General features: G+C 58.1%; 43 protein-coding genes. 18 read left to right on the top strand and 25 right to left on the bottom strand.

The features are described 5' to 3' along the window. Positions 1-42: 42 nt before the first annotated feature. The gene (locus WC392_13635; GenBank protein ID MFA5243407.1) at positions 43-2820 is read left to right on the top strand and encodes a type I secretion C-terminal target domain-containing protein; all 2778 of its coding nucleotides are present in this window, start codon (positions 43-45) and stop codon (positions 2818-2820) included. A gap of 51 nt (positions 2821-2871) precedes the next feature. Here the strand turns inward: WC392_13635 and WC392_13630 are convergent, their stop codons facing one another. The 4 genes from WC392_13630 to WC392_13615 all read right to left on the bottom strand — a co-directional run bounded on the left by WC392_13630 (position 2872) and on the right by WC392_13615 (position 6299). Then, positions 2872-3234, bottom strand: coding sequence for a DUF86 domain-containing protein (locus WC392_13630; GenBank protein MFA5243406.1), 363 nt, complete (start codon positions 3232-3234; stop codon positions 2872-2874). Next, complete coding sequence (locus tag WC392_13625) at positions 3231-3521, bottom strand: nucleotidyltransferase family protein (protein ID MFA5243405.1); 291 nt, start codon at positions 3519-3521, stop codon at positions 3231-3233. The genes WC392_13630 and WC392_13625 overlap by 4 nt, the downstream gene beginning before the upstream one ends. 112 nt (positions 3522-3633) lie before the next feature. Beyond that, positions 3634-5550, bottom strand: coding sequence for an EAL domain-containing protein (locus WC392_13620; protein MFA5243404.1), 1917 nt, complete (start codon positions 5548-5550; stop codon positions 3634-3636). A 98-nt stretch (positions 5551-5648) separates the two neighbouring features. Next, positions 5649-6299, bottom strand: a complete 651-nt coding sequence (locus WC392_13615; protein ID MFA5243403.1) for a transglutaminase-like cysteine peptidase — start codon at positions 6297-6299, stop codon at positions 5649-5651. A 105-nt stretch (positions 6300-6404) separates the two neighbouring features. On the opposite strand from WC392_13615, the gene WC392_13610 reads away from it, so the two are divergent. The 4 genes from WC392_13610 to WC392_13595 all read left to right on the top strand — a co-directional run bounded on the left by WC392_13610 (position 6405) and on the right by WC392_13595 (position 10844). Further along, entirely contained in the window at positions 6405-8240 is a 1836-nt protein-coding gene (locus tag WC392_13610) for a TolC family outer membrane protein (GenBank protein ID MFA5243402.1), read from the top strand. 230 nt (positions 8241-8470) lie between these two features. Continuing rightward, positions 8471-8899 carry a hypothetical protein gene (locus WC392_13605; protein MFA5243401.1) on the top strand — a complete coding sequence of 143 codons (429 nt, stop codon included), beginning with the start codon at positions 8471-8473 and terminating at the stop codon, positions 8897-8899. Between the two features lie 224 nt (positions 8900-9123). After that, a complete protein-coding gene (gene ybiB, locus WC392_13600) occupies positions 9124-10098 on the top strand; it encodes a DNA-binding protein YbiB (protein MFA5243400.1) in 975 nt (324 codons plus the stop codon). 158 nt (positions 10099-10256) lie between these two features. Then, positions 10257-10844 (top strand): Fe-Mn family superoxide dismutase, encoded by a 588-nt coding sequence (locus WC392_13595; GenBank protein MFA5243399.1) that lies wholly within the window; start codon positions 10257-10259, stop codon positions 10842-10844. Positions 10845-11212: 368 nt separating this feature from the next. On the opposite strand, the gene WC392_13590 is transcribed toward WC392_13595, so the two are convergent. The 10 genes from WC392_13590 to WC392_13545 form a co-directional block, all read right to left on the bottom strand. Next, positions 11213-14377, bottom strand: coding sequence for a type I restriction endonuclease subunit R (locus tag WC392_13590; protein MFA5243398.1), 3165 nt, complete (start codon positions 14375-14377; stop codon positions 11213-11215). A gap of 90 nt (positions 14378-14467) precedes the next feature. After that, complete coding sequence (locus WC392_13585) at positions 14468-15877, bottom strand: ATP-binding protein (GenBank protein ID MFA5243397.1); 1410 nt, start codon at positions 15875-15877, stop codon at positions 14468-14470. Positions 15878-16001: 124 nt separating this feature from the next. Then, on the bottom strand, positions 16002-17072 hold the full coding sequence (locus WC392_13580) for a toll/interleukin-1 receptor domain-containing protein (protein MFA5243396.1): 1071 nt from the start codon (positions 17070-17072) through the stop codon (positions 16002-16004). Further along, the gene (locus WC392_13575) at positions 17069-18361 is read right to left on the bottom strand and encodes a restriction endonuclease subunit S (protein MFA5243395.1); all 1293 of its coding nucleotides are present in this window, start codon (positions 18359-18361) and stop codon (positions 17069-17071) included. Before WC392_13575 ends, WC392_13580 begins: the two co-directional genes overlap by 4 nt. Beyond that, positions 18354-19937 carry a class I SAM-dependent DNA methyltransferase gene (locus tag WC392_13570; protein MFA5243394.1) on the bottom strand — a complete coding sequence of 528 codons (1584 nt, stop codon included), beginning with the start codon at positions 19935-19937 and terminating at the stop codon, positions 18354-18356. Before WC392_13570 ends, WC392_13575 begins: the two co-directional genes overlap by 8 nt. 416 nt (positions 19938-20353) lie before the next feature. After that, positions 20354-21220: a hypothetical protein gene (locus WC392_13565; GenBank protein ID MFA5243393.1), complete on the bottom strand. Its 867-nt coding sequence runs from the start codon at positions 21218-21220 to the stop codon at positions 20354-20356. A 118-nt stretch (positions 21221-21338) separates the two neighbouring features. After that, a complete protein-coding gene (locus tag WC392_13560; GenBank protein ID MFA5243392.1) occupies positions 21339-23693 on the bottom strand; it encodes a hypothetical protein in 2355 nt (784 codons plus the stop codon). A gap of 63 nt (positions 23694-23756) precedes the next feature. After that, the gene (locus WC392_13555; protein ID MFA5243391.1) at positions 23757-28778 is read right to left on the bottom strand and encodes a cytochrome c3 family protein; all 5022 of its coding nucleotides are present in this window, start codon (positions 28776-28778) and stop codon (positions 23757-23759) included. A gap of 225 nt (positions 28779-29003) precedes the next feature. After that, a complete protein-coding gene (locus tag WC392_13550) occupies positions 29004-30824 on the bottom strand; it encodes a cytochrome c3 family protein (GenBank protein ID MFA5243390.1) in 1821 nt (606 codons plus the stop codon). Beyond that, on the bottom strand, positions 30799-31671 hold the full coding sequence (locus tag WC392_13545; GenBank protein ID MFA5243389.1) for a hypothetical protein: 873 nt from the start codon (positions 31669-31671) through the stop codon (positions 30799-30801). Before WC392_13545 ends, WC392_13550 begins: the two co-directional genes overlap by 26 nt. A 123-nt stretch (positions 31672-31794) precedes the next feature. Here WC392_13545 and WC392_13540 point away from each other — a divergent pair, with 123 nt between their 5' ends. The 4 genes from WC392_13540 (at position 31795) to WC392_13525 (ending at position 36167) form a co-directional block, all read left to right on the top strand. After that, the gene (locus WC392_13540) at positions 31795-33123 is read left to right on the top strand and encodes an NAD(P)-binding domain-containing protein (protein MFA5243388.1); all 1329 of its coding nucleotides are present in this window, start codon (positions 31795-31797) and stop codon (positions 33121-33123) included. 69 nt (positions 33124-33192) lie between these two features. Then, on the top strand, positions 33193-33570 hold the full coding sequence (locus WC392_13535) for a YajD family HNH nuclease (protein MFA5243387.1): 378 nt from the start codon (positions 33193-33195) through the stop codon (positions 33568-33570). A 423-nt stretch (positions 33571-33993) separates the two neighbouring features. Beyond that, on the top strand, positions 33994-35319 hold the full coding sequence (xseA, locus tag WC392_13530) for an exodeoxyribonuclease VII large subunit (GenBank protein MFA5243386.1): 1326 nt from the start codon (positions 33994-33996) through the stop codon (positions 35317-35319). Further along, positions 35316-36167, top strand: coding sequence for a hypothetical protein (locus WC392_13525; GenBank protein MFA5243385.1), 852 nt, complete (start codon positions 35316-35318; stop codon positions 36165-36167). The genes xseA and WC392_13525 overlap by 4 nt, the downstream gene beginning before the upstream one ends. Before the next feature lie 25 nt (positions 36168-36192). Here WC392_13525 and WC392_13520 read toward each other — a convergent pair whose 3' ends face one another. Together WC392_13520 and WC392_13515 are read right to left on the bottom strand one after the other, a co-directional pair. After that, a complete protein-coding gene (locus tag WC392_13520) occupies positions 36193-36492 on the bottom strand; it encodes a hypothetical protein (GenBank protein MFA5243384.1) in 300 nt (99 codons plus the stop codon). A gap of 39 nt (positions 36493-36531) precedes the next feature. Further along, on the bottom strand, positions 36532-36975 hold the full coding sequence (locus tag WC392_13515; GenBank protein ID MFA5243383.1) for a hypothetical protein: 444 nt from the start codon (positions 36973-36975) through the stop codon (positions 36532-36534). Between the two features lie 183 nt (positions 36976-37158). On the opposite strand from WC392_13515, the gene WC392_13510 reads away from it, so the two are divergent. Both WC392_13510 and WC392_13505 read left to right on the top strand, forming a co-directional pair. Then, positions 37159-37878: a response regulator gene (locus WC392_13510; protein MFA5243382.1), complete on the top strand. Its 720-nt coding sequence runs from the start codon at positions 37159-37161 to the stop codon at positions 37876-37878. Continuing rightward, the gene (locus tag WC392_13505; protein ID MFA5243381.1) at positions 37878-39200 is read left to right on the top strand and encodes an ATP-binding protein; all 1323 of its coding nucleotides are present in this window, start codon (positions 37878-37880) and stop codon (positions 39198-39200) included. The genes WC392_13510 and WC392_13505 overlap by 1 nt, the downstream gene beginning before the upstream one ends. A gap of 248 nt (positions 39201-39448) precedes the next feature. On the opposite strand, the gene WC392_13500 is transcribed toward WC392_13505, so the two are convergent. The 4 genes from WC392_13500 to WC392_13485 all read right to left on the bottom strand — a co-directional run bounded on the left by WC392_13500 (position 39449) and on the right by WC392_13485 (position 43756). Next, on the bottom strand, positions 39449-39811 hold the full coding sequence (locus WC392_13500; GenBank protein ID MFA5243380.1) for a hypothetical protein: 363 nt from the start codon (positions 39809-39811) through the stop codon (positions 39449-39451). Positions 39812-39969: 158 nt separating this feature from the next. Continuing rightward, positions 39970-40905, bottom strand: coding sequence for a tRNA (adenosine(37)-N6)-dimethylallyltransferase MiaA (gene miaA, locus WC392_13495; protein ID MFA5243379.1), 936 nt, complete (start codon positions 40903-40905; stop codon positions 39970-39972). A gap of 163 nt (positions 40906-41068) precedes the next feature. After that, positions 41069-42829, bottom strand: coding sequence for a DNA mismatch repair endonuclease MutL (gene mutL, locus WC392_13490; GenBank protein ID MFA5243378.1), 1761 nt, complete (start codon positions 42827-42829; stop codon positions 41069-41071). A 282-nt stretch (positions 42830-43111) separates the two neighbouring features. Further along, positions 43112-43756, bottom strand: a complete 645-nt coding sequence (locus tag WC392_13485; protein ID MFA5243377.1) for an adenylate kinase — start codon at positions 43754-43756, stop codon at positions 43112-43114. Positions 43757-44064: 308 nt separating this feature from the next. Between WC392_13485 and WC392_13480 the strand changes: the two genes are divergently transcribed. Together WC392_13480 and WC392_13475 are read left to right on the top strand one after the other, a co-directional pair. Further along, entirely contained in the window at positions 44065-45270 is a 1206-nt protein-coding gene (locus WC392_13480) for a polysaccharide pyruvyl transferase family protein (GenBank protein MFA5243376.1), read from the top strand. Between the two features lie 44 nt (positions 45271-45314). Then, the gene (locus WC392_13475) at positions 45315-45851 is read left to right on the top strand and encodes a DUF4129 domain-containing protein (GenBank protein ID MFA5243375.1); all 537 of its coding nucleotides are present in this window, start codon (positions 45315-45317) and stop codon (positions 45849-45851) included. Positions 45852-45890: 39 nt separating this feature from the next. Here WC392_13475 and WC392_13470 read toward each other — a convergent pair whose 3' ends face one another. From WC392_13470 to WC392_13455, 4 genes are all read right to left on the bottom strand, one after another. Further along, positions 45891-46121 (bottom strand): hypothetical protein, encoded by a 231-nt coding sequence (locus tag WC392_13470; protein MFA5243374.1) that lies wholly within the window; start codon positions 46119-46121, stop codon positions 45891-45893. A gap of 188 nt (positions 46122-46309) precedes the next feature. Beyond that, positions 46310-46567 (bottom strand): translation initiation factor IF-1, encoded by a 258-nt coding sequence (gene infA, locus WC392_13465; protein MFA5243373.1) that lies wholly within the window; start codon positions 46565-46567, stop codon positions 46310-46312. Between the two features lie 89 nt (positions 46568-46656). Further along, positions 46657-46863 carry a cold-shock protein gene (locus tag WC392_13460; protein ID MFA5243372.1) on the bottom strand — a complete coding sequence of 69 codons (207 nt, stop codon included), beginning with the start codon at positions 46861-46863 and terminating at the stop codon, positions 46657-46659. 279 nt (positions 46864-47142) lie between these two features. Then, positions 47143-47871: a PEP-CTERM sorting domain-containing protein gene (locus tag WC392_13455; GenBank protein ID MFA5243371.1), complete on the bottom strand. Its 729-nt coding sequence runs from the start codon at positions 47869-47871 to the stop codon at positions 47143-47145. Between the two features lie 418 nt (positions 47872-48289). On the opposite strand from WC392_13455, the gene WC392_13450 reads away from it, so the two are divergent. From WC392_13450 to WC392_13430, 5 genes are all read left to right on the top strand, one after another. Beyond that, positions 48290-49123 (top strand): NYN domain-containing protein, encoded by an 834-nt coding sequence (locus WC392_13450; protein MFA5243370.1) that lies wholly within the window; start codon positions 48290-48292, stop codon positions 49121-49123. A gap of 416 nt (positions 49124-49539) precedes the next feature. Continuing rightward, positions 49540-50238, top strand: coding sequence for a response regulator (locus WC392_13445; protein ID MFA5243369.1), 699 nt, complete (start codon positions 49540-49542; stop codon positions 50236-50238). A gap of 123 nt (positions 50239-50361) precedes the next feature. Continuing rightward, positions 50362-52422, top strand: coding sequence for a TonB-dependent receptor (locus WC392_13440; protein MFA5243368.1), 2061 nt, complete (start codon positions 50362-50364; stop codon positions 52420-52422). Positions 52423-52516: 94 nt separating this feature from the next. Then, entirely contained in the window at positions 52517-53122 is a 606-nt protein-coding gene (locus WC392_13435) for a YfiR family protein (protein MFA5243367.1), read from the top strand. Continuing rightward, positions 53109-55493 (top strand): ATP-binding protein, encoded by a 2385-nt coding sequence (locus WC392_13430; GenBank protein ID MFA5243366.1) that lies wholly within the window; start codon positions 53109-53111, stop codon positions 55491-55493. Before WC392_13435 ends, WC392_13430 begins: the two co-directional genes overlap by 14 nt. A gap of 16 nt (positions 55494-55509) precedes the next feature. Here the strand turns inward: WC392_13430 and WC392_13425 are convergent, their stop codons facing one another. Further along, entirely contained in the window at positions 55510-56385 is an 876-nt protein-coding gene (locus tag WC392_13425; GenBank protein ID MFA5243365.1) for a hypothetical protein, read from the bottom strand. Between the last annotated feature and the right edge of the window lie 110 nt (positions 56386-56495).

Genomic DNA, 56495 nt, shown 5'->3' with positions numbered 1-56495 from the left:
AGTCGATAGCACGGGCACTGCGCCGGCGATTACACCTATACCTTGCTCAAACCGGCTGACAACAGCGCGCCGGCCAACGATCTGTCGGTCAATGAAGTATTCAATTACGTGTCGAATGTGAGCACTTCAGCGGCACTCAGGGTAACCGTGGTGGATGACAAGCCGGTCGCCTACGACAAGGTGATGGAAGTATCCGAGAACCCCCTGCCCAGCTACAACCTCGTACTGGTACTCGACGTTTCTGGCAGCATGACCAGCGCCACGGCGGGCGGCGCGGTGCGGCAGATCAATCCGGACGGCTCCACCACCATCACCACTCGTCTGGATATGGCGAAGGCGGCAATGGTTCAGCTGGTGGAGGAGTACTTCAACCAGGCGCAGAACGTGTCGATCAAACTGATCACATTCTCCAGCAGCGCCACCATTCTCAACAGTGGCTTAGCCTATACGACGAAGCAGGATGCCATTGACGGCATCAATTCGATGACGGGCAGTGGCGGCACCAACTACGAGGCCGCACTGGATGCGGTACAGACCGCTTTCGGTAGCGTGGATCCTGCGGTTCAAAACGCCGTATATTTCCTCTCGGATGGCGAGCCCTCGGTCGGCAATATCACCGACCCGGTTGGCGTGACAGGCTATGACACCTTCGTTGCCAGCAACAATATCGATTCCTACGGCGTAGGCGTCGGTACCGGCATTGCCAATCCGCAGCATCTCAACAATATCCACAACGTGGATGCCGACGGCAGCGGGATCAAGGACCCTGCGATTATCGTGCCGGACCTTAACGAACTCGACTCGGCGCTGCTTTCCACCATCCCGCCTGCATTCGGCGGAAACCTGGTGGCCGGCAACAATGCGGGCAACGTTCTCGGGGCCGACGGCGGCCATGTGCAGACCATCACGCTGATGCTCGACAGCGATGGCAACGGCGTACCGGACCAGAATGTAATCTTCACTTACGACCCTGCCGCAAGCGGCCAGATCAGCAACGACAGCACTTTCCTGCCGCCCGCGCTGGCGGGAGACTTGTTGACGCTGAATTCCTCCAGTGGATTCGGGCTCGGCACGCTGACATTCAACTTCAGCACCGGTGACTACACCTTCTTCACTTCCCCATCCGCCGTGGTGGGTGACAGCTTCTCCCTCGATTTCGTGGCGCGCGACAATGATGGCGATGTGACCGCGCCAGCGACCGTGACCATCCAGGTTGCCGACGGCACGCCTGTCGCACGCCCGGATAGCGATACGCTGCTGCCCAACCAGACCCATCTGGAAGGCAATGTCATTACCGGCCTGGGAACCGATGGCGGCCTTGCCCTCGGCGGTCAGGTCACGAGCTTTTCTCCTGCAGGGGCGGGCGTCGACGTGGCGGTCGATCAGGCACAAGTCAGCTCGATCAATTTCCGTGGGCAAACCTTCGATCTCACCAGCAATAGCACCGGCTCCGGCAGCGGATTTACCTATGCCATTACCAGCGGGGAACTCATCTGGCAGGCCACCAGCGGCGGCGAGCGCCTGGTTTTCAATACCACGGGCTATTATGACTATGCGCCACCTACTGTGAGCATCCCGGTCACGCCTACGGCAGCCCCGGCCACCGTCACCTTCACAGCCGCCCCCTCGGTTGCGAGCGGCGTCGTGCTGAGCGGAATCAGCCGCACCGGTACCGCACAAACCCTCGTTTACCGTAACGAAACCGGCACCTCGAGTGATGGCGTGGGTGTTAACGGCGGGCCGGATATTTTCACCATTGATGAAAACCGGACGGTGGACAACCTTGAACGCCTGGTTGTGAGCTTTAACCAGGCGACCCATCCCTACGGCGTGCAGGATGTCAGTTTCGTGATTGCCTCCGGGGCCAGCAACCTCGGCGCATCGGGCGGTGTGGTCTACGCACTGACCTACACGGTGTTCGACGTGGCGGGCAACCAGATCGGCCAGTTCTACAGCAACCAGGAAGGCACGGTTACGGTGCCCGCCGAGTTCGGCAATATCGGCCGCATCGAAATCGAGGCCAATAGCGCGGCCTATGCCCGGGTTACCAGCGTCACGTTCGAGAGCGTGCAACTTAACAACACTGCGCCCGCGGTGGCCCCGGTCGAAGTCGAATACGTGCTGACCGATTCCGATGGCGATACCAGCGCAGCGGCAACCCTGACGCTCAACGTGATGGCCAACAACATCTTCGGCGACGCATCAGCCAACACCATCACCGGCACAATACGAAATGACCGCATCATCGGCGGCGACGGCGACGACACCCTGAGCGGCGGCGACGGCCATGACATTCTGGAAGGCGGCGCCGGAAACGACATGCTGAATGGCGGCGCCGGCGAGGATGTGCTGCGCGGAGGCGCAGGCTCGGACACGCTGAACGGTGGCGACGGGAACGACACACTGGCCGGCGGTGCCGGCAACGATCTGCTGATCGGCGGCCTGGGTTCCGACACATTCCACTGGGAACTTTCCGACCGTGGCGTCGCCGGAACGCCCGCGGCAGATACCGTGCAGGACTTCAATAGCGCTGCCGCGGCAGCAGGCGGAGACAAGCTGGACTTGCGCGACCTCCTGCAAGGCGAAAGCAGTGACGCCACGAATCTCACCAGCTTCCTGCATTTTACGCAATCGGGTACGGATGCCGTGGTACAGATCAGCTCCAGCGGAGGATTTGCCGGTGGCTATAACGCAGGCGCAGCCGACCAGACGATTATCCTGCAGGGACAGTGGGCAGACCTGACAGCGAGCGGCACATTCAGCTCAGATCAACAGATCATCCAGGACCTGCTCAACAAGGGCAAGCTGATCTCTGACTAAAAGCCTATTTGTGTGTCTGAGGAACTGGAAGCGGGGGAGGTCAAGGCTGAATCAGCCCTGTGGCTCGATCAGTTTGCGAACTTGGCTGTGCAGTTCGGGCAAATCCTCATGGATGGTTTTCCAGACCAATTCAAAATCGACCTTGAAATATCCATGTGAAAGCGCGTTGCGCATACCTATCGCAAATCCAAACGGTATATCCGGATGCATCATGGCGAACTCGGCATGGCGCTTCTTGATATTGTTCGCGGCCTCACCAATAACCTCGAAGGTACGAATAACTGCATCTTGCGTTTTTATGTCCTGCAAGAACGCCACCTCGTCCATATCTTCCACATAGAGATGGCAGCGTTCGATAGCCTCCAGAATATGGCCAAGATAATCATGCAGACGCAGCGTTTCTGCTTTACTCATACCGGGATCGCCTCTGTCAAAACACGATGGCGGAAGCTCTCGGGCAAGGCACGTGGGGTCAGCACATCGACCGAAATACCCAGTAACTCGCTGAGTTCATATTGAATCGCGCCGATGTCCATCATCGTGGTTTCTGAAGTCGGTTCGACCAGGATATCCAGGTCGCTGTCTTCGGTATCTTCGCCGTGCAGCACAGAGCCGAACACCCGGACATTCTTGACCCGGTGGCGCAGGGCGATTTCACGAATGGCATCGCGATGGGTTTGCAGGGCCAGGGAAGGACGCATTTGAAGTTCTCCACGAAAACTGCCGTAAAATATCATGTTATACATCGTAGTGCGGCCCTATGGATTGCCAATTACAGGAAGAACTTTCTGGCCCGCCCTGTGCGGGCCTTTTTCAAGCGGCCACATCCTTGATCGCGGGCCCCGTCGCGCCATCAAATCCGAGCTGGCTCAGGGCATTCAGTTCCGCCTCGCTCACCACGCCTTCGGCAAAAACCAGCATGCCGATGCCATGCGCAATGGCAGACAGGCCCTTGAGGAAGGTCTGGTTGCCCGGGTTGCTTTCGATACCACGGATAAAGCTTGCATCCACCTTGATGTAGTCGAGTCCCAGGCCGTGCAACAAGCCGATCTGGCTGAACTGGCGGCCAAAGTGTTCAATCCCGGCAATACAACCGGCATCCTGCAAATCACGGCACAGCAGGCGGAAGCTATCGAAGTGCTGCAACGCCCCGGCTTCCGGAATCTCCAGCCACAGACGCGGGGCAGATTTGGGATAAGCTCGCAGCAGCGCGCGCACGCTGTCACGGAATTTAACGGACTCGATGGAACTGCCTGACAGATTGATCGCCAGCCCGGCGAGTTGAGGGTTCTGCTCCAGCTCCTTGAGACCCAGTCCGATGGCTGCGAGATCAAGCTCCGGCGTCAATTTCAAACGTTCGGCAATCGGCAGGAAGCGGCCCGCTGGCAGCCACTCGCCTTCGGCATCGAACATCAGCCGGAGCGGGCACTCCCGGTGCGAGAGCGAGCCATCGAGCCGCTTGACCGGGAAGGAAACCAGACGCACCCAATTGGACGCCAGGGCGCGGCGAATGGTCTGCTCCCACTGTTCGCCACTGCGCGGCATAGCCTCGTCATCCTGTACCGCTTCGGCCATGCCGCTGATGCCTGCGGATTCAGCGCTCGCCAGCGCGGCATCGGTACGCGACAGGAGCGCTGCCAGATCCGTGTTCGGCACAAACCCGCCGAAGCCGATGTAGGCGGCAGCCGCCTCCTTCACATAGGGCTCGGACTCCCTGGTAAGACTGGCAAGGAGCCTGGCGACAAAATCACGGGTATTGCCATCATGCTCCGGCAGCAGCAATGCAAAATCGGCGCCATTGAGACGGGCAGCGGCGCCCTTCTTGCCCGCAGCCGCCTGCAAGACAGCGCCAATACCGTGCAGCCACTGGTCTGTTGCATCCCGCCCAATATGCTGATTGACGCCCGCCAGGTTCGCGAGCCGGATCAGCAGCAGGCTGCCGCCGTGCGCATCCTCGGCTTCGAGTGCCTGGCGCAGCGTGGCCATGAAATGGCTGCGGTTGGCAAGCCCGGTCAGCGCATCGGAGTTCGCCTCCTGCCTGACGGCCTCAAGCCGCGCGGCTTCTTCGTCGAACATGAACTTGAGCCGTTCCACCGCCACATTCATCGCCTCCGCCAACTGGCGCAGTTCCGGTACGCGCGGCACCTCGGAAGTCACAAAGCGGCGTTCGGCAATCGCCTGGGCCTGACTGATGACGGTGTTCAGCGGCACGCGCAGGCGGCGCAGGATGAGGGTAGCAAGATAACCGCTAAAGAGTCCCGCCACGCCCAGCACCGAAATCAGCCCGATCACGCTGCGCCACAAGGAGCGGTAGGCAAAGCGGCTGTGGCTGGCCAGCGTGACCGTTCCCAGTTGCTTCCAGCCGCTGCTGATTTGTGCCTGCCCGGGAGTGGGGCTGATCGGCAACAGGCGCACAAACCACTCCGGTGCTTCATGCTGGCCTGTGGGTGCCTGGCGTTCGACAATCGTCTTGCCCAGAGGGTCGACCACCCGGATGAACTCGTAATGTCCGCTATCGAACAAGGCGGATACCGCAAGCTCGATCCCTATGGCATCGGTATTTGTCTGCCCCAGGGAAAGCGCCAGTACCGCCGCGTTATCCATATTTTTCATCTGCAACTGTTCCTGCAGATAGACGCGCGCGCCCAGGGTGGAGCCAAGCAGGCTGCCAATCAGGGCCAGAAGAGTGCTCACGATTACCGCGAGCCAGAGTTGGCGGTACATAGACATGGTCGTTCCTATATTGCAATTAAGCTGTCAGACACTGGTTCTTGACAACACTGTCGAGATTTTGGCACCCACATTACCGTTTGCATGACTTTATCCATTCACTCGAATCCTTCTGCGCGCGCGCGCTGCAACAGCGTATGCCAGCGTGACAGACGGCCTGTCCCGCCAGGGCCCTGGGCGCCGCCTTCCGCGGCACCCTGCCAGATACCCTGGCTGTTGAAGCTGAAGACCGGCACCAGATCGGGACGGCGCCCTGCCGGGCGGATTTCGGTGATCAGATTATCGAGCACCAGCGGCTCAGCATCGGGTGCCGGGTAGTAAGCCAGCACCATGTGTGCCTGGTTAAGGCTGCTGTTCATCCCGCCGATACGCGCCTTGACGTATATCAGGCGCAGCTGTTCATGGGGGACGCCGAGATTGAGCAGGGTAAAGTATTTGGCGATGGTGAAATCCTCGCAATCCCCGGCCCCCTTGCCCAGGGTTTCCAGGGGGGTCGCCCAGTAGTCGCTTTGCCCCCAGATCTGCTGATCCTCGCCAAAGCGCACGCGGCGGTTGAAGAATTCATTGACGCGCTTGAGCTTTTCCGGAGCACTGAACTGCCCGGCCTCCTCCAGCAGTTTCTGCCAGTCGCGCAGGGATTGGGCACCCGCCTGCCCGAAGCGCTGGCTCATGCCATTCAGCAGACGATCAAAATCGACCGCCATGGCAAAAGATGCCGCCAGTAGAACCATGAGCGCTAAAATACGCAACCATCCGGCGCCTGGCTTCATTTGGCGAGGGCACTCACCATGCACATGGAACGCAAAATGCTTTAAAGTTGCAATTCAAGGAAAATCCTTAAAGGAATATAAGGTTTGGCTATTTCAAAGCGGCACAAAAAACGTTTTCCTCTCTGCTGGTTCATGCTGCTGCTCGCCCCCTCGCTGGCCGGCGCCCAGCCGCAAACGCTCAGGGAGACGGTAAAAAACGCTGTGCTCACCAATCCCGAGGTGTTGTCGCGCTGGCATACTTTCAAAGCGGCAGGAGAGGAACGCGACGCGGCCTTCGGCCCCTTCCTGCCACGTCTCGATCTTTCCGCCGGCAAAGGCCGCGAGTCGAGGGACGACCCCCTGCTGCAGAGCGACTATACGCGCAACTCGGCCACGCTGACCCTAACCCAGATGCTATATGACGGGTTCGCCACGCGCAATGAGGTCAAACGCCTCGATCACGCCCGCCTGGTCCGCGCCCTGGAACTGCAGGATAACGCCGAGAACATCGCGCTGGAAACCGCACGCGCTTATTTTGACGTGCTGCGCTATCGCAAGCTGGTCAACCTGGCGGAAGAAAACTATATCCGCCACCGTTCGGTATTCGAACAGATCGAGAAGAAAGTCCAGGCCGGCGTTGGCCGCCGCGTGGACCTGGAGCAGGCTTCAGGCCGTCTGGCGCTGGCAGAGGCGAACCTGCTGACCGAGACTTCAAACCTGCACGATGTCAGCGCCCGCTTCCAGCGCATTGCCGGAGAATTCCCGGCCAGGGAAATGGAAGAAATTTCCAACCTGTCACAGGATTTGCCCAAGGAGGCTGGCTCAGCCCTCAAGATTGCGCAAACCGGGCATCCTGCCCTGCGCGCTTCGATTGAAAATGTTCGCTCCGCCAGTTATGCCGCATCCGTGCGCTCAGCCGCATTTCAGCCCCGGGTGGACCTGCGCTTCAAGCAGGATCACGGCCAGAACCTCAACGGCTATATCGGCCAGCATGAAAACAAGACCGCGGAAGTGGTGCTCAGCTGGAACCTGTTCAACGGCTTGTCCGATGTGGCGCGCAAACGCCAGTTCATCGAACAGGCCAACGTCGCTCGCGATCTCCGCGACAAGGCCTGCCGCGATATTCGCCAGAACCTGGCCATCGCCTACAACGATGTGCGCAAGCTCAACGAACAGATGAATTACCTCGATCAGCACCAGCTTTCAATCGAGAAAGCACGCGACGCCTATCGCAAGCAGTTCGATATCGGCCAGCGCACCCTGCTCGATCTGCTCGATACCGAAAACGAACTGTTCCAGGCCAAGCGCGCCTACAGCAATGCAGAGCATGACCTGGCCATCGCCTATGTCCGGACACAGGCTGGCATGGGGCGCCTGCTGCCCGCACTGGGCGTCTCGGCAAAACATGAGGCCGAAGTGCCGGAACTGGAAAACTGGGCGGCTGGCGAAGATGCCGCCACGCAATGCCCCGCCGATGCCGTCACCCTGTACACCGCCGACAAGAACGCGCTCAATGCACGCGCATTGCAGATGCACAAGGAATCCCAGCCGGTGGAACAGGCACAGCCCGAACCCGTGGCGCCGGTTACCCCGGAAAATGAAGTAGCCCAAGCGCTGAAAGCCTGGTCAACCGCCTGGTCGGGCCAGAACATCGAGGCTTATCTGAATGCCTACGCGCCGGACTTTATGCCCGCGGATGGCAGCAAGCGAGAAACATGGGCAGCCAGGCGTAAAAATACCATCAGCCGCGCCCAATCCCTCTCTCTGGAGATCACCGGCATCAAGCTGAACGTGCGTGACCCCCAACATGCCACCACCTCGTTCCGGCAAGCTTACGGCTCAACCGCCTATCGCGACGTGGCACTCAAGACCCTGGAATGGGAACGGCAGGGAAACAACTGGCTGATCGTGCGTGAAACAGCCGAAGCGCCCGGCAAGTAGCCGGGCCAGTATTCGGACCGCACCACTGGCGCCCCATCATGCGGCGCTAGTGGCTGCCGTGCCAATGCACACGCGGCATGGCATCACACAGGAATTTCATCTCCATTCGTGCCTGACTATTCGAACCAAATTCCGCAACATGGTGTCTCATGGTTACGGATGCGGTGTTTTTCAGACCCTTCCCCAACGAACGCTTTCAATAAAAAACTCTATTCAGTTGGAGGTTTACCATGTTCAGACGCACCTTGATTTCCGCCACCATTGTGGCCCTTTATTCTGCCGCAGGCGCATCCTGGGCGGCAGAAGGCGAACAGGTCCAGCAGCAGATTCAAAAGAAGGAACAGGTTCAGCAACAAACCACCAGCCGTGAACAGGTCTATGGCAGCCAGTTGATGACACGGCAGGAGCGTATCGAGCACCGCAACAAATTGCGCACTGCAAAAACGGCCGAGGAACGCGAGCAAATCCGCGCCGAACACCACACCCGCATGCAGGAACGCGCCAGGGAAAAGGGCGTGACTCTTCCTGATATGCCGCCCCCGGCTGGCGCTGGAAAAGGCATGGGTCCCGGCGGTGGCGGTATGGGCCCCGGTGGTGGCGGCATGGGTTCAGGTGGGGGCATGGGCGGCGGTGGCATGGGTTCAGGTGGGGGCAGATAGTCGCACTCACGATTTTTTTGCCGCTCGAATTGTTCCCTCATCCCCGCCAGGCGCGGGGATTCTTTTACCTGCACCACCACGAAGCGCATGCACCCCGGCATGCACCATGACCGTTCATAAAAATCTCGAATTACTCATAAGCTGCTGAATAATATAGGCTAGCCATCTGGCATAAAGATTGCTGCTTTCCTCACGATTAAAACCGTCTTACAAGGAAAAGCAGCATGAGCATTGCAGCAATGATCAGAGCGCTCGGGCGTGGCCAGACCAGCCTGTCTGAAACAGACGCCTACACGCTCTTTTCTGCCATGCTCGATGAAGGCCTGGCAGACCTTGAACTCGGTGCCCTGCTCTATGCATTGCGGACCAAGGGTGAAAGCCTGGAAGAGTTGCTTGGATTCAAACGCGCGGTCGCAGAGCGGCTCTATCGCTTGCAGGCACCCGCCAGCGAGAGCCTGCCGGTAATCATTCCGGCCTACGGCGGCAGGCTGGACAGCGTCAATCTGCTGCCCCTGCTGGCTCTCCTTCTGCAACGCTTTGGGGTCACGGTACTGATTCACGGCTCGCTGGAAAGCCTTGATGGCGTGGCGGCGGCCTATATTTTGCGCGAGTTGGGAACCTTTCCCAGCACCAGTATTCTTCATGCGCAACAGGCACTCGATCAGCAGGGTCTGGCCTTTCTCCCCACCGCCGCACTTTGCCCGGGCCTGGCCGCCCTGCTCAGTCTGCGCAATCGACTGGGGCTGCGCAACAGCGCACATCTCATGGCCAAAGTGCTGGAACCCTTTGACGGAACGGGTTTGCATCTGGTTAGCGCCAGCCAGCCAGAATGCATGAACCGCCTGCGCGAATTCCTCTGCGCCACGGAAACGAACGCCCTGCTGCTGCAAAGCAGCGGCGGCGACCCGTGCGCTAATCCTGCCCAACGTCCACAACTGGAGCACATCAACAACGGCGGAAGCGACATCCTGTTCGAAGCCGAACGCGGTCCAGCCAGAATGCTTCCAAACCTGCCCAACCCGTCCAGCGCAGCCGCCACGGCACTTTGGACCAAACAGGTGCTGGCAGGCGAAATCCCGCTTCCCATGCCGCTAGTCAACCAGCTCGCTTGCTGCCTCTATGCCAGCGGCTACGCGCAGGACATGAACCAGGCGAAGGCCATTACAGCAGTGGAAGCAGGCGGGCTTGCAGCCGCTTAAAAATCATTTTAAAAAACACGGCCTATAGGCGATAGATTTACTCAACTATTGCCGCCATCATGGTTTTTAGGTAAACTTAGTCTAAATCAGATTCACCTCAAGGCAGGCAAGGCGTTCGCACCTTGCCTGATTTATTTCAAACCCTTCAAGGAGTAATAATGGAACACCAACTGCCTGCACTGCCCTATGCCATGGACGCCCTGCAACCACACATGTCCAAGGAAACGTTCGAATACCACTACGCCAAGCACCATCAGGCTTACGTCACCAACCTGAACAACCTGATCAAGGGCACCGAGTTCGAAAACCTGGACCTTGAAGCCATCATCAAGAAAGCCCCGGCCGGCGGCGTCTACAACAACTCCGCCCAGGTATGGAACCACACTTTCTTCTGGAACTGCATGAAGCCCAACGGCGGCGGCGAGCCTGCTGGCGCGCTGGCCGATGCCATCAAGGCCAAATGGGGCTCCGTTGAAGAATTCAAGAAAGCCTTCCAGACCTCCGCAGTCGGCAACTTCGGCTCCGGCTGGACCTGGCTGGTAAAAAAAGCCGATGGCTCGGTCGATATCGTCAACATGGGCGCCGCCGGCACCCCGCTGACCACCGCCGACAAGGCACTGCTGTGCGTGGACGTTTGGGAACACGCCTACTACATCGACTACCGCAACATGCGCCCGAAGTTCGTTGAGACTTTCCTGGCCAGCCTGGTGAACTGGGACTTCGTGGCAAAGAACTTTGCCGCCTGAAGTTTCGTGACAATAAAGTTTTGAACTAAACAATAAAGTTTTGAATTTTTGGGGTCACCGAAACAAAAAAGTTTTGAACAAGTGCCGTATTAGGAGCCCGTGGAGAAATCCATGGGCTTTTTCTTTTGCAGCCAGATTAGGTTTCTTTGGTCGCGTCCTTCTGTCACTGTGATCAATACCTTTATCTCACCCAGCTTTGAGAGTTTCAAGACGAACGCCCCACTCTTTTTCGAGAAGATCACGAGCTAAGCACTCGAATTCATCTGGGGAGAGGGTTATAAAATCGTGGTCAGGCATAAGTTCTAAGCACCCATTGAGTAAACTCTCTGTCCATCTCCATGACGGCTCTCATACAAACACGTCCACGCTCACGACGCCGCCCACATCGCCGATAACAACTCCGCCTGAGCCAGCACAGTTTTCGTTGCCTCCTCCTGCAGGTCCGGCGGGAAGCCGTGTTTTTTGAGGATGCGCTTCACCATCACCTTGATCCTGGCCCGGGCACTTTCGCGGACTGACCAGTCGATGGTCACACTCTTGCGAACTTGGGTTACGAGTTCAGCAGCGATGACTTTTAGCTCGTCATTCCCCATGGCCTGCACCGCGCTTTCGTTTGCAGCGAGGGCGTCGTAGAAGGCGATTTCGTCGTCATTCAGGCCGAGATCTTGGCCGCGCTTGGTAGCGGCATCCATTTCCTTGGCCAGATTGATGAGCTCCTCGATCACTTCCTGCGTGGCGATGGCGCGGTTGTGGTAGGCATTGAGCGTGCTCTTGAGCATCTCGCTGAACTGGCGGCTTTGGACAAGGTTTCTCGCTGAACGCAGCTTGATTTCGTCCTTGAGCAGTTTGGCCAATAATTCGGCGGCGACATTCTTGTGTTTCAGGCCGCGCACTTCGGCGAGGAACTGCTCCGAGAGAATTGAGATGTCTGGTTTCTTCAATCCTGCTGCAGTGAAGACGTCGATAATGCCTTCGTTGGCCATGATCGCTGTAGACACGAGCTGGCGTATTGCGGCGTCGATTTCTTCCGGTGGACGTTGCGTGCCGGAGGTCTTCGCAAGTTGGGCTTTGATGGCCTGGAAAAAAGCGATATCGTCGCGTAGCTCGATGGCTTCATCCGTCGCGGCGCAGAGGGCAAAGGTGCGGGAGAGGTCGGTTACCACTTGCACGAAGCGCTGCTTCCCATCTTCCTGCTGCAACACATGTTCTTGTCCGGCGGGAATCAATCCGAGGCGCTCAGTGGAAATGCCATCCACCCACTTATCCCAGCTGAAGCCGTGCATGATGGCGCAGGCTACATCGTGCTTCTCCTGCATCACCGCGATGGCCTGGGCGGTATCAATGCTTGGGCTGCCTTGGCCGCCGCTCTCGGTATAGGTGGCGAGAGCGTGCTTCAGTTGGTCGGCAAGGCCGAGATAATCCACCACCAGCCCGCCGGGCTTGTCGCGGAACACGCGGTTCACCCGCGCTATCGCCTGCATCAAGCCGTGGCCGCGCATCGGCTTGTCGGCATACATCGTGTGCAGACAAGGCGCGTCGAAGCCCGTCAGCCACATATCGCGCACGATCACGATGCGGAAAGGGTCTTTGCTGTCCTTGAACCGGGTTGCCAGTTCGCGGCGGCGTGGCTTGTTGCGGATGTGTGGCTGCCAGTCAGGGCCATCGTCGGCGCTGCCAGTCATCACAATTTTCACCACGCATGCTTGCTTTTTCTCGGCCTCGATGTCGTCGTCCTTGGCGCTGGCCCAGTCGGGACGGAGCTTGATAATGGCGTTGTAGAGGTCCACGCAGATGCGGCGGCTCATGCACACGACCATCGCTTTGCCATCCATGGCTTCAAGGCGGCGCTCATAGTGCTGCACGAGATCCTCGGCAATTAGCGCGACACGCTTGGGATCGCCAACCAGTGCCTCAAGTGCGGCCCATTTGGTTTTGAGCTTCTGCTTCTTGTCTTCTTCCTCGCCCTCAGTGATCTCGTCGAATTCCTCGTCGAGCTTCGGCAGTGCAGCCTGGTTCAGCGCCAGCTTGGCGATGCGGCTCTCGTAGTAGATCGGCACCGTCGCCTTGTCCGCCACGGCGCGCTGGATGTCGTAGATGCTGATGTAATCGCCAAATATCGCCCGTGTGTTGGCGTCGTTTTTCTCGATGGGCGTGCCGGTAAAGCCGATGAAGGACGCATTCGGCAAGGCGTCACGTAAGTTGCGCGCCAGGCCGTCGATCAGGTCATATTGGCTGCGGTGGGCTTCGTCTGCAATCACCACGATGTTCCGCCGTGGCGACAGCTCGGGCATCTTCTCGCCCTTGTCCGGCATGAATTTCTGGATCGTAGTGAAAACCACGCCGCCGCTGGCTACTTGCAGCAGTTCGCGCAGCCGTTCCCGGCTCTCGGCCTGCACCGGCATCTGGCGCAGCAGTTCGTGGCAGCGCTGGAACTGGCCGAAGAGTTGGTCGTCAAGGTCGTTGCGGTCGGTGAGCACAACCAGCGTCGGGTTCTGCATCGCCGGATGTCGCACGACGCGGGCGGCGTAAAAGAGCATGGAGAAGCTTTTGCCCGAACCCTGCGTATGCCACACCACCCCAGCGCGGCGGTCGCCCGGTTTGCCTCCGTGCATTCTTCCCGCCCAGTAGGCGCCAAGCTCTTGATGCAGGTGTTGATCGTCCGCCATGCCGCTTGCGCGCACCGTTTCCTCTACGGCAGCGTTCACCGCGTGGAACTGGTGATAACCCGCGATAATCTTGTGCAGGCGGTCACTGTCCGTATCCTCCTCGAAGACGATGAAATGCTGGAGCAGGTCGAGAAAGCGGCGCGGCTCAAACACCCCGCGCACCAGCACGTCCAGCTCCAGTGCCGTCTTCGGCGCGTCGCCCTCGCCATCTATCGTGCGCCACACCTTGAACCATTCCTGGTTGGCCGTGAGCGAGCCAATGCGCGCATTCGTGCCGTCGGATACCACCATCACTTCGTTGTAGTGAAACAGGCTGCCAATTTGCTGCTTGTAGGTTTGCAGTTGGTTGAAGGCAGACCAGATCGTCGCATCTTCATCCGCCGCGTTCTTCAGTTCGATCACTGCCAGCGGCAAGCCGTTGACGAAGACCACGATGTCAGGCCGCCGGTTGTTTTGCCCTTCGATCACCGTGAACTGGTTTACCGCCAGCCAGTCATTGTTCTTGGCATCGTCGAAATCCATCAGCCGCGCATGATCGCCAGCGATGCTGCCATCTTCACGCTGGTATTCCACCGGCACACCATCGCGTAGCATGGCGTGAAAGTTCCGGTTGGTCTGCGTGGGTGAAGGCGTCCCGACCCTCAGCACCTTGCGTAATGCATCCTCGCGCGCCTCTTCCGGGATGGTTGGATTCAACCGCCAGATGGCCTCACGCAACCGCCCCTCCAGCACCACATCGCCAAAGGTATCCCGCTCCGTTGCCGGCTCGCCGGGGGCCATGTGCGGCCCGTGGCCGATGGTATAGCCCAGTTCCCCGAACCAGGTCAGGGTGGCGTCTTCTACGATAGATTCGTTAATCTGGCTCATTCGGGTTTGCGTTTAAATAAACAACTTATTGAAAATAAATGATTTAGATGGCGTTGGCAGCGCTCGCGCCGGTTTGCTTTTAAATAAGAATCAGGCCCAAAATGGCACATAGCTACGGTAGCGATTAGAGGTTTGAGTGGGTTCGGTGGGTTTTATTTTCTCAGCCTCCACTGTCGCCGCAATGATTTGGGAAACCGTGGTGGTCTTGTCATCCGACAGGTTAAACCGCACCCGCAAGCTTTGATTCGTCATCTTCTCGTTCATCACATAGCGCAGACAACAATGCTGATAGGTAGCACGGATACGGTCATTGCGATCCATATCCTCAAAGGCCTTGTGGGAGAACAAGATCGCCGAAGTCCTTTTTTCACCCACCCTGAAATCAGGTGCAGGCAATTGAAATACCTCCGCCGCCTGCACGACCTTGTCCACGCCGCTACCTTTCTCTTCGCAAATGCCCAAGCGCCGCATCAGATCAGCCAGCCGCTCATTGCGCGACTGGTATTCGTCAATAAACCTGTCCGGCGAAATAAAAGGCTTCCCAGGATTTGAAATCTCCATCCGGTCATCGTAAATCTCGATCATCACCGAGGTGCCGGTCTGGGTAAAATCCTGATGGATGAGCGCATTCGCTACCAGTTCGCGCACCGCAATTTCCGGGAACATCTTCACTTCCCGCCGCAATGCCTGCTCGATCACCTCGTTTGAAGGCACCAACCCGTAGATAAACTCCACCAACCCCTGAAAGCCGACCGCATAGCCTTTCATGCCCGGCTTATCCAGCTTCGTCTTCAGCTTGTTTTTGCCCTCGTAAACGATCACTCGCGCGGCCTTCCGTGCCAACCGGTCGAACTGATCCAGCTTCTTGGCAAACAGGATCGCCCCCAGATTCGTGATTGTCCAACCGTCATCTTGGCGCTGGATGAGCTTCTCACTCTCAAAACGTTCCAGCACGCCAGCCCGGTTGACCGGATAGGGCAAATGCAGCAGGTCGAAATAGCTCTGCGTATCCAGCAACTGAACCACCTTGTCGTCCTCGCAACCCTCCAGTGCAGGCTGAGAAAACCAGTCCGGCTGCCCCTCCGCAAAAATCGCCCGTAGCCGATCCTCGCTCATCGGCACCAATTCTTCGCCGGCGCGCATCAGGTAAGCGCCCTCGAAATCGTAAACCGTGCCGCGCGGACGACTCGGAATATGGAACACCAGCACCCGGCCATCAGGATGCAGCACCTCCTCGATTTCCACTCGGAAACCCAAGGTATGAAACATCTTGGCCGCCATTTCCACCGGATCGTTGAATGCCACCGTGCCTACGACTTTGCGGGGTGGTTGGTCTTCAATGCCAAGCAGCAGATACCCGCCGCCTTCATTCGCCAACGCCACGCAGTATTTGTAGAGCTTGCGGTTGTCAAACTGCGTCTTCGCTTCCTTGAACTCCAGCCGCTGATGCTCCGAATGAGCGGCCCGCCATGTGTCAATTTGTTGAATTGTCGTCGCCATATTCATTTCCCCTTTAGCCCGATGATGGCCGCTCGCTGAACTTGTAAGTAATCCTTACAAGTTGCCATCGCCATGCTCAGTTCCCCGCTTAGGGCAGCGTTTTTTTCTATCGATTCGTTGAGCTTCATCTGTCCAATTCAATAAGCCAGTTACTCGAATACTTGAACTGCCTGCTGCCAAGCCGATTGAGATATGACACCAAGCCCGGCCCATACACATTCGGTTTCGTGCCATTGAAGCCAAAGCTGCCGCGCAGCTCACTGGTTTCGTTGTACGCAGCAACCAGTGCGTCGATTTGCGACACAGTAAGCTTTTCGATACCCGGCAAGACTCTTGCCAGTGAGTTACCAGAATCCCAGCTTGGGCAATTGCGAAGCGCCTGAATATAGGAACCTAATATCTGGTCGTTTTTGATCAAAATCTTCACAATATCTTCGACAGATGACTGCCACGAGCTGGAGAGCGCTTGGAACTTCCCGATGAATCCGTAAGGATCTTTGCCTAATCGCACTGCGATGATTGGCACTCCTTTTGCAACCGCATAGCCGACCTCTTGATCTGTCCAATTACTGTCGTGAAAACCTTCAGTCATGAGCGCCACGAATCCATCCATGCTGGCGAGGGCATTTTCGATCTCATCCTGCCATGCTTTCGTCGGGTGAATATCCTCGTGGGCGACAAAGCATGAAATGCCGAACAACCGCAACCCATCTTTTAGGGCGGCGGTTTCCTTCTTCACCTCAGACTTGTGACTCAAAAACACACGAAAACCAACATCTCCCCAAATGCGCTTGGTCGCGTCGGGAGGAACGACCCGTTTCCCGGCCACCAGCAAACCTGAATCTTTCCGCCATTCGTGATCTTCTACTGCCTCCATTTCGAGGAATACCACCGAAATGTGTTCATTTTGAAAATTGTGGAGCTTATTCAGATCGTCCGTAATTTTTTTCTCGATGTCGTCCTTATGCTTTATAGAATCCAAAAATAACCGTTCAGGAACTGAGAGAAAGAGTGCATGCCCGTAAGTGCCCCCATTCCAGTTGTCGTAATCCCATTCTTCATGAACTCTTATCTGCGCATTAACGATAATTTCCTGAAGCTGCCGCTTCCCGTCCTGAGCGTAAAGTTTGGACAGGGCGGCCAGATAGTGCTCAATGTTTTTTGGAAGCCCAAAGTTACTTGTGTGCTCGCTCATGCGACTACACTTTCTTCTTCTGCACCAACGACCACTCTCAACTCCCCGCTCAGCAGCCTGGGCAGCAACGCATCGCGAATAGTGGCAAGGGTGCGGGATTGGTGGAGGTTAGCGCGGATTTGTTCGAGTATCGGCTCGACAGCAATATCGAAAGCGACGGTGAGTTTTGGCGGCGGGAAAATGCAGTCGAGTGTCTCAAAAGTTTGGCGCGTGATCGTGTCGAAGACGGTACCGTGCGTTCGCTGTTGGAGTTGAGCTGTGGCGGCGCGGAGCGAGTAGTAGGTGAAGTAGTCGCCGTAACCTGTGATACCACGCACGCCATAGCAAGATTGATTCATCGCCATCGGTGTGCCGGTGAGGGCGAGCTTCCCGACCGTACCGCGTGCGGTAATGATCGTGGTCTTTTCTGGAAAGATTTGTGCCGCACTGTTGCTGATGCCAAGCTTGGTGACACTCTTCTCGGTGTGAATTACCCAGACATCCGTTTCTGTCGGTGCGTCCTTCACGGAAAACCACGGGATGTCACCGTCCCAGTAATCAGGTTCTGTCGTCTTTGGGGTGCCGCCGCTGAGGAGTTCGATCTTGTTGGCAAGCGGGCAAACCTCCCATCCCTGCGGGATGTGGCCGAGCGGCGATTCTTGGAAGTGGATGGGGAAGAGTGCGGCGGTATCGGCGTCGAGGCCGACAGGTTTGAGGCCATCGAGTTTGGCACGAACGGGGTCGAAATCCACGAACCAACTCTGGAACAGCGCCCGAGCCATCGCCTCTAGCGTCGCGTTCATCCGCCGGTTCAACTCGATCTTGTCGTCCAGTGTGCCGAGGATGTGCGCGATGACTTTTTGTTCAGAGAATGGCGGCATGGTGATTGGCATCTTCGCCAGCTCGCGGAAGTAGATACGAACACGGACAGAACCTACACCCGCTGCGGTAGTCCACTGACGCCACTCAGGCCCTTTGATGGCGTAGCTAAAGAAGTCAGGGTCAAGAATGCCGGGCTTGCAGCCGAACACGACGTAATCTGGGCTAACCAGTCCCACCACATGCTTGTCAGTGCAGTAAGCAATCGATCCGATGTTCAGACGCATCGGATTGTAAGCGAACATGCCGGGATGCAACACCTTGTAACGTCCCAAGTTTTTTGAAGTGTATTTTGCGTCGGGGGTCAGCCCGTCTGTGCGATCGACTCCGTAAACACGAAGTCCCTCTTCCGAAATGGCGTCAGCGCGAACTTTGCTCTCAAAAGTAAGGGCTCCAATCGTTACAGCTTGGACTGTTGTTCTGTCAGACATCGTAGCCAATGGATTTCAGAACGGTGCGGACCTTCAAGTCGAGCTCCGCACAGCCTTTGAGTTGAGCAGTTAAGTCCGCGCACAGCGCGTCCATCTTTTCCTCGAATGGCACATCGTCAATTGCGATTTCCTCAGCACCTACGTATGGACCTGGGGTGAGCTTAAAGTCGTGGCGTGCGATGTCTTCAGTGGTCGCAGACGCGCAGAAACCGGGAGCGTCAACATAGGGTTCGGCATCGGCTTTCCCACACCAACTATGGTAGGTGTGCGTGATGCGTGCGATTTCCTCATCGGAAAGGACGCGATATTTACGGTCCTCGATATGCCCCATTCCACGGGCATCGATGAAGAGAGTTTGTCTGCGACGGTCAGTTGTTTTCCCTGTGCGCTTATTTTTCGTCAAGAACCAGATGCAGACCGCAATTGGCGTTGTGTAGAAGAGCTGGCCTGGGAGGGCGACAATGCAGTCCACGAGATCTGCCTCAATGATAGCGCGGCGGATGTCGCCTTCGCCGGACTGGTTGGAGGATAGGCTGCCGTTGGCCAGCACAAAACCGGCGAATCCATCTGGCGCCAAGTGGTGAATAAAGTGCTGCACCCAGGCGAAGTTGGCGTTGCCCTTGGGCGGCACGCCATATTGCCAGCGCACGTCGTCATCCGCGCGATGCCAGTCAGAGTCGTTGAAGGGCGGGTTTGCAATGACGAACTGGGCCTTGAGGTCTTTGTGCAGGTCGCGCCGGAAGGTATCGGCCTGCTCGGGGCCAAAGTCGGCTTCGATGCCGCGAATGGCGAGGTTCATGATCGCCAGGCGGCGGGTGGTAGCATTGCTCTCCTGGCCATAGATACTGAGGTCACCGATGCGCCCACCGTGTTCAACGACAAATTTTTCCGACTGGACGAACATCCCCCCGGAACCGCAGGCGGGGTCGTAGACACGACCTTTGTAAGGGGCGAGCATTTCGACGATAGTGCGGACGACGCAACTGGGGGTATAGAACTGGCCGCCGTTCTTGCCTTCTGCACTGGCGAAGCGGGTGAGGAAGTATTCGTAAACACGGCCTAGCAGATCAACCGAGCGGTGGGATTTGGCATCCTCGCCCTCTGTGGCGGTGGCGATAAGCGTGATGGTGCCGATGAGGTCGATGAGTTCGCCGAGGCGGTGCTTGTCGAGCGCGGGGCGGGCGTAATCTTTCGGGAGCACACCTTTGAGGCGAGGGTTGTCGCGTTCGAGGGCGACCATGGCGTCGTCCACGACCTTGCCAATGGTGGGCTGCTTGGCCGCAGCTTGAAGCTCGGACCAGCGCGCCTCCTTGGGCACCCAGAAAACGTTTTCGGCTTTGTATTCGTCAGCGTCCTCGGGGTCGGCGCCTTCGTAGTCGCCTTTGCCCTCAAGCAGCTTGGCGCGCATTTCCTCGAAGGCGTCGGAGATGTATTTGATAAAGATGAGGCCAAGGACGACGTGCTTGTACTCCGCCGCGTCCATGTTGTTTCGGAGCTTGTCGGCAGCGAGCCAGAGTTTGGCCTCGAAGCCGAGGTTTGCAGAGCTATCGGTATTCTTTGCGGCCTTCTTCGCCATCCGTTTTCCTATGGGTAATGCCTGGTGATCAGACCTGCTGGAGCCCAGCATGGCGGCTGGCCACGTCACAGACTCCAAAATCTTGTATTGGGCCGCGCTATAGATGCGCCATGACCCTCCATTGTGTATGGCAATCATAGCACTACCAGACAAAGCTATTCGGTCTTACGCAAGCCCTAATGGGTTATCAACCCGAGCAAAGCGGCCTTGGATTGCTTGCCAAGACCAAGACGAAAGGATTTTTTGACGGACTTTTCGATGATCTTTAATTTAAATGCTATCATCATAACACATTTCAGGCATGACAAAGCCCCCGATCGGGGGCTTTGTCAGTAGTCTGGGGTTTGAAGATTTATCTTCATCCCTACGCACCCACCCTCACGCCGTGGCCCAATTTGCCGGCATAGCCATTAAGGCTAGTTGGGTTTCTTTCCCGCGAGCATGGCGTTGGCCTCTTGAATATTCATCTCAGCCAGTTTTACCTCCGTTGAACCAACTGGAGCTGCTGCCTGCATCCGTTTCCAGGAAATTACCGCCTGTTTGTAATCGGCACGGTCGAATGCCTCGCTGCCCGCGAGTGCCAAGGCTTTCAGATGCTTCGGATCCGCCTCCAGCGCTCGCTTCACGATGTCGCGAGATTCATCATCCCATCTACGTTCATTAGCCAACACGCGCGCATCAACCCACTCGGCAAGGATCGCGGCATTGGGAGGCAGAATGGCCGCTGCCTTGGCATAGGCGCTCGTTGCCTCCTTGTGCTGCCGCAGTTCGCCATAAGTACGCGCAAGCAGAAGCCAGCCCTCACCATTACCTGGGTCCTTGGCCATTTTATCTGCCAGGCGCTTGACTGCCATATGAAGGTCGCCTCCCGAGTTCGCCTGCGGATTCTGCTGTAGCTGCGGCCTGGAGTCTGGTGCGCGCAGCCCGGATAAAACAGTTTGAGAATGAGAAATTTCGGCCTCTTTGGGTTTGCCGGCCAAGGCATACAGAACCACCGGAGGCACAACAATAATGCCGATCGCCAGGGGGATTCCCCAGCGCAGCTGGCGTCGATCAGGCAACATGCTCTTTTTCGGCGGCTCCAGAAGTGAAGCGTGGAGAGCGGCCTGACGGCGCGCGAATTCCGCGCCGTCAATCTTGCCAGCCGCCTGTTCCAGCAGCAGATCCCTCAGCGCGGCGCTGATTTTGACCTCCTGATTATTACGCCAGAAAAGCAGAACACCGCTGATGCCAAGCAAAACAAGAACTGAAACAGTAAGGACTGCCATGGTAGATACGGCCAAGATGAATTCTCCGGTTAGGTTTTTCCGGCAATTGCGGCAAGGAATATTGCCGGCAAAAACCGGAAACAGCACAGCGGGCGATGGAAACACTTCGGATGAAAATCAGGCACTGCCATCCTCAATGAATATCCCAGCGCACGCCCATGTACATGTAGTCACGCCTGCTGGAATCGTTGCGGGTTGGCCCTGATGAGTTGGACACTTCACGGCCCACTTCTCCTTCCAGATAAAGGCTGTTGCGCCACTGATAGGCGAGCTTCAGACTCGGGGACATCCGATCCTGTTTGTCTCCGCTGTCATCTTTCTGGGTGTAGTAGCGCAAGTTGGCATCCACCCGCCACTTTTCCCAGAAGGGAAGCGTGTAGCCAAGCGATAGCACCTGTCCGGTGTAGGTTGGCGCTTGAATCAGACTGAGGTTCCCGACGCCCACTGCATTGCTGAAAAACAGATTGGTGCCCACGGCCTGAAAAGTCACGACATGATTCTTGCCCGACCCCTGCTGTGAAGCGGTGTCGATCACACAGGTATTATTCACCGGGTCGATCGTGCCAAGACAGGTGCCGATCACCGCCAGGGGGAGTACGGCTACCACGGGTTGCGTGCTGGAGATTGAAGACATCCGGTAATCGGCGCCAACTTGCCAGTTCTCCGTCAAAGGGTGGGTCACGCCTATGGAAAGCATGTCAGACATGGCGGTCAAGGCACTGGCCTGGGAACGAACCTGATCAATGCCTTGCAGCGCAACCATCTCCTGCAATGACATCCCCGGCGAGGCTGGCAAGGCATTGGTCAGACTGTAGGAAGGCGCCCGGCGGTGATCAACCACAAAAAAATAATTATCCCCTCCCTCGCTCAGATAGTTGCCCTGTAGCAGGAAGATATTGATTCCCTTGTACAAGACATCATAATCAAGCATGCCGTAAGCGGTTGCGCGCCCATCAAAATAGCGCACTTCGGAGCCAACTGCGCGGCGGTTGGCAAGACCATCCAGCGTCTGATCTATCGCGTAAACGCTGAACCCCGGCAGACCAATTTGCGGCAGCAGATCCACGCTGCCGCCATAAAAAGTCTTTTTGAACGGAGAATTGAATTCAACCGCATCACCATATACCGCATTGACCCGCCATTGCGGATTCAGGTTGTAGCCCGCCTGCAGGCCATCAAAGCGATCCATTACGCCCATGCCATTCGGGTTCATCCTGCCCAGACGCAGGGAATAACCAAGGTGCCGGTCAGTATGGTCAAGATAAGCTGAATACAATCTGGTGTAACTGCGCGAAGGAGAGAGGTAATTGTGGTTGTCAGTGCCCCGGACAACGATACGCGTATCGGTGAAAGCATCGCGGCGGCGTGCATTGAGATTGACCGAAGTAATCATGGAATCCTGGTCCACCATGGACAGGGTTTCGCGATTGAAGGTCAGTTGTCCCGGTGGTGGCGGCACCAATGTTTCGATCTGTGATTTCCCCGTGTAGTAGTAGGAGGAAACGCTGCCGTTAAAAGTCCATTCTGCCGGCCCCGCCTCTTTCGGCAGCTGTCTCGGCCTGGCCCTCGCCACCGCGGCGTCTTTCGGCAGTGCGGCCACGCGTTCCCGGACCCGCGTGGCATTCGGCCCGGCAGGAAACAATTTGAGATACAACTCATATTCAGCGCGGGCTTTCAGTATCTCTCCGTTCATCTCCCGAACCTCGCCGATCAAGGCCTGGGCAGCCTCCGTCTGGCTACTCCCGGGCATTCCCAGAACACGATTCAAACGATTGACCGCCGTGGCTGGATCTTTTGCCGCCATTGCACGGCGAGCCTCATTTAGATAAGCCTTTGCACGCGTTTCAACCTCTTCGGAAGAAAGCGCGGGTGGCGGCAAAATCTGTGTTTCCGGTACTTCCCTGGCGGCTTGAGCAGCCTCTTCCACTGGCTTGCTCACTGTTGCCGGCGCCGGCGTTGCGGTAGCGGGCGGGGCCTTGACGGCATTCTCCACTGGCTTCACTGGCGGCGGCATTTCGGCAGGGCGCGGTTTAACAGCCGGCAACAGCGGCACCTTGATGATGATGCTTTGGCCGTCCGGTCCGGGGCGCACCGAGAATTGGGTTGCCTGTGAAAAAGTGACCAGCATCCCGTTGGTCAGCTCGGGGTAAAGCACCGAAATATCGGGTACGCGGTCTGTTCTGGGGGATTTGACAATTTCCTGCCGCAAATCGCTTTCAAGCAGGTTGGTATCAACCAGGCGAATGAAAATGCGCAGGTTCTTTCCATCGTGCAGGGGGATGTGCCTCAGGTAAAGAATTTTCTGTGAAAAATGGATAACGACAGCGGCCTCGCTCTCGCTCGGCGTGACGTCGATGTGGTCGATAAGCTCGGCATTCGCCACAGAACAAACCAGCAATAAAATCACTGCCGGAAAGTAGCGGATAAAGAAATCAGGGTATTTAAATAAAGTCATGTTCAGCACTTCGAGCTCCAGATCGTCCCGCATTTCTCCTGTGTGGATTCAGTTGATTTCCAAACCCGCCTATCCCAAAAAATGCTTGTAACGGCATCAATCCCATTTGATGTAAGTGCTGCCTTTAGAGCCCAGCGGTTTGTGGCAACCGCTCGACGAGCAATCCTTCCCGACTGCGTTCACGCCATGGTGATTCGACGTGCGGGCTTCTTTTTCCATGCTCCCCAGGTAGGTGGCGGACGCATCATGGCAAGTAATGCAGGAGGTCTGCATGCTGCCGTGGTTCATCCTTTCCACGCCAAAGGACGCAGTGCTGCTGTGACACAGGGAGCACTCGTTGCCCGGCATTCCCGCAGGGCTGATAGTCGGAATGTGGTTGGACGGCTTCACCATGATATTGGTGTAGGTGCCGCCATGGCAGGTCTGGCAGGTCCCGGCAACCACACCGGCATGATTGAAGGTCGTCGGCAGCCAGGTGGAGAAACTGTGGTGGCAGGATTCGCATGCAGCCGTGGTCGGCAGGTGGTTGGCGGGCTTTGCGTCGATATTGGGATAAGCGCTGCTATGACAGCTGCTGCAACCGGTAGTGGGAACACCCGCATGCGAGTACGGCGTTTTGAGCGGCAACCACGAAAGCCCGGTGCGGTGGCAGGAGTCGCAGGACTGGGCCGTCGGGATATGCGGAGTCGATTTGCCGCTTGCATTGACGTTGTTGTGACAGGTGGCGCAGGAGCCGGCCACAACCCCGGCATGGGCAAAACTGGTGGGCCTCCAGGCGCTTGTCGTATGGCACGTGTCGCAGGATTGAGTGGTGGAAATATGCGTGGCGTTCTTGGCCTGGGCATTGACGGCAACGTAAGCGCCGTTGTGGCAGGTCGCGCAGTTGCCGGTTGCGACCGGGCCCGTGGTGCTGCTGTGGCTCATTATGGCAGGAGCGAAAGTCGTGTAATTCTTGTGGCACGTGTCACATTGCGCCGTAGAGGGAATATGGAGGGAGGGTTTACCAAGGGCATTGCTTCCGTTATGGCAGCTCGAACAGCGGTTGGTGGCGGGCGGGCTCACGGTGGCGTGATTGAAAGTGGCTGTCGCCCAGCTTACGGTCGAATTGTGGCAGGTATCGCACTGGGCGGTCGTCAGAATATGAGTCGGCGTCTTGGCCTGCGCGTTCTGGGCAACGTAGGCACCGCTATGGCATGTGGAGCACTGGCCAGCCAGCCCCGCATGGCTCATCACGGACGGCGACCAGGCCGCGTAGCCGCGAGTGTGGCAGGTGTCGCACTGAGAAGTCGTCGGAATATGCGTTGCCGGTTTGGCAAGCGCATTGACAGCGATATAACTGCCGTTGTGGCAAGTCGAACAACTGGCAGACGCAACCGGCCCCGTAGTCCCGGCATGGTTCATGGCCGCCGGGGCAAAAGCGGTGTAATTCTTGTGGCAAGTTTCGCACTGTGCGGAAGTTGGAATATGGTTTGTCGGTTTGCCAAGCGCTGTCGTTCCATTGTGACAGCTTGAACACCGCCCGGTGGCGGCGGCATCGTGGGTATAGGTGGCAGTGGCCCAGCTTGAAGTGGATTTGTGGCAAGTGTCGCATTGTGCCGTGGTGCCAACGTGAGTCGCGGGTTTGACCTGAGCATTAATCGACAGGTAAGCCCCTGAATGACAAGTCGAACAGTTTCCGGTTGTGAGCGGACCTGTTGATCCGGCATGGTTCATCAGGGCCGGAGCAAAGGCGTTGTAGTTGCTGTGGCACACATTGCAGGAAGCACTGGTCGGCAAGTGAGCAGCAGGCTTGCCGAGGGCAGCCGTCCCGTTATGGCAGCTTGCACAGGTGCCGGCGGCCACGCCCTGGTGCGCATAACTGGTGGGCTTCCAGGCCACCGTGGTGTGGCAGCTATCGCAAGCCTGCGTGGTTGGAATATGTGTCGCGGTCTTGGCTTGTGCGTTGATTGCAACATAGGTTCCACTGTGGCAAGTGGCGCAATTGCCGGCTGCTACGGGGCCGCTTGTGCCGCCATGGTTCATATGCCCGGGCGCAAAGGCGACAAAACCGGTATGACAGGTGTCGCACTGGGCCGCAGTGGGGATATGGTTGGTCGGCTTGCCCAGGGCATGGGTGCCATTGTGGCAACTGGTGCAACGGCCGGCAACCGGCGGGGTTGCCACGGCATGATTAAAAGTGGCGGTCGCCCAGCTGACAGTCGAATTATGGCAGGTGTCGCACTGGGCTGATGTTGCCAGATGAGTCGGCGTTTTTACCTGGGCGTTTTGCGCCAGATAGGCACCGTTGTGGCAGGTAGCGCAGTTACCTGCCGCGACTGGAGAGTTCGTGCCGGCATGATTCATGACACCGGGCGTGAAAGCGAGAAAGCCATTTACGTGACAGACATCGCACTGTGCGGCAGTCGGGATGTGTGTCGCCGGTTTGCTCAGTGCATTCACGGCAGCATAGGATCCAGTGTGACAGCTTGAGCACTGGCCGGCCAAGCCGGTGTGATTCATCCTTGCCGGCCGGAATGCGCTGAAATTCGTATGGCAGGCATCGCACTGGGTGTTAGTGGGAATATGTGTGGCCGGTTTGCCAAGCACTGTCGATCCGTTGTGGCAGCTGGCGCAGTTGCCGGTTGCCGTGGCGTTGTGGGTGTAAGAAGCGCCAGCCCATGTGATTGTTGACTTGTGGCAGGTATCGCATTGAGCCGTGGTCGTCAGGTGGGTGGGCGTTTTGGCCTGGGCGTTGACTGCCGCATAGGTTCCACTATGGCAACTGGAGCAATTTCCGGCAGAGACGGGTCCGGTGGTGCTGCCGTGGTTCATGGCAGCCGGCGCGAAGGCGGTGGTGTTGCTGTGACAACTGTCGCACTGAGCTGTTGTCGGAATGTGATTGGTCGGCTTGCCCAGGGCAGACGTGCCGTTGTGGCAAGCCGAGCATCGGCCCGGCACTGCGGGCGAAGCGGTCGCATGATTGAAAGTGCCGGTCGCCCAGCTGACCGTTGAATTGTGGCAGGTATCGCATTGGGCCGTGGTTGGAATATGGGCCGGGGTCTTCATCTGCGCATTCTGGGCAACGAAGGCGCCGCCATGGCAATTTGAGCACGCCCCCTGGAGACCGGCATGACTCATCACTGAAGGCGTCCAGGCCACAAAGCCTCCGCTGTGGCAGGTGTCACACTGGGAGATAGTCGGAATGTGGTTGATCGGCTTGCCCAGGGCATTTGCGAACACATGGCCGCCGCTATGGCAGCTGGAACACTGGCCTGACGTTCCTGCATGGCTCATCCGCGCCGGCCTGAAGGCCGAGAAGCCGGCATGACAACTGTCGCACTGTGCGCTGGTGGGGATGTGGTTTGTTGGCTTGCCTAGTGCCGTTGAGCCGTTGTGGCAGGAAGAACAGTTGCCGTTAGCGCTGGCATCGTGCGCGTAAACAGCCGTTGCCCAGGAAATCGTGGAGTTATGGCAGCTATCGCACTGGCCTGTGGTGCTGACATGCGACACCGGCTTCATCTGGGCATTCTGGGCAAGATAGGCGCCGCTGTGGCAGGACGAGCACAGGCCGGTCAGCCCGCTGTGGTTCATGGTCGCGGGGCTCCAGTTGACGAAACCGCTCACGTGGCAGGTATCGCACTGGGCGATGCTGGGAATATGATTGATCGGGCGCGTCAGTGCGTTGGCAAAGAGATACGAACCGTTGTGGCAGGTCGAGCACTGGCCTGCCAGACCGTTATGGCTCATCTGTGCCGGCTTGAATGAAGTGAAGTTGGCGTGGCAACTGTCGCACTGCGCCCCGGTTGGAATATGGGATGACGGCTTGCCAAGCGCCGAGACACTGTTGTGGCAGCTGGCACAGCGGCCTGTTACCGCAGGTGTAGCTGCCGCATGATTGAAAACAGCCGTCGCCCAGGAGGACGTGGAACTATGGCAGGTATCGCACTGGGCGGCTGTGCCGATATGAGTTGCCGGTTTGTTCTGCGCATTCTGTGAAATGAAAACACCGCTGTGGCAGGTCGAGCACTTTCCCGCCATGCCCGTATGATCCATGGTGGCCGGAGACCAGGTTACGAAGCCACTTCCGTGGCAGGTATCGCACTGCGCCGTGGTGGGGACATGAATATTGGGCTTCGCTTGCGCATTGGCAAAGTTATAGGACCCGTTATGGCAGCTTGAACACTGTCCAACCGTGCCGATGTGGTTCATTTGAACCGGCTTGAAAGCCGAGAAATTGGTGTGACAGCTATCGCATTGCTTCGCTGTTGGAATGTGGTTGGTGGGTTTTCCGAGTGCGCTGACACTGTTGTGGCAGTCTGAACAACGGCCAGCGACAGATGGCGCGATCGTTGCATGGTCGGGCTTGGCCGCGGTAGCCCATGAGGTCGTTGACTTGTGGCAGCTATCGCATTGGGCCGTTGTGGCGACATGCGTTGAGGGTTTTGACTGTGCATTCTGGGTAAGAAAAGAACCGCCATGGCACGCAGAGCAATTCCCGGCAGCAACAGGGCCCCGCATATTGGCGTGCATTCCGCTCACGCCAACAGAGACCGGCGCAAAAGAAACCCCGGCGGCATGGCAGGAATCACAGGAAGCCGAGGTAGGAATATGGGAGGCTGGCTTGCCTGCGGCGCGAGTTCCATTATGACAGGAGCCGCAGGTGCCGGGAACAACCAGCGCATGCGTATATCCAGCGGGCAGCCAGGACGATGTCTTATGGCACGAATCGCAGGAAGATCTGGTCTGCACATGCGTGGCGGGCTTACCCGCGACAGTACCGCCGTTATGGCAAGTATTGCAGGCGCCCCGCCCGACTCCCTGGGTTATCCGGTGCTGAAAACTGCTGGGAGACCAACTGACATTTCCGTGACAGGTGTCGCAGGCCGATGAGGTCGGGACATGCGTTGCCGTTTTTCCTGGCGCCTGGCCGCCGGCACGGTGGCAGGTGGCACAGTCGCGGGGCGTGCCGCGGAACAGCCCCTGAGTGTGGCAGGATTCGCAGCTCACCTTGGCGTGGGCGCCATCCAGAAAGAAACCAGTGGTGTTGTGATTGAATGACAGGCCGCCGGGGACCGGAGTTTCAGCCGCCGTCAGACCGGAAAAGACCGCGGCCAGCAAAAAAAGGAGCGCCGGGGTCAAGTATTTTAGCAGAGCGTGAAAACTCTTTTTCCGGCTAGACATAGGACTCTTCATGGTTGGGGTTATCCTCGACTGCCAGCAAATGACATGAGTTACGCCTTCAAATTTGTCGAGATACTATGACATTTATCAACCAACACTCATTAACTTTGCTTAATCTTTATAACAAGGTCCTCATTCTCCCTGTGATGATCAGGGTTTAAGTTCAGGCGGCTCGCCAGCGTTTCATTTCCGTACCTTCTTCCAGTCACTCGTCACGTGGCAGCGTTCACATTGGCCACTGAAGCCGCCATTGTGCAAATCATCCTTCAGGTGGCAACTGATACATGCCCTGCCCGGCTTGCTCTGGTTGCGCGTGGATTCCTTGTGGCAGTCGTGACAGGCCGCTTTGACATGCCGCCCATCCAGCACGAAGCGCGTGGTTCCATGATCAAAATCCCAGGATTTCCAGGTGCCGGTGTAATGACAAGATTCGCACCTGGCGCCAAAGAGGCGATTGTGTTTGTCATCTTTCTCATGACAAGCAGCGCAGGTAGACGGCGCATCGTGGAATGCAGGCGTTTGATGGCATTTCTTGCACTCCACCCCGGGATGGCTCCCGGTCAGCGGAAAACGTGATTTATTGTGGTCATAAGGGGCATCTTGCCAACGTTTTTCGTTGTGGCAGGTTTCACACTTATTGCCGAGCTGGTTTTTGTGCTTGTCATCCTTGCCGTGGCAGGCGATACACCGGCTCTCCAGCTTATGCTGCTGGTAGAGCGCCCCCTTCTCCGGCAGGTGGCAGGCATCGCATCGGGCTTCCTTATGCTTGTTCTTCAGCTTGTATTTGGTGTCGCGGTCGTGGTCGAAGAGGCTGCCCTTCCAGTTCTTCTCGTTATGGCAGCTCTCGCATTTGTTGCCATAACGGCCCTTGTGGCCCTTCTCCTGATCATCCTTGCGGTGACAGGCAACACACGCCTTCTCCATCTTTAACCTGGCGTTCGGGCCTGACACACCGCCCTTGTGACAGGTGTCGCACTTGGCTTCCTTGTGCTTGTCGCGCAACAGGAAATGCGTGTCGTCATGATTGAAGTTCGAATTTTTCCAGCCACGCTCGTTGTGGCAGCTTTCGCACTTCTCCCCCAGGCCGCCCCGGTGGCCTTTTTCCTGCTCATCCTTCTTGTGGCAGGCAATGCACTTTTCCGGCAGTTTCTGTTTGTACAGCAGCCCTTTCTCCGGCACATGGCAGCTGTTGCACTTGACCTGGACATGCTTGCCGCGCAAGACATAGCGGGTATCCGTATCGTGTTTGAAACGCAGTTCCTTCCAGTCCTTGTCGTTATGGCAGCTTTCGCACTTGGCGCCGTAGTTCCCCTTATGCCCCTTTTCCTGGTCGTCCTTCTTGTGGCAGACGTTACAGTCCAGCGGTGTGTTTTTGTAGGTTTTATCGGCGTGACAGCCAGAACACTTGGCATCGGCATGCTTGCCGCCAGCCAGGGGAAACTTTGTCTTTTCATGATCGAAACGCGCGTCCTTCCACGATTTCTCGTCATGGCAGTTCTCGCACTGCTTGCCGAGGCCACCCTTGTGCCCGTTTTCCTGATCGTCCTTCCGGTGGCAATCGTTGCACAGCCTGGGAGCATCACGAAACCTGGCCTTGGCAACGTGGCAGCCGGCACACTTGAGCCTGGCGTCCCGGTGCGCCCCCTTGAGCGGAAAATCGGTACGTCCGTGGTCGAACCGGTCTTTGTCGAGCACGGCTATCCTCGCATTACGTCCCTTGTGCTCGGTATGGCAGTTGCGGCAAACCTTGTCTTCCAGCCTACCGTGCATTCGGGTCTTGCTGCTGAGATCGGCGGCAATTTCCTTGTGGCACTCGGCGCACAGGCGTGGCTGCGCAGCCTTGTCAAAGCTCTGGTGACACTTGTTGCAGTCCAGCTCATATTTGAAGTGGCCTTGGATTACCTCGCCCGGCATCAAGGCCTTTTCGAAAGACTCGGCGGAGGCGGCTCCCGCAAAGCAGGCCAGAACCAGCAACAGGCTAGTAAAGATGAACCGCAATGACATGCACGACCCCGCTGATGAACAGCAGGTAAATGAAGGGAACATGGGCAATATGCCAGAGCGAGAACAGCCTTTCCCAGCTGGACAACTGGGCAAGCCGGATAATGGCATAGACATAATCATCAATCTGCCGGCGGGCCAGCCTGTAATTGAGCGTGATTTGGGCATGGGGCCAGTTCTGGTTTCTGGCCTCGGAAACCAGTGCTTTTTTGGCATCGTGGCGGATTTTGCGCGCCAGCCTTTTGCCTTTGTAGCGCAAAGTCATGAAACGCCAGAGACGTTGCGGCACGCTGTCAAGTTTGGCAAAAGCCAGCTGGTGAAACGTCTTGAGCTCTTTTTCGATGTCCGGTTGCAGTGAAAAAACCGAGCCGATACTCTCCTGCCGCATCTTCATCTCGGCCTCAAGCTCTACCAGGGTCATCTCTCTGCCATACATCCCCCGGTGGATGTGGCGATAGACAAAACGCCCCACCACGCCGCTCAAGGCAACGAGCAGCATCGCAAACAATGCAACGCTTGCGTTCATCGAACCGGTCTTGAATGTGGAATGAAACAGGATAAGCACAGGACCGCCGATACCCATGAACATATGGTAACGGAACCAGGATTCCATTCGCCCCAGGCCCCCCAGCGCACGAAAGCGCTTGCGCAAGGGATAAAACAGAAGGCTCAGAATCATCAAGCCACCTGCCAAACCAAGGTTATAACCAATCTCCGAGCCCGCCTCGAAAAGGCTGCCAGAAGCCACCAGCCAAGCCAGGCCAAGCACCAGCAGGGCCAGCAATACGACCGACAGGCGCCACACCCACAGTAGCAAACCGTCTGCACCTGGTTTATTTTGTAACACCATGGAAACTGAGTTCATCGGGTTGACCATAAAAAAACGTGCCACGATTTTATGGTCATAGAAAGTGCGGGAAAGTTAACATTTTGTCATTTTATACTTGCACGATCCGGAAAATTGGCAATTAATATGATTAATATCAATTTTACACCCCTCTCGTCCATGTCCGATTTTTCCTTTTACCTGGTTCCAGCCCTGTTCGCCCTGGCCGCGGTCACGCTGCATATGCGCACGCACCGGAAACGCTCCTGCCGTCATGCCGAAATACTGAAGGAGTCCGTGGCATCCGGCCTGACCGAGCCTCCCTCGCTGCACCCGGTTGTTGATACCTCCATATGCATAGGCTCGGGTTCCTGTGCGAAGGCCTGCCCGGAAAGCGCCATGGGCATCATCAACGGCAAGGGACTACTGGTTAACCCGACGCACTGCATCGGCCATGGCGCCTGCGCTGCATCATGCCCGGTCGGCGCGATCAAGCTGGTTTTCGGCACAGCCAAGCGTGGCATGGAAATCCCTCACGTCACACCTGAATTCGAAACCAACGTGCCTGGCCTGTTCATCGCGGGTGAGCTGGGGGGCATGGGGCTGATCCGCAACGCCGTGAAGCAGGGCACCCAGGCCATCGGCACCATCGCAGGCCGTGCCAGGGGCCGTGCCGATTTTGACGTCGTCATCGTTGGCGCCGGGCCGGCTGGCATCTCCGCCTCGCTCGCCGCCAAGCAGAGCAATTTGCGCTATATCACCATCGAGCAGGAAGACTCACTCGGCGGCACGACCTACCACTATCCGCGTAACAAGCTGGTGATGACCGCGCCGATGAACCTCCCCCTGGTCGGCGAAATCAAGGTGCGCGAGGTCAGCAAGGAAGCATTGATGGAAATCTGGCGTGACATACTGGACAAAACCAGGCTGGATATCCGCTTCAGCGAACGAATGGATGAAATCACGCAGGAAGACGGCATATTCGTGCTCAAGACCAGCAAGGGAAGCTACCGTACCGCCAATATCCTGCTCGCCATCGGCCGGCGCGGCACACCACGCAAGCTGGGCGCCAAGGGCGAAGAACACCCCAAAGTTGTTTACCGCCTGATCGAAGCGGAACAGTACAGCCAGCAGCACGTACTGGTGGTCGGCGGCGGGGATAGTGCGCTGGAAGCCGCTCTGGATGTCAGCGATCAGCCTGGCACCACGGTCACCTTATCCTACCGGAGCGATGCCTTCAGCCGGGTCAAACCGAAAAATCGCGACCGGCTCGAACAGGCCATCGACAGGCAGCGCATTCAGGTGATTCTCGAATCCAGCGTCAGGGAAATCACCCCCGATCTGGTCAGGCTGAAGAAAGGGGAAGAGATAATCGAACTGCCAAACCAGGCGATCATCGTCTGTGCAGGCGGTGAGCTGCCCACTCCCATGCTCAAGAAAATCGGCATCCAGGTGGAAGCACGCTATGGCACCTGACCCGAGCCGCGCAAGCCGCATTTGCAATTACTGCTATAGTTACGCCATCAATCGTTCTGCCATTCCACCATGACCAAACCTGTCACCCCCGATCACGCAAGACTTGACCGTATCGTTGCCGAGGCGCGTCGCCATGGCAGCGAGCGTGAAGCCACTTATCGCGGGCAAGCGCTCAAATTATTTCCGTGGATTTGCGGCCGTTGTGGCCGTGAGTTTGCAGGGGCGCGCTTACGCGAGCTGACGGTGCACCACAAAGACCACAATCACGACAATAACCCGGCGGATGGCAGCAACTGGGAACTGCTCTGCCTGTATTGCCACGACAATGAACATTCCCGCGTGATGGATGAGGAAGTGCGCGGGCGGAATCCGGATACCGCATCCGGGGCAACCTTCAATCCATTCGCCGATCTGAAAGCACGGCTGAAAGATAAGGGCATAAGCTAATAGAGACGCTGATTTATTCCACAGCCCGGTCATGGCGTAGCGAAGCAATCTCGTTTTTGGACAATCAACCCGTTACAGATTGCTTCGCCGCTTCGCTCCGGGAAGAAAATTTTTTCCGGCAAGCCCCTTAAAAAAATAGCGGCGTACCGCTTGCATCATAACTCCATGTAGCGAATCAGGCAGTTATCGTGTTGTCCACAGAAACTGTGGATAACTATGTGCATGGTTTGTCCATAACCACCTTAACTCCCTTCCGCATAACAAATTTTCCATTCTGCCCAAAATTTGCACCAATGTTTTTATCATTATTTATCAAGTACTTAATTAAATCACAATAAACCATTGACAAGCTCACGGCCTGGATGAAAGTTTTTTTACCATTGTGGATTAGTTTAGAATTCGTCCATGACTTTTTTAAGACCCATGGATCAGACAGTTCTCACCGTCGGTGAGCTCAATCGCCACGCCAAAGCCGTACTGGAACAGACCTTTCCCCTGATGTGGGTGGCGGGTGAAATATCCAACTTCACCCGCGCCACTTCCGGGCACTGGTATTTCACCCTCAAGGACGGACAGGCGCAAGTCCGCTGCGCCATGTTCCGGCACAAGAGCCAGTACACGGATTTCAAGCCGGAAAACGGCATGCAGGTGGAAGTCCGTGCGCTGGTGACGCTGTATGAAGCACGCGGTGAATTCCAGCTGGGCGTCGAATCCATGCGCCGCGCCGGGCTGGGTGCGCTGTTCGCGGCATTCGAAAAACTGAAATCCAGATTAAGCCTGGAAGGCCTGTTCGATCAGGAACAGAAACAAACCCTGCCCGCCTTTCCGCAACAAATCGGCATCATCACCTCCCCTGCTGCCGCTGCCCTGCGCGATGTACTCACCACTCTGCGGCGGCGCATGCCGGGTATCCCCGCGCTGATCTACCCGGTTCCGGTACAGGGCGAAGGCGCGGCACAGAAAATTGCCGCAGCCATCCAGCTGGCAGGGCAGCGCAAGGAATGCGATGTACTGATCCTGTGCCGGGGCGGCGGCAGTATCGAGGATTTATGGGCATTCAACGAAGAAGTCGTGGCACGTGCCATCGCCACATGCAAAATCCCCATCATCTGCGGGGTGGGTCATGAAACCGACATCACCATTGCGGATTTCACCGCCGACCGGCGCGCCCCTACACCGACAGCCGCGGCAGAGCTGGCCACGCCTCACCGCGCCGACCTGCTGCAACGCCTCGACATGCTGAAGTCCGGACTGGCGCGCCAGACCACGCGGGGCCTGGAACAACGCATGCAGCGGGTTGATTATCTGGCGCGCCGTCTGCTCCACCCCGGCACGCGCATCCTGAACCAGCAACAACACCTGGGGCATCTGGCACAACGCCTCAGGCAAGCCGTCCCGCGCCAGCTGGAACAGCATGAGTGGCGCGTGCAACGCCTCGCCAGCCGGCTCGCGGCAGCTGCACCTGCAACACAGGATATCGAAACCCGGCTGCTCCACATCAGGCAGCGCCTGGAGCGCAGCATGGAATCGGGGCTGCAAGGCCATCAGGCCAACCTGCAACGCCTCGCCGCCAATCTGCAGCACCTTAATCCCGAAGCAGTGCTGGAACGGGGATTCAGCATGGTGCGCACAAGCAGCGGCGGCATCGTGCGCAGCAGTGCGGAGATCTCGCTGGATGAGGAAGTTTCCATGACTTTTGCCCATGGCAGTGCCACGGCTCGGGTAACGCGTAAAGAGGAAGCCCAATGAACCTGATGTTCTGGAAGAAAAAACCTCGCCTGGAAGAAGACGCGGATAGCCGGGAAAAGCCCGATCTGGATGCGCCCGCAAAACCGGGCCTGCTTACCCGGCTAAAGTCAGGCTTCGCAAGCCGGGGCCAACGCTTCAAAAAAACGCCCATATCAAATGAAGCGGGTGCGGGCAGTCCGCAGGAAGAAGAAGATGACAAGACCGTTGCGATGGAAGTGCCCGATCTTGGCGCGCAGCCGGAAACGGGACTGCTTGCCCGCGTAAAAGCCGGATTTTCGGGTCTTGTCCGGCGCTTTGGAAAATCGCCCGCACCCGGCGCGGAGGATGCAGCGAAAGATCAGCCCGCCAATGCGCAGGGCAGCCCGGAAACCCAAACCGGCGAGCCTCCGGCTATCCGCCCCATGCGCACAAAAAAACGCCTGATTATTGGCGGCGCAATCGGGTTGCTGGTCTTGCTGCTGGGGGTTGCAGCCTGGAAAATATTTTTGTCCTCCCCTGAACCTGCAACGGCCGGGCCGGCAGCCGCCGCCCACGACAAGCCGCCGGAAAACCAGGCCGAAACAGAGCAGGCCGAAGTCGAAACGCTCAGAAAAAAGAATGAAGAATTACAGGCGCAAATCGAGGCGCTGAAAAAGGAAGCGCCGCAAGACGACCTGCCCGCGGCTACAGCAGATGGCGCCAATGCAGCGGTCACCACCGCCCCGGGAGAAATGACCCTCAGCAACAAGGACCCCAAGGCCGCAGCCCAGTCGCTAAAGGAAGCGATCGAGGCAATGAATGCGGACTCGGGCGGCTCCGTCAGAAAACCCGCAAAACAAAAACCCCCGGCCGAAGCCGGGGGCGATTGAGCGGGACAGAACCCGGAACGATTGACTACAACTGGGGAAGCTGGACCTGATGACGAGTTTGCTGGCGGGTCTGATCCCGGTTCATGCTGCCCTGACCATCATTTACGCGCTCCTGGGTACGGGTCTGGGTGCGGGTCTGCTCCCTTTCCTGGCTGGAAGATGCCTGGGATCCCTGGGAAGACATGCCCTGACCGCCACCCATGCTTGAGCCGCCACCCATGCCGCCGCCCATGCCGCCACCACCACCGCCACCACGTGCAAAGGCGACGCCACTGGAACCCAGGGCAGTTGCAAGAACAATAACCATCAATGAAGATTTACGCATTTTTTACTCCTGAAAAAACAACACAAATTAATTTCTGGATTAACGGCCTCTGCCGCCACCACCACTTCCACCACTTCCGCGCCCACCCATTCCCGGGCCGGCGCCGGCACCATTCATGGACGAACTGCCGGAAGCGGCCGGATTCTCTTGTATCTGCCGGGCCTCATAGCCGCGGCCAAAGCGGCTGCCTTCCATCCCGCGGACTTGCGCGTTCTGGGCCGCATTCTCCGCCTCCAGACGTTGCTGCCCGTTGACACTCAAATCGTTCATAAGCGCGCGCTCTTCCTGGCTCATTGAGCGCATGCGCATTTGTACCCGATTACGAAAAGCATCCGCATCAACCTCGCCTTTCTGACCTGCCTGCTGCCGTGCCTGCTGTTTTTCCTGCCGTGTTTGAGCCAGGCGCTCCTGCGCCAGCACGCTGCCTGCATCCAGAAGCCCCAGGCTGATCGCGCTGATGCGTATGAATTGTTTGCTTGTCATCTACTCTCTCACCGTTGAATTAACCGCCACAGGCGGAATTTAACTCAAGTCGCTCGTTGCATGTTGTGCATCATGAGCCCCGGTCGTTTCAAAATCATTTCGTGCCGGTATGGGAATGTAACAGTGTGTTACAGAGTGCATAGACGCATGGCGCAGCCCACCACGATTTTGTATAGTGCAGACATGGAAAACATTAAAGAGCACATCCTGGTCGTTGATGACGACCCCGGCCTGCGCGAACTGCTGCAGCAATATCTGACGGAACAGGGCTACGAGGTTGCCGCCGTCAACGATGGCACCGCGATGGAGCTGCATCTGGCGCAACAGCCCGCGGACCTGGTGATTCTGGACCTGATGCTGCCGGGAGAAGACGGCCTGACCCTGGCACGCAAGCTGCGAGCACAGGGCGCTCAACCCATCATCATGCTGTCGGCGCGTGGCGAGGATATCGACCGCATTATCGGACTGGAGGTGGGCGCGGACGATTACCTCGCCAAGCCCTTCAATCCGCGCGAGTTGCTGGCACGCATCCGCGCCGTGCTGCGGCGCAAGGAAGGCATCAAGCCCGAGGCCGAAGAACCTGCCAGCGGAATTTTCAGCTTCGGCCCCTATCGGCTGGACGTCAACGCCCACCAGTTGGCGCTCAACGAAGAGGAAGTTGCGCTCACCTCCGGGGAGTTCAACCTGCTGCGGATTTTTGTCGAGCATCCCAACCGCGTCCTGAGCCGGGATCTGCTGATGGACCTGATCAAGGGTTACGAACGCACGCCCTTCGACCGCAGCATCGATGTCCGGGTGACGCGGCTGCGGCGCAAGATCGAGGAAGACCCGGCTGCCCCGGTCTATATCCGCACTGTATGGGGAGAAGGTTATCTGTTTTCCCCGCAGGGCAAGGCATCCTGATGCCCGCTGGCATTTCCTGGATCAAGCGCCGCAGCCTGTTCCGCAGCACAGCCGCCACCGTCGCCACCGCCCTGATCGTATTCCAGCTGATCTCCCTGGGCGCAGCCTCGTATTACGTCATGCTACCCATCGCCAAGCGTTCCGCGGATGACCTGGCCTCGCTCATGGTGTTATCCGCCCAGACCTGGGTGGAATTGCCGCCGCAGACCCGCGAGGATTTCGAAATCGAGCTGGCTCAGCGCCACAATCTCTGGCTGTTCCGTGCCACCACCCCCCTGCCGGAAGTCAGCCATGACTTCCTCCCCTATCTGGCGTTGCTGGAGAACGCGCTTGAAGCACGCACCGGAGAAGCGATCGAGGTCAAGACCACGCAATGGGAACAACAGTGGTTCTGGGTCGAGATCCCCAGCGGTGGTTACCTGCTCCGCATCGGCTTTCCCAAGGAGCACCTCGGTATTCGCCCTCCACTGGCCGTGTTGCTGATACTGGCCGCGACCGTTGCGCTCACCCTGATCACTGCCGTCATCCTGGCACGGCGCATCACCCGTCCGCTGGCGCGGCTCTCCGAAGCAGCCACGCGCATCGGCCAGGGCAACACCCCGGAAAGCCTGCCTGAAACCGGCCCTGAAGAACTCGCCAGCCTGGCCCGGACCTTCAATCGCATGGCGTTCCAGGTCAAGGAACTGCTGGCCAACCGTACCACCCTGCTGGCGGGCGTTTCCCATGACCTGCGCACGCCGCTGGCGCGCATGCGCCTGGCGCTGGAAATGCTGCCCGAGGACAGCGATCCGAAAAACATCGACCGGCTGCGCCGCGACATGGAAGAAATGAACCGCCTCATCGGCGAGTTCCTGGCGCTCAGCCGTGGTCTGGAAAAGGAAGCGGAACAGGAGATCGATCTCAGCCAGCTGCTGCAGGAACTGGCGGACCACGCCAGGAATGAAGGCACCGAGGTGGAATGGCAAGCGCAGGCAGCGTGCCTGCGCCCGGCCGGCCCCATGGCATTGCGCCGCATCCTCGGCAACCTGGTCGGCAATGCCGTGCGCTATGGCGCGGGGAAACCCATCACGCTAATCTGCGAATGCCATCCCCAGGCCAGCGTGATCCAGGTGCTCGACCGCGGGCCGGGCATCCCGCCCGAACAACTGGAAAGCGTATTCCGCCCCTTCTACCGCCTGGAATCCTCGCGCAGCGTCACCACCGGCGGCAGCGGCCTGGGGCTCGCCATCGCCCGCCAGCTGGCGGAAGCCAATGGCTGGAAAATCGAGCTGCTGGCGCGCGAAGGCGGCGGCACCGAGGCGCGGCTGACGCTTACCCGGTAAAAAAAGGGCTCCTCGCCGCCGGGGAGCCCTTCACCCTTCAGTCAGCTCAGAAGCTGTTATTAACCCGGCCTTAAATTCGCGGGCAGGAGCGGCGCCAGCCCTCCCCTCCCGCAAAGGGGAGGGGAAACGATCGCCCCTTCCCCCGCTTGAGGGGGAAGGTTGGGAAGGAGGTTGGCCGCGATTGGCCTCTTGGATCGGCCCGGGACGGGCCTCCTGCACCCCCGGATATTTAAGGGCCAGGTTAATAATCAGTGCCGTCCCCGGCCACCGCCTTGACCCCCGCCCATGCCGCCGCCCTTGCCATATTGTCCGCCCGTTCCGGAACCGTCGCGCGCCATGGTGCCTTGTCCCTGGGCACTACCGCCCTGGCTATGGGAAGCCTGCATTTCGGCGCGTTGCTCAGGCGTCATGCTTGCCTGCTTCTCCGTGCGATAGGCCTCGCGCTCCTGCTGAGTCATGCTGGATTGCTTTTCAACACGATAAGCCTCGCGCTCCTGTTGGGTCATGCGGGAAGGATCTACCGTGACAGTTTCATCTGCAAAACTGGCTCCAGAGGCAGCAAGACCGAAAACCAATGCCGCGTTGTAAAAAAACTTTCTGTTATTCATCATTGACTCCTGTTGGTTTGGATAGATTGCCGTGATCAGGTCGTGTTCCTGATGCGGACATGATGAAGAGCAGGTGTTGCGCAGACATTTCCTTGACGCACCCGGTTGTAACAGTGTGTTACCGCATGCCCGGGCCTGCCGGGCTTAAAGTAAATCGGCTATCAGGAAATTACAGTTGAGATATGGCTGCGCACCCGCCCTGCCAGATCAGCAGCCAGGCAATCGAACTCCGTCACCCCTTCCATCCCCCTGAGCCAGGTCAGCTGGCGCTTCGCCAGCTGGCGGGTGGCGATGATCCCCAGCTCACGCAGTTCAGCGGCATTGCATTTGCCCTCCAGATGCTGCCACGCCTGGCGGTAGCCGACGCAGCGCATGGAGGGCAGGTCCGGCGTCAGCACATAGCGCTGCCTGAGAAATTCCAGCTCCCCGAGCAAACCCTGCTGCAGCATGGCGTCGAAGCGCTGGGCAATGCGCTCATGCAGCACCGCCCGGTCGCCCGGCAGCAATGCCAGTTGCAGCAGGCGATAGGGCAGTCCGGCCTGCGGTTCGTGCGCCAGCAGCTCTGACATTGCCGTGCCGCTGAGCAGACAGACTTCCAGCGCGCGCTGGATGCGTTGCGCATCGGCTGGCTGCAGTCGCGCCGCCGTCTCCGGGTCGAGGCGCGCCAGCTCCCGGTGCAGGGCCGGCCAGCCCTCCTGCCGCGCGCGCGCTTCGAGCTCCGCGCGCAGCGCCGGGTCGGCCTGCGGCAGATCGTTCAGCCCCTCGCGCAGCGCCTTGAAATACAGCATGGTGCCACCCACCAGCAAGGGTATGTTGCCGCGCGCCGTGATCTCCGCCATCAGGCGCAGCGCATCGCTGCGGAATTGCGCGGCCGAATAGCTCCGGGCCGGGTCGATGACGTCGATCAGATGGTGCGGGGCCACGGCCAGCGTGGCCGCATCGGGCTTGGCGGTGCCGATATTCATGTCGCGGTACACCAGCGCCGAATCCACGCTGATGATCTCCACCGGCAGGTGCTGCACCAGCTCCACCGCCACCCCGGTCTTGCCGCTGGCGGTAGGGCCCATGAGAAAAATGGCGGGGGGGTGTTGGTTCATTCAAAAAACTCAATTAACCACGGAGGACACGGAGAGCACGGAGAAAAAACTTTAGCTTGCACAATACCTGGCACTCTGCTCTTGGGTCCGTCCATAAAAAACCAAGATCGCTTTTCTCCGTGCTCTCCGTGTCCTCCGTGGTTTAGAGCAAAAGTTTTCAGCCTCATTTGCCGCGCATGAACAGCTGGTCCAGCTCCTGCATGGAAATTTCGCGCCAGGTGGGGCGGCCATGATTGCACTGGTCGGCGCGCTCGGTGGCTTCCATCTCGCGCAAGAGGGCGTTCATTTCCGGCACGCCGAGCCTGCGGTTGGCGCGCACCGAGGCGTGGCAGGCCATGGTGGCGAGCAGTTCGTTGCGGCGCTCGGTCACCACCCGGCTGGCGCCGTATTCGCGGACTTCCTTGAGCACGTCGCGCGCCAGCAGCACCGGGTCGGAGTCCTGCAACAGCACCGGCACCGCGCGCACCGCCAGCGTGGTGGGTGAAAGCACGGCCAGCTCGAAGCCCAGCTCGCCCAGGGCTTCCCGGCTTTCCCCGGCGGCGGCCACTTCGAGCTGCGTGGCGTGGAAGGACACCGGGATCAGCAGCGGCTGCGCGCTCATGGCATGCTGTTCCATCGCCACCTTGAGCCGCTCGTATGTGACCCGCTCGTGCGCCGCGTGCATATCCACAATGATCAGGCCGCGCACGCTCTGCGCCAGGATGTACACGCCATGCAGCTGGGCCAGGGCATAGCCCAGCGGCGGCACTTCCGGCTCGGGCTGTGCTTCGGGCGCGCTGAAGGCCGGCTCGGGGCGGGCAATCTGCCCGAACAGGGTGTGATAAAGATTGCTGCGCTCCTCCACGCCCAGGGACATGCGCGTCTGCGTGGCATAGGTGGGTGGCGGCGCATACCCGCTAGCCTGAGGAGCGGATGACGGCCCCGCCTGGCGCGCGGCAATGGGCGCCGCCAGCGCCTTGTTGAGCGCGTGGTAGATCAGCTGATGCACCGCGCGCGATTCGCGGAAGCGCACCTCGATCTTGCTGGGATGGACGTTGACATCCACCATTTCCGGCTCCAGTTCGATGAACAGCACGAAGGCCGGGTGACGGTCGTGGTGCAGGATGTCCTTGTAGGCTTCCCGAATCGCGTGAGAAACCAGCTTGTCGCGCACGAAGCGGCCATTGACATAGACATATTGCGCATCGCGGCTGCCGCGGGTAAAACCCGGCAGTCCCGCCAGGCCGTGCAGGCGCAGTCCGCCCGCGCGCTCATCCAGCTGCACCGACGCCGCTGCAAATTCTTCGCCCAGCACCGCCGCCGCGCGCTGCACCAGTCTCGATGGAGCCAGTTGCCAGATCTTGCGCCCGTTATGCTGCAGGCCAAAAGCCACATCGGGGCGGCTGATGGCCATGCGGCGCAGGGCTTCCTCGCAGTGCGCGTACTCGGTCGCCTCGGTCTTGAGGAATTTGCGCCGCGCCGGGGTGTTGAAATAGATATCCTGCATTTCCACCACCGTCCCGGCCTCCAGCGCTGCCGGCTGCAAACCGGAAAGATCGCCTCCGGCGGCCTCCATGCGCCAGGCATGGCGCTCGCCCTGCCTGCGGCTGGTGAGCGCCAGGCGCGAAATCGCCGCGATGCTGGCCAGCGCCTCGCCGCGGAATCCCAGGCTCTTCACGCTTTCCAGATCATCGAGGCTGGCGATCTTGCTGGTGGCGTGGCGCGACAGCGCCAGACGCAGCTCGTCGCGCGTGATGCCGGCACCATTGTCCGCGACGCGCAGGGATTTCACCCCGCCCTGCTGCAATAGCACCGAAATCTCGCCGCTACCCGCATCCAGGCTGTTTTCCAGCAGCTCCTTGAGGGCCGAGGCCGGGCGCTCGACCACCTCGCCGGCAGCGATCTGGTTGATGAGGAGGTCGGATAGAAGATGGATGGAAGACATGAGGGCGATATTATCGCACAGGGTGGGGGGAGTTCATTCTTTCCGGCATGAGCCTTGTCGCAGTTTTAAACCATGCAGCTTAGCCCGCATCAATACATGCCAAACGCCTGAATATTGGGATTTACGGACAGGCCGCATGTGGTGAATATGGGACTTGGTGCGCTTCGCTGATTATTGATGGCCGGTGCAGGAGTGCTCGAGGGTGACGAAAAAAACAAAGCCCCCAACGTGTGGGGGCTTTGTCCGCAGAAGAATTCTGCTTCGGATTTCGAAAGCTTACGCTTACTTGATACCGAGCTTGCTCTTGATAGCGGCGATCACGGTATCGCTGGAAGTCGCAGTCACGGTCATGAGCATGCCTGCCTTCTCGTAGAAGCTGGCCAGCGGAGCAGTCTTCTGGTTGTACACATCGAGACGGTTACCGATAGCTTGTTCGGTTTCGTCGTCGCGCTGTACCACGGGGCCGCCGCACTTGTCGCACACGCCTTCGACTTTGGGCGGGGTGGATTTGACGTTGTAGATCGCATTGCACTTGGTGCAGGTGCGACGGGTCGTCAGGCGGTCCAGGATCACGTCGCGCGGCACGTCGATGTTCACCACGGCGTCGAGCTTCTCGCCCATATCGGCCAGCATCTTCGTCAACGCTTCAGCCTGGGGAATGGTGCGTGGAAAACCGTCGAGCAGATAACCATTCTTGCAATCGTCCTGTTTCAGGCGCTCGCTCATGATGCCCATGATGAGGTCGTCGGAAACCAGGTCGCCTGCTTTCATCGCAGCTTCGGCTTTCTTGCCGAGTTCGGTGCCGGCAGCCACGGCTGCGCGGAGGATATCACCAGTGGAAATCTGCACAGAACCGTCCAGCTGGGTGAGCAGCTTGGCCACAGTACCTTTGCCTGCGCCCGGGGCGCCAAGAAGAATCAATTTCATAAGTTTGCCTATCTATGGTTGGTTAAAGAATGGGTTGAGAAAATTCAGGCGATATGCTGACATAAAAACAGCCGCAGCACGACCCATTAAGCTGTTAAAAAATGTTGAACAATGACTTCTCTTGAAAACAAACGCAAGCTTGCAGAGCAAATCCGGATGTTAGCTTTGCAACACCTGCTAGCGAATTTCCACCTATTCCAGCTCCCCCACACCCGCCCGGCACCCAAACTGTCATGCGCAATGCGCATTCAATATTCACGGGCAGCGCCTGCTTAATACCTGAATAAAATGGGAATATGATTCATCCCATGGAATCCCTTGCCCCCACCATTCTGTTTGGCGCTTTCGACCGCCACAATGTTGGCGACCTGCTGTTTCCGCATATCACTGCGGCCCTGCTGCCTGGTAAAAACCTGATTTTCGCCGGCCTGGCGGAACGCGACATGCGCCCCTATGGCGGGCATCAGGTCAGGGCGCTGGCCCAGCTTGCCCTGGAGATGGGAAATCACCCGATAAATATTTTCCACGCTGGCGGCGAACTGCTCACCTGCGATGCCTGGCAGGCCGCAGTCATGCTGCAAGCGCCGGAGCAGGCGCAGGCCATCATCGCTCGCCTCGACGCCCATGCAGCGGAAAAGCAGAAATGGGCACAGGGCATGCTGGGAATCGGCGTCCTTGCGCCTTATGCCGTTGCAAGGCGGCTTTTTCCCGGCGTGGCCAGCGTGATTTACAACGGTGTCGGCGGAATCGATCTGGCCAGCCGTGATGCGCCTTTCCGTGCGGAAGTTGAGGCCAAGCTGAAAGAAGCTGACCAGGTCGGAGTGCGTGACAAGGTCACGCTTTCCGGTCTCGCTGCAGCAGGCATAGAGGCCCGCCTCATGCCCGACCCGGCGGTCATGGTGGCCGGGCTGTTCGGCGAGGAAATCCGCCGCCATGCCCGTGCAGGCGAGACTGCGCGGATTCTCGACTCACTGCCGCAAGGCTATATCGCGGTGCAGTTCAGCGCCGAATTCGGCGATGACGCCACTCTTTCGGAGATCGCCGCCCAGCTGGACCAGATCAGCCATGAAAGCGGGCTGGGCGTGGTGTTTTTCCGTGCCGGCGCAGCGCCCTGGCATGACGAGCTGGTCTGCTACCAGCGCTGCGCAGCCCGCATGCGCTCCAGCGCCGTACAAATATTCACCTCGCTCCAGTTGTGGGACATCTGCGCCCTCATCGCCCACAGCCGCGCCTATTGCGGCAGCAGCCTGCACGGCAGGATCGTCGCCATGGCATTCGCCCTGCCGCGCGTCAACCTGCGTCATCCGGCTGAAACCAGCCCGCAAACCAAGCAGGCAGCCTACGCCAGCACCTGGGAAATGCCGGGCATGCCCGGCACGGTTGCAGTGCCGGGCATTGGCCAGGGCCTCGGCGCGGCCATGGCGGCAGACCCGGCTGCGCTAAAGCGCACGGCCAGCACGCTGGCAACCCGCTACCGGATGGAATTCGAGGCCATCCGCGCCAGGCTGGGGTAGTCCCAAAATACGGCCTCTTGCGCAAGGCCGCCGCAAGACCCGGCATGCCCGGCTGGCAGGCCAACATCATCAACGGAATGGCAGACCTTTCCGAGCAAACCGGCAAGATCATGGCCCCGGTAATGAAGCAACTGACCGATCTGTGGGAGGCCCTGAAAAAGTGGCTCAAGGAGCACCGGGACGCGGTGATATCCGGCTTGCTCTGGTTCGCCCTGCTCGCCCTGCTCATCGCCCTGTGGTTGCTGCTGCGCGAGGCCAGGGCCGGCACCTGGCTGCGCACCCGCTTCGATTATCTGCGCTATGGCATGCTGGGTTTCCACGCTGGTGGCGCACACGGCGCCCGGCAACTGTATGCCGCCATGGAGCGCGTTTTCGCCCTCGGCGACATGCCCCGTGGCCGCTCCGACACCACCCGAGAATACCTCGCCCATTTGTGCGCCCTGCTCGACGACCTGCGCCCGGAGCTCGGCGATTTGACCCGTCTGTTCGAGGATGCGCGCTACGGTGCCACCCCGCCCGATGCAACGCAACTGGAAAACATGCGCAAGCTGTATCGGCAAATTTATCAGCAGGCCTGGTAACCCCCTACCGTTACAGCTGACTGACGAATGCATGCAGGCTCAGGTCCCCCCGCCGCAATCGTAAACCCCCATGCTGGAGCGCTCGAGTTCCTGTTCATAAGTGTAGTGCTGTTCGCTGGCGGCCAGTTCAGCAGCTGACCGGCCGGTTCGCCCGTCCAGAATCAACAGCTCCCTGATTACCGCATTGGCGTCACTGATGGGAGGCACCATGAGCAGCATCAGCCGGTCGTAGAGGTCTTGGTCGATTTTGATCTGGATTTGGCCGCTCATGTCAGTCTCCTGTTGCTGTTTTAGATAATTCCAAACTACGCGCCAGGAGTGAATATACCTATGAGGGATTGACTGTATTTTTCTTTGGCAAAGCAGGTAAGAAACTGCCGCAGCCGGTGGCTTGGCGGCCACAAAAAAGGCGCCGCAGCGCCTTTTTTTAGTTGCTCACTTTCTGGCGCTGTTTGTGCTCAGAAAGCACGGCGCCGGGGAGTCGCAGCGGGGCGCCCCTCGATGTGACGGAAAGTGATCCGCCCATTGCTGATATCGTAAGGCGACAGTTCAATGGTGATCTTGTCGCCTGCAATAATTCGAATATGGTTCTTGCGCATCTTGCCAGCCGTATAAGCAACCAGCTTGTGGCCATTTTCAAGCGTAACGCGAAAACGTGAATCGGGCAGAACTTCGTCTACCACGCCATTCATTTCAATTAGTTCTTCTTTCGCCAATGGTTTGTCTCCAGAGAAAAATCGGAAAAACCCGGGAATACCGGGTTTTTCCGGTGAGATTGATCTCTCAATCCCAAGAGCGCTGTAATTTATTCAGCAGCGCGAATATTTGAGGCTTGTGGCCCTTTGGGGCCGGTCGTGGCATCGAAGCTCACGCGCTGATTTTCCTGCAGGGTTTTGAAGCCATCACCCTGGATTGCGGAAAAATGCACGAAAAGATCGTCACCACCACCATCGGGGGTCACAAAGCCAAAGCCTTTTGCATCGTTGAACCATTTGACAGTACCTGTTGCCATGTCTTGATATCCTTAATAAACGTAAATAAAAGGGGAATGCCCTTGAAGGCGAAGACCAAGACAGCGGGATGATGAAGGAAGAAATACCTGAGAATTCGGGGCACTGAATCAAACAGCAACGACACGACTTGAAGATCGCAGGCGCGAACTATGCGCTTAATTCCATGGATATGCAAATTTAAAAAAGTGCCGGCCCAAAGCTACTGACAACAACTCTGGATCAAAAAAGCCGCACGATCCAAACCGGATCATGCGGCCCGCAAACCAAACAAGGTCAAGTCAAGCTACGGGATAACTTTTCCTGCGCCGCAAAGCCGCCAGGCCAGCAAGGCCAACCGCCATGAGTGCGAGACTTGCCGGTTCCGGAACATGCACCTGTTCGACCCCGCCGACGCTAAAATCGTCAAATCCGAAGTAGTCCGTTCCCCCTGCCGTATTGCCGAAAGTCAAGCTCGTAAAGGTGTTCACCGTATCGATGATGCCCCAGTACAGCACCCCGCCGCCTGAGCCATAAATCGTGTTGGGGATATTGTATGTCTCGGTGCTGCCGCCGCCCAGTGTTGCCGTCACCTGGCCGCCATAATCCCCGATATCAATTCCATAGAAGCCGAAGGCCGCCACTGGCGCGCTAAACACGATGGTGAATACCCCGCTGCCTTCCCAGTAGTTGACGCCGCTGATGGGATAACGACCGACACCGTTAGTGCCGCTTAGCACGGTGTTAACAGAGCCAGTTCCTCCAAGAGTAGCGGTACCGAAGCCTGGGAAACTAATGGCCAAAGGCCCGGAAGTGCCATCCGCAAACGTTTCCAGCGATTCCGTTCCAACGCCAACCAGTTGGCTGAAAAAGCTGGCGCGAGCCGCGTCAGCATTGGGATGAAATGCCAGGGGCGTCCCTTCACCCACGCCAAGATCTTCCCCGAAATACACCGTGTGCGTGGCGTTTGCAGAAATCGCCGCCAACGACAGACTTGCACCGAGTGCCGCGGCTAAAAGTTTTGTTTTCATTATTATCTCCTCACCAGGTTTAATGCCGAATGGGGCCAGACACGATTTTTAATTTCCCTATCGTTCTGCCTTTATTCACTGCCAAGCATCACCCATGCCAGAAAAAAAGATTAAACATTAATTACATTTAATTACAGTATGTTACGCACATCAGGCAAAGCCTTCGTGAGCTCACATAAAAAACACTCAAGCCACACTGTAAAAATTTTCGACATTCAGATGCCATGTTTCCGGGCGCTCACCAAAGCCTCAACCAGCTCATCTGCATGCCGGTTACCGTGCCAGCCGATTGCCCATTCTGGCGGAAAACCCCTTGCTGCGGCCACGACACATGCAATCCGGATAATCGGATTTGCGCTCTGAACGAATGTCATCAAGAATAGCAGCCAGCACTCACAATTTTCCAAAGGAGTTCACGATGGCGAGCCAGTCTGAAATCACCAACATGGCGTTATTCTGCGATTTCGAGAATATCGCGCTGGGTGTTCGCGACGCCAAGTACGCGCAGTTCGATATCAAGAAGGTGCTGGAACGCCTGCTGCTCAAGGGCAGCATCGTGGTCAAGAAAGCCTATTGCGACTGGGATCGCTACAAGGAATTCAAGGCCACCATGCATGAGGCGGCCTTCGAACTGATCGAAATCCCGCATGTGCGCCAGTCGGGCAAGAACTCGGCCGACATCCGCATGGTTGTTGACGCACTCGATCTTTGCTATACCAAGGCCCACGTGGACACCTTTGTCATCATCAGCGGCGATTCGGATTTCTCGCCGCTGGTGTCCAAGCTGCGTGAAAACAACAAGCATGTAATCGGCATCGGCGTGAAGGATTCGACCTCGGACCTGTTGAGTGCCAATTGCGACGAGTTTATTTTTTACGACGACCTGGTGCGCGAGCAGGAGAGCAAAAAGAAAAAGAAACAGAGCGCCGCCAAGACCCCAGCCAAATCAGCAGCCGGAGAGGCGAAGCCCACCGAAGCAAAACGGGAGGAAAACAAGCGCCAGGAAGCGCTGGATTTCCTGGTTGAAACAGTTGAAGGGCTGATCTCGGAACGCGGATCGGATGAAAAAATCTGGGGCTCGCTGGTCAAGACCACCATGCAACGGCGCAGGCCCGGCTTTACCGAGTCATTCTATGGCTTCCGCTCATTCAAGGATCTGGTTGAGGGCGCGCAGAAACAGGGACTTCTCGTGCTGATGCGTGACGAAAAATCCGGCCAGTACACCATTCGCCTTCCGGAGACCGAAGCATGAACGGCTAGCAGCCTGCCGGACTTGAAGAATCGAAGCGAAAATTTGGCTGGGCGAAGACAGATTTTGTTGGTTTTGCCGGGCAATAGTCATTCTATTGCCCAAAAAAGCGGCGAAATATGGATCGTCCAGGCGAATTTGCAGCCGATTTCCTTTAAGTCCGACAGGCTGCTAGGGAACCGCATTGATTTTCTGGCCCGGGGCAAGACGCCTTCCGATGAATCCTGACCCGTTATTCCGTGCGAAAAAATAATTTTTTCACGGGCACGCATTCAAGCTGATTTCAAACTAAAATCTTATACAGATCAATTTATTGCTTGATCAGGGCGATACTGTATTCATGATTTTTCCAGCCTCACTTTCTGCCCTGGTTCATCATAATAAGCCATGTTAATCCGCACAAAAAGGGGAGGTGTTTCATGACAAATTCACACCCCCCTTTTTCCGCTGATCAGCACCTCACGCCCGGCCTGAAACTTGTACGGGCACTGGTGGTGGATGACGTTGAGCTCAACAGGGACATATTCAGGATACATTTGGAGTGTGCCGCGCAACATATCGACGAAGCCGCGGATGGATTTGCCGCATTGAATCTGTTCAAGCGGTATCGCTACGATGCCGTGCTGCTGGACATTGAAATGCCCGGGCTTGACGGCTATGACACCATGGCCGGGATGCGAAAATGGGAGCAGGAGCAGCTTCTACCCGGAACCCTGATTCTGGCCGTCACCTCCAGCGACTTTCCCGGGGACAGGCAACGCATTCTGGATGCCGGCGCCAGCGCTTATCTGGCAAAACCGCTGAAGCAAAAAGACCTGATGAATGCATTGCAACTGCTTCAGCCTGCTGAACCGGCTCCACACCCTCTGGCAAACCTGTTTCCAAAAATGTTTGCCTACGCTGACGCCATGCTGCGAGAACTGGAAACTTCCGGCGAACCCGAAGCCATTTCAAAAAAGCTGCATCAATTGCGCGGCATGATGGCTGTTTATGGTTTTGAGGATTTTGCCGAGCGTTTAAGGCAAATACACGCCGGGATGCAACAAGAAGGAATGCCGAAAAAACCTGTATTTGAGCAGTTGCGCAAAGAGCTGCATGATCTGAAAAGGAACCACTGAACAAGTGGCCGTTGTCCCAAGGGGATTCCGATTCGGGCCTTCCGGAATTGCCTCCACGTAATATCGTCCGGCAGGCATTAAGAAAAGCAAAAGAGAAGTGACGACAAGGGAATGAAGAGAAACATGAAGATACTTACCCCAGTGATGCCGTTTCTTGGGCTATTCCTTGCGTTAACCGCCCATGCCGATACCGGTTCAGGAATGGATCAATTGCTGTCATTAAGCCTGGAAGAGCTGACAAGGACCAAAATCAAGATATCCACCAATACGGAACAGGCGCTTGCCAAGGCGCCGTCCGTGGTCTCGGTCATCACGGCGGAAGACATCAGGGCCACCGGCGCGACCAATCTCACGGAGATCCTGCAAACCGTACCCGGCATTTACATCAGGGCCAACCTGTTCGGGTTCAGGCCACAGGTGACAATGCGCGGCGCCGCCCCCACTCACACCCTGCTGATGGTGAACGGCTCACCCGTAAAAGACCTGGTGTGGTCTTCCAGCATTTTCTGGAAAGGCCTGACGACGAGCATGATCGAACGGGTTGAAATCATCCGCGGCCCCGGCTCCGCCCTGTTCGGCTCGGACGCCTCGGCTGGCGTGATCAATGTCATCACCAAAACCGCGGGGAAAATCACGCAATCCGAAGCTGGCGTGCGTGCAGGCAGTTTCGACACGCGGGCGGGCTGGGTGCAGCACGGCGGGGAATGGAACGGTTTTGATATCGGCTTTACGGCTGAACAGTCGCACACCGATGGCCACAACCCGTATATTGCAGTGGATGGCCAGACAGCCAGGGACAATGCCTTTGGCACCCGGATATCTTACGCTCCAGGCCACGCCCGCTACGGCTGGGACGGCACGGATATCCGTTTCTCCATGGCCAGGGGCAACTGGCGCCTGCTTGCCGACCATTTGCGCCACAGCAATGTGGAGATCGGGCTGACGGGCGCCTCCGTACTGGATCCGCTGACCCGCGGAAGCGACAGCCGGTCCAGCATCGCGCTGTTTTACAACAATGATGAGTTCACCCAGGACTGGAGCCTGAATACTGAACTTCGTTATTTCCACCTCGACTACACTTCAGGCGACGGGTTTCAGGAGTACCCGGCGGGCTATACCGACGCTACAGGCACCTATCCAGACGGCTTTATCAATCAGATGAGATCTGCTGAACGCGGCTTTGCTGTTGAGGGCAGCGGCCTGTATACCGGCCTGAAGACGCATGCCATCCGCCTGGGCGGAGGATACAACTCGGAAAATCTGTATTTTGTCGAACAATTCATCAATCTGGGAACGGGGCCTGACGGAAACCCGCTTCCGGCTGGCGGGCCGCTGGTCAATGTCTCGGACTCCCCCTATGCCTTTGCGCCGGAAAAGACCCGCCGGATACATTACCTGTTTCTCCAGGACATATGGACCCTCGCACAGAACGTGGAACTGACTGCCGGGGCGCGTTATGACCATTACTCCGACTTCGGCGGCTCGCTGAATCCGCGCCTGGCCCTGGTCTGGCAGAGCACGGACAGGCTCACGACGAAGCTGTTGTACGGCGAGGCGTTCCGGGCGCCCTCCTATCTGGAGCTTTTCGCCCTGACCGCTGCCTCCAGACCCAATCCCGATCTCGCTCCGGAAAAAACCCAGACCTGGGACCTGTCATTTTCCTACCTGGCTTCGAAGGACTTGAAGCTGGGCCTGGGCTTTTACCAGTTCGAACAGTCCGATCTCATCACCACCGATCCGTCAAAACAATACCAGTACCAGAACATGGGCAGCAACACGTCTCGCGGTGTTGAACTGGAGGCCATGTGGCAAGCAACCAAGACCCTGAGGGTTTCCGGCAACCTGACCAGCCGCAATGACAGCAATTCTCCATTCAACACCGTACCCAAACAAACCGCCTACCTTCGCACGGACTGGGCGTTCCTGCCTCATTGGAACTGGAACATGCAGGCCAACTGGATCGGCAATCGCCCGCTTCCTGCCGGTGACTCACGTTCGCCAATAGACGCGTATACCCTGGTGGATACCACGCTTCGTTATTCCCGCCGCCGGGACTGGGAGTTTGCCGCATCCATGCGCAATCTGTTTGACGTGGATGCGCGGGAATATTCCAGCAGATCTCTCCCCGGCAATCTGCCGCTGCCCGGGCGAAGTTTCCATGCAGAAATACGCTACAGGTTTTAGCCATGGCCATCGCAGGCAACACCCCACAAAAATGATGATAGCATTGCGCAATGAGAAACGAAAAACCCTGCCCCAACGGGATATGGAATCCTGATTGCCGCGCGCCTTCCCCGCTGACCCGCATTCCATGCCGCGCACCTGGCCGGTCAGGATGATGCTTGTTCTGATGAGCTTCTTCGGCAGGCACCGCCTTGCCCATGCTCTCCTGCTTTTGGCTGCGCTGGCCTGCCAGCCGGCCACGGCACAGAACATGCCGAACGAGCAATCCTTGCGTGCGGCGATGGTTTTCAATTTCCTCAAGTTCACCGAGTTCCCGCCTGAAGCAATCGCCAACACCCAGCAGATACGCCTGTGTATCGCAGTCGGGGACCCACGGCAGGCAGCAGCCCTGGCCGAACTTTCCGGCCGCAAGGTATTGAGCCGCGAACTGGTTGTTGCCAACCTCGCCGGACGGGGCGATGGCTGCCATGTGCTTTATGTCGATTCGAGCCAGCGGTGGCATGCGGCAATCGAGCAACGCGCCCTTCCCCGCACACTCACGATCAGCGCCTATCCGGGCTTCGCGCGGGACGGCGGGATGATCGAAATTGCCCTGCGGGAAGACGGCACCCGGTTTGACATCAACCTGGCGGAAGGGCGGCGCGCCGGCTTCCGCTTCTCACCCCAGTTGTTGCTCCTGGCGCGCCATGTCCATGAATAAGCTGCCGCGCACCGGTTCGATCCTCGATCGCCGGTCGATCCGCTATCCCTTTGTCCGGCTGATCCTCGCGGCTGCCTTTTTTGGTATCGGCCTGGCGCTCCTCACTGACGCCGCGCTCACGCTCGACAACCAGCGCAGGGATATGCAGCGCACCTTGACCGCCGCCGCCAATGCGGCCGGCACTGCCGCCAGCGCGGCGGTCGCCTTCCGCGATGCCAAGGCCGCGCACGAGGTTCTGAGGATGTTCGAGGCTTACCCGGAGATCCAGGCCGCCGCGCTCTACCTGGACGAGGGTCCCCGCCTGGCCAGCTACGGTATCCACAAGCTGCTTCCTCCGGATGCGCATGCCATCGTACCCTCCACAGCGGATATCGTGCCGCTGGCGAACACGGTCACGCTGCATTTGCCCATTCTGGTCGACGATTCTCTCATCGGCTCCGTCTACCTTCAGGCGCGTCTCGACGACTTTTGGCACGCCTACCTCGGCACAATTGCGACGACCTTCTTCGCCGGCCTCAGTGCCGGGATTCTGGCCCTGATCCTGGCCTTGCGCTTTCTCAACCGCATCATTTTGCCAGTCCGCCAACTGGCGGAAGCAGCGAACGATGCACGCTTGCAGCAGGATTTCATTCCGCGCGCGATTCCCGCCGAGGACAATGAGATCGGCGATCTGGTTGGCAACTTCAACGCCCTGCTGGTGGAGATCGAGGCTGGCAGGCGGTCTCTGCAGACCCACCAGGACGAACTGGAGCGTCTGGTGGCACAACGCACTGATGAGCTTTCCCGGGCAAACCGCGAACTGGTCGTTGCCAAGGAGGCCGCCGAGACTGCAACACAAGCCAAGAGCGACTTCCTCGCCAACATGAGCCACGAGATCCGCACGCCGATGAATGCAATCATCGGAATGACGCAACTGGCGTTACGCACCGGGCTCGATCCCAAACAGCGCAACTACCTCGAAAAAGCCGATGCCGCCGCCCATGGCCTGCTTGAAATCATCAACGACATCCTGGATTTCTCCAAGGTCGAAGCAGGCAAGATGGAGCTGGAACAAGCCGATTTCAGCCTCGAGCAGGTGATACAGCATGTGACCACCATCACCGCCACAAAAGCGCAGGAAAAAGCCCTCGAGCTGCGCTTCGATATCAGCCGTGACGTCCCGGGCACGCTGACCGGCGATGCCTTGCGCCTGGGGCAAGTCCTGATCAACCTGATTCACAACGCCATCAAGTTCACCGAGCGGGGCAGTATCACTCTTGCCATTCATCGCATCTCCGTCGATTCGGGGCGCGTGCGCCTGCATTTCGCTGTCACCGATACCGGGATAGGCTTGAGCGAAGAACAGCAGCAGCACCTTTTCAGCCCTTTTACCCAAGCCGATAACTCGACTACCCGGAAATACGGCGGCACCGGCCTGGGACTGACCATCAGCAAGCGCCTGGTCTCGATGATGGAGGGCGAAATCGGCGTGGCAAGCACGCCCGGCATCGGCAGCACGTTCTTCTTCAGCGCCACTTTCGGGATACCAGCCGGGCCGCATGGCACGCCGGAAGAACCCCGCTTGCAGAGCCTCGCCCTGGGTGGCGAACAAGGCCTGCGCGGCGCATATCTGCTGCTGGTCGAGGATAACGAGGTCAACCGGGAATTGACGCTGGCAATTCTCGGCAACGCGGGCATTCGCGCCGATGTCGCCGTGAATGGGGCAGAGGCGGTGGAAATGATCAGCCGCACCGGCTACGATGGCGTGCTGATGGATTGCCAGATGCCGGTCATGGACGGCTACGAAGCCACCCGGAGAATTCGTGCCGGTGCGCGCCATGCCGGCATACCCATTATCGCCATGACTGCAAACGCCCTGCTCGGCGACAGGGAAAAGTGCATCGCCAGCGGCATGAACGAGCAAATCACCAAGCCGGTCAATGTCAGACAGTTATTTCTGGTTCTGGCGCGCTGGGTGAAACCGCAATCGCCGCGAAACGACAAGAAGGATGTGGGTGCAGCGCTTTCTGAAGCCGGTGTGCCACGGCTTGCCGGCGTGAACACGGATGAGGCCATGGAATGCATCAACGGCAATGTTGCGCTTTACCGCAAGATACTGACCTTGTTCCGGGAAAAACAGGCTGATGCGGTTGCGCACATCCGCGCAGCATATCTTTCGGGCGATCACGAAGCCGCGGCACGTCTGGCACATACGCTCAGGGGCTTGGCCGCCAACATCGGCGCGGGGGATCTGGTCAAAAAAATCAGGGAATTCGAAGTGGCTCTACGCAACGGGCAGGATGAATTGGCCGTAACCTGGCTGAAAGAGGTGGACCTCGCCCAGCAGGCTTTGCTGGGCGAAATCGAACGTGCCATGCCATTTGAAGCATAAACTTGAAAACCGCATTTCACCGCCTCTGGGGGTGCGGTGCCGCGAATGTATCCTTGCGTAATGCAAGCCCGTGAAGTCCGCTGTCCGCCCCAAAAAACTCACGCATCAGAAAATCCTCAAGGCCCGCGTTATCTTCCATGCGGGCGGACATGACAATCGAGCGGCCAAGGCGCTGCGACTCCCAATTAAAATCCCCTTTGTAATATCTGCGAATCAATTCAATCATGCTGCGCACCATGGCGCGCTCCACATCACCCTCCGGACCGGCATCGACTTCAATCACTTCGCGCCGGGCATTGCTGGCATCGCCAGCCCAGCCGCGAAATGAAAACTTGCCCGTCCGGACACTCATGCTGATGATTTGAAACACGCCGTTCGTGCCCTGTGGCTGGAGATTGCGCTTGATATTCGCCATCCGGATTTCATCAGCCGATGGCCCGCGCTCCCGCGCCGTTTCCGCCGCGTTTTCCCGTGCGGCAGCGCTTTCGGCGGCATGGCGGCGCGCCTTGGCCGCATTGACGTAGGACATCATGTCGGTGGGCGGCGCCAGGTCTGATGCGGGCTCCGGGCTTGCCGGAGGCTCCGGCATCGCAGGCCTGCTTTCCGGCATGGCGGCGCGGGGTGGCGCATCACGGCGAGGCTGGATCCTGGCTTTGCTTTTTTTGGCCACGGCTTTGGGCTGCGCATCCGGGCTTCTGGCTGGCGCTGCTTCGGGCAATTCCACAAAGCTTGCCTCTATCGGCGCTGACGATGATACATCGACCTCGGGAGAGCTCAGGAAATGAGCAAAACCCCAAACAAGCAGCAACCAGATGATTGCCGCCAGCGGCATTGGCCACCAGATCCGGATTTCCCTGGAATGCAAGGCGGAGAGGCTTGCAGCCTCACTCATGCTTGACCGCGATCAGGAAATTCCTGGCCCCGGCCGCGCGTGCCTGCAACATGGCCTGCACCACGATGCCCTGCGGCGCCGCATTATCCGCCGACACGATGACGCTGGTC

This window comes from Sulfuricella sp. (assembly GCA_041651995.1).
In the GTDB taxonomy this organism is placed as follows: Bacteria; Pseudomonadota; Gammaproteobacteria; order Burkholderiales; family Sulfuricellaceae; genus Sulfurimicrobium.
This window is presented reverse-complemented; position numbering and strand designations above follow the sequence as displayed.

Coding starts and splice junctions, on each gene's coding strand:
- WC392_13500 (MFA5243380.1), bottom strand. CDS start 39,811: ATGATGAATAACAGAAAGTTTTTTTACAACGCGGCATTGGTTTTCGGT.
- WC392_13470 (MFA5243374.1), bottom strand. CDS start 46,121: ATGAGCGGCCAAATCCAGATCAAAATCGACCAAGACCTCTACGACCGG.
- WC392_13515 (MFA5243383.1), bottom strand. CDS start 36,975: ATGACAAGCAAACAATTCATACGCATCAGCGCGATCAGCCTGGGGCTT.
- WC392_13520 (MFA5243384.1), bottom strand. CDS start 36,492: ATGCGTAAATCTTCATTGATGGTTATTGTTCTTGCAACTGCCCTGGGT.
- ybiB (MFA5243400.1), top strand. CDS start 9,124: ATGAGCATTGCAGCAATGATCAGAGCGCTCGGGCGTGGCCAGACCAGC.
- WC392_13550 (MFA5243390.1), bottom strand. CDS start 30,824: ATGTCATTGCGGTTCATCTTTACTAGCCTGTTGCTGGTTCTGGCCTGC.
- xseA (MFA5243386.1), top strand. CDS start 33,994: ATGGATCAGACAGTTCTCACCGTCGGTGAGCTCAATCGCCACGCCAAA.
- WC392_13450 (MFA5243370.1), top strand. CDS start 48,290: ATGGCGAGCCAGTCTGAAATCACCAACATGGCGTTATTCTGCGATTTC.
- WC392_13480 (MFA5243376.1), top strand. CDS start 44,065: ATGGAATCCCTTGCCCCCACCATTCTGTTTGGCGCTTTCGACCGCCAC.
- WC392_13460 (MFA5243372.1), bottom strand. CDS start 46,863: ATGGCAACAGGTACTGTCAAATGGTTCAACGATGCAAAAGGCTTTGGC.
- WC392_13605 (MFA5243401.1), top strand. CDS start 8,471: ATGTTCAGACGCACCTTGATTTCCGCCACCATTGTGGCCCTTTATTCT.
- WC392_13455 (MFA5243371.1), bottom strand. CDS start 47,871: ATGAAAACAAAACTTTTAGCCGCGGCACTCGGTGCAAGTCTGTCGTTG.
- WC392_13535 (MFA5243387.1), top strand. CDS start 33,193: ATGACCAAACCTGTCACCCCCGATCACGCAAGACTTGACCGTATCGTT.
- WC392_13430 (MFA5243366.1), top strand. CDS start 53,109: ATGTCCATGAATAAGCTGCCGCGCACCGGTTCGATCCTCGATCGCCGG.
- mutL (MFA5243378.1), bottom strand. CDS start 42,829: ATGTCTTCCATCCATCTTCTATCCGACCTCCTCATCAACCAGATCGCT.
- WC392_13545 (MFA5243389.1), bottom strand. CDS start 31,671: ATGGTGTTACAAAATAAACCAGGTGCAGACGGTTTGCTACTGTGGGTG.
- WC392_13505 (MFA5243381.1), top strand. CDS start 37,878: ATGCCCGCTGGCATTTCCTGGATCAAGCGCCGCAGCCTGTTCCGCAGC.
- WC392_13630 (MFA5243406.1), bottom strand. CDS start 3,234: ATGAGTAAAGCAGAAACGCTGCGTCTGCATGATTATCTTGGCCATATT.
- WC392_13570 (MFA5243394.1), bottom strand. CDS start 19,937: ATGGCGAAGAAGGCCGCAAAGAATACCGATAGCTCTGCAAACCTCGGC.
- WC392_13525 (MFA5243385.1), top strand. CDS start 35,316: ATGAACCTGATGTTCTGGAAGAAAAAACCTCGCCTGGAAGAAGACGCG.
- WC392_13485 (MFA5243377.1), bottom strand. CDS start 43,756: ATGAAATTGATTCTTCTTGGCGCCCCGGGCGCAGGCAAAGGTACTGTG.
- WC392_13575 (MFA5243395.1), bottom strand. CDS start 18,361: ATGTCTGACAGAACAACAGTCCAAGCTGTAACGATTGGAGCCCTTACT.
- WC392_13540 (MFA5243388.1), top strand. CDS start 31,795: ATGATTAATATCAATTTTACACCCCTCTCGTCCATGTCCGATTTTTCC.
- WC392_13445 (MFA5243369.1), top strand. CDS start 49,540: ATGACAAATTCACACCCCCCTTTTTCCGCTGATCAGCACCTCACGCCC.
- WC392_13595 (MFA5243399.1), top strand. CDS start 10,257: ATGGAACACCAACTGCCTGCACTGCCCTATGCCATGGACGCCCTGCAA.
- WC392_13620 (MFA5243404.1), bottom strand. CDS start 5,550: ATGTCTATGTACCGCCAACTCTGGCTCGCGGTAATCGTGAGCACTCTT.
- WC392_13585 (MFA5243397.1), bottom strand. CDS start 15,877: ATGGCGACGACAATTCAACAAATTGACACATGGCGGGCCGCTCATTCG.
- WC392_13425 (MFA5243365.1), bottom strand. CDS start 56,385: ATGAGTGAGGCTGCAAGCCTCTCCGCCTTGCATTCCAGGGAAATCCGG.
- WC392_13580 (MFA5243396.1), bottom strand. CDS start 17,072: ATGAGCGAGCACACAAGTAACTTTGGGCTTCCAAAAAACATTGAGCAC.
- miaA (MFA5243379.1), bottom strand. CDS start 40,905: ATGAACCAACACCCCCCCGCCATTTTTCTCATGGGCCCTACCGCCAGC.
- WC392_13475 (MFA5243375.1), top strand. CDS start 45,315: ATGCCCGGCTGGCAGGCCAACATCATCAACGGAATGGCAGACCTTTCC.
- WC392_13625 (MFA5243405.1), bottom strand. CDS start 3,521: ATGCGTCCTTCCCTGGCCCTGCAAACCCATCGCGATGCCATTCGTGAA.
- WC392_13510 (MFA5243382.1), top strand. CDS start 37,159: ATGGAAAACATTAAAGAGCACATCCTGGTCGTTGATGACGACCCCGGC.
- WC392_13590 (MFA5243398.1), bottom strand. CDS start 14,377: ATGAGCCAGATTAACGAATCTATCGTAGAAGACGCCACCCTGACCTGG.
- WC392_13560 (MFA5243392.1), bottom strand. CDS start 23,693: ATGCGGGACGATCTGGAGCTCGAAGTGCTGAACATGACTTTATTTAAA.
- WC392_13440 (MFA5243368.1), top strand. CDS start 50,362: ATGAAGATACTTACCCCAGTGATGCCGTTTCTTGGGCTATTCCTTGCG.